Origin of the sequence: Flavobacterium restrictum (genome assembly GCF_007097245.1) — a bacterium.
Lineage (GTDB): Bacteria > Bacteroidota > Bacteroidia > Flavobacteriales > Flavobacteriaceae > Flavobacterium > Flavobacterium restrictum.
Map to the genome: position 1 here is coordinate 315,852 of NZ_VJZT01000003.1, position 57,068 is coordinate 372,919.

Consider the following 57,068-nt stretch of genomic DNA (forward strand, 5'->3'; position numbering starts at 1 on the left):
AACAATACCACCGTAGATATGGAAAGAATGGTCAGCGTAAAGAAAACTTTGCTAAAAATGCTATCTTTTAGTAATCTTATATTCATCATTGATGTTTTACGTAAGTGGGTTGTATTTTTGCCACAGATTTAATTTTTTAATCTGTGTTAATCGGTGAAATCTGTGAAATCTGTGGCAAAAAGTATTTGTTTTTTTATTTCACTTTTTCTAATTCCTTGGTCAATTTTTCTTTTGAGAATTTGATATAACCAGCTTCGGTAACAAATTTTTGTCCATCAGTTAAAATGTATTTTATGAATTCTTTTACGATTGGATTTTTTGGTTTTCCAACCGTTACATAATATAAATCTCTTGCTGGTGGCGAAGGGTATTTTCCAGCAACAATTGCGGCAATTAAGAGGTCTAAATTGTCATAAAAATTTTCATCTGGATCTAATTTCCCGTTGTTATTTAAGTCAATTGGCAAGGGAACTACGCCGTTAGTTGCTTTGTTGGTTTTGGTATCATAGATGTAAACAATGTTGTTAAAACCAATTCCGTTTGGGTCTCTTTTTACAGCTTGTGCCAAACCTGGGTCGCCAAAAACCGCAACTCCAAGCAAATCTTCTTGTTTTTTATTGAAATATTTCGCCCAAGTTTCAGCAGCTCCAGATGCATCAGATCGGGTGTAAACGTGAATTGGCGCCTCGCTTTTGAAACCCAAAGCGTTCCACGATTTGTATTTTCCAGTAATGAAGATGTTGTTAAAAGCGTCTTTTCGTACCCCTCTTTCATACAATACTTTTCTATACGGACTGGTGGCACTTATGGTCGGAATTACGGCATCTTTAGTAACCGCCACGGCAAAGGCTTCTTTTTTGAATTCCGCAGGATTCAGGTCGCGAGATACCAATCCAATATCCGTAACTTTAGACAATACATCGGTTATTCCTTTTCCAGCTCCACCGGCTTGAATATCGATTTTGACAGCAGGATGTAGTTTTTTGAACTCTTCGGCCCATTTCACGGTGATTGGATACAAGGCAAAAGCACCAGAAATACTAATGTTTCCTTTTAATTCTTGAGCAACAACTTTTGTCGTGTTTACATTTGCCAATACTAAAAGAAGTAAGGCTACTAGTGATGATTTGTATGTTTTCATTTTAATTTGATTTAATTTTTTAATTATTGGATTTAGAATTTTATTTGCAATTGCGCTACAATTTCATCTTTATTGATTGCCGTTCTTTGTTCGCTTTTGTGTTTGTAGTTGATTTGGAATTTTACAAAACTATTGGGATATAAATTGGTACCAAGCGTATAGAACGTAGAAATGTCATTAATAGCATTGTCTTTTGTAGGGTCAAAAGTGTCGTATTTTACCACAAATTGTAGTTTCTTGGGCAGTGCAAAATAGCCTACTTGTGCATACCAACCGTCTTTGAGGAGGTCTTTTGTACTACCATTTACTACATAAGTTCCTTGTTGGGCTTGCAAATATTCGGCTCTAAATGACAAATCATTATAATTAAAAGCAAGATCTGCTTCTATTCTAATTTCATCTTGGTTTTTTGCTACCGTAGTCCATGTGTCATGCCCGTTCGAATAGGATAAACCAAAATCCAAAAAAGAGTAGGGATGTGCCACCAGTCGAGCTGCTATATCTTTTGATTCATTTTTATCGCCTGTAATGTTAATGCCTTGACCATTAAAATAAGCCAAGTAATAGTCTAAAAGAAACCGATTTGAAGCTGTTTTTAATAAACTTCCGCTCGCTTGAAGTCCTATGTCTCGACCGTTTTGATCGCCAATGGCATCTTTATTTCGACCAACTAAACCACTTATTTGTGCTCTATCAATGGTTTCTAAATTGCTATCTGGTGTAGTACTTTCTAGCGAATTAGGAATCAAAAATTGTCCTCCAGTTATTTTCAAAAATTCATAAGGTTTGTAAGCAAAATAAGCATCAATTATTTTTGTATTGACCGCAAAGTCAGTTTGCAAACGGTATTCCCATTCCGGAGAAAAATTGCCTTTTAGGTCAAATCTCGCTCTTCTAATATCAAAACCATCCGCTTTTCCTTGTTCTTGCAAGGATTGGTAACGCACTTGGGTGTAGCCGCCCATAGTTATGTTTCGGCTAGAAAGTACGTTGAATAATTTTTGTTTTTCTTTTATCGTTTGCTGGTTTAAAGCATAGTCAGCTCTTATGGAATCGGCTTCGTTTTGTTTCACAACCCCTTTTTGGATCAATAAATTCAGCACATCGTCTGATGATTGTGCTGCTGTAATTCCTACTGTAAATAAGGTAATAAAGGCTATGAGTATAATTTTAGTTTTCATATTTTCATTTTTTCAATTTTTAATTTGTTTTCTATAGCTGCTGGAAACTTGTTGTACAAACAAATAATCCAATATTGTTTACTATGCCCGAGGGCACATAATGTGTAGGCTATTTTTAAAATTGAAATTTAAAAAAGGAAATACGTGTTTTTGGGTTTTCATTGGTTTGGTAATTAAATAAAGTATATAAATTATATCAATTTAGTATAATTAATAATTTGCTCTTTTAGTTTACTTAAAGTGTATTGATTAATTTTAAAAAAATTAATTCTGATGCAAATATATAATTAATTCTATAAAATTAGTAGAGTTTAAAAAATATTTTTTTATTTTTTTACCAATGAGGCTATAGTAATACCTTGCATGGCTTTCAAAGTTTCGTCTCGAATAGTCATTAAACCGTGTCGTAGTAAGCAACTATCTTCGCTAGTGCAATCGGAACAGGGCTCATAAAAGTTTAAAGAAGCACAAGGAAGTAACGCAATAGCCCCATCAAATAACCGATGAATATCCGCCAAAGTGATGTCATCTTTTGATTTTAAAAGATAATAACCACCCAATTTGCCTTGCTTGCTCCCTACTAAATGCCCTCTTTTTAGATCCAAAAGAATTTGTTCTAAAAATTTTTTAGGAATAGTAGCTGCTTCTGCTATTTCTATTGTTTTAGAAATGTGATTCGTCTCTTGTTGGGCTAAATAGAGTAATGCTTTAAGGGCATATTTGGTTTTTTGTGACAACATTTTTCTATAACTTGATTAATTTTAGGAAACTAAAATCCTTTGTGAATAGGTATTATTTGAAGGTGCTGAATTCATTATTTAGGCAACATTGCTATTGTTTTACCAACTTCCGCTAGATCCACCACCAGAAAAGCCTCCGCCACCAAAACCACCACCAAAACCGCCTCCGCCACCAGAAGATCCGCCAAAACCACCACCAAAACCGCCTCCGCTACCTCTACCTAGGTTGCTTAATATAATCACATCCAATAAACTGGGGCCGCCTCCAGAATTACCCGAGTTTCCGCCACCATTTTTGTTTCTTGAAAATAAAAAAAACAACACAACAAGGATAACAATAAAAGGAACAACTGGGAAATCTTTATTTTTATTTTGTTTGCGTTCGCCCTTGTATTTGCCTTTAAAAACATCAAACAAGGCATCAGCTCCTTTGTCGAGTCCTTGGTAATAACTTCCCGCTTTAAATTCGGGAATAATGGTATTTCTAATGATTTCGCCTCCAATTCCTGCGGTTAATCGGTCTTCGAGTCCGTAACCAGGATTTATGGCTATTTTTCTTTCGTCTTTGGCAACTAAAATAATAACGCCATTATCGGTTTTTTCGCTTCCGCCAATTCCCCAAGTCGTGGCCCATTTGGTAGCTAATAAACTTACATCTTCATTCTTCAAACTTTCGATAGTAATCACCACTATTTGAGTTGTGGTTGAATCCGAATACCGAATGAGTTTTTCTTCTAATTGTGATTTTTCAGTAGCGCTTAAAATAGAAGCATAATCATAAACCGATGTTTGCAAACTTGGTTTTTCAGGAATAGTAAATTGCGAAAAAAGGCTAGTACTTGCAAAAAAGGCTAGCAGTATAACGACTAATTGAAAAACTCCTTTGGAATTTGATTTTCTTTTTTTGGAAATTTCCATTATTTATCCTTTAGAGATTTCGTTTGATAATTCATTGGTGTCGCCTTCTTGCCACGGGAAATACTTTTTTAGTTGTTCGCCAGCCATCAAAATGCCGTCAACCAAACCTTGTTTGTATTGATTTTGTTTGAATTGTGCAGTCATCATTTCTTTGGTAGTGTCCCAAAAATTCGAATCAACAACATCATTAATGCCTTTGTCGCCACAAATGGCAAATTTTTTATCCGCAACGGCAAAGTAAAACAAAACCCCATTTTGAAGTTGTGTTTCATTCATGTTTAATTCAAAAAAAACTTCCAAAGCCCTATCATAAGGGCTTTTAGAAGTCGTTTTTTCTAGGTGAACTCTAATCTCTCCCGAAGTGTTTTTTTCGGCTAGGCGAATGGCTTCGACTATGGCGCTTTCTTCTTCTTGGGTTAAAAATTCTTCTACTTTTGACATTGATTTTATTTTTTAAGCCTCTCCTTTGGAGGGGTTGGGGAGTATTAAAATTTTACTTCAACAGGTTTGTCAGCACCTTCTACGGCATTAAAGTAGGCTTTCTCTTTAAATCCAAATACACCTGCAAACATAGAGTTTGGGAACGTTTTGATATGGGAGTTGTAGGGTTTTACAGCTTCATTAAAACGTGTTCTAGCAGTCAATATTTGATTTTCGGTGCTAGATAATTCGTCTTGTAATTTCAAGAAATTTTGGTTTGCTTTCAAATCAGGATATTGCTCAACAGTAACTAATAATCGGGATAAAGAACTACTTACTCCGCTTTGTGCTTTGTTAAATTCTGCTAATTTTTCAGGTGTAATGTTTGTTGGGTCAATTGTTGTTGAAGTTGCTTTTGCACGTGCTTCAATAACAGCTGTCAACGTTCCTTTTTCAAAATCGGCAGCGCCTTTTACGGTATTGACTAAATTGCCAATAAGGTCATTTCGTCTTTGATAGGCAGTTTGAACATCACCCCAAGATTGCTCTACGTCTTGGCTCAAAGTCACGGCAGTATTATTGATCCCTTTAACCCAGCTATAAATTCCAAAAATCACAACTGCTACAATAATCCAAGGTAAAAATTTTTTAAAATCCATTTTTGTTTAATTTAAAGTTTACTATTTGTTTTTAATTTTCATTGTTATTGCCCTTGAAATGGGTATTTCAAAGTTCATTTTTAATATTCGTCAATTGCAATTTGATGCGCTCTAATTTACTAATAATCTCAAATTTGTCCAACGTTTTCTTTTGTCCTTCTTTCAAATGGGTCTTGGCACCTTCAAGCGTAAAACCTCTTTCTTTGACCAAGTGAAAAATCAATTGCAAGTTTTTAATGTCTTCGGGAGTAAACATTCGGTTTCCTTTGGCGTTTTTTTTGGGTTTTAGAATGTCAAATTCATTATCCCAAAACCGAATTAGCGATGCATTTACATCAAACGCTTTGGCTACTTCGCCAATGCTGTAATATCTTTTGTCTGGTGATAAATCGATGTGCATATTTTTTCTTTTTTTCTAAATACTTTTTACAAGCTGTTGCTAAATTATAATGTCAACAATCGTAGAACTGACCACTGATTCCCCCTAATCCAGCGATTGATTTTCTTGGTTTGCTAATTTTGAAATGGCGACATACTCAATAGCCGAAATATTACCATAATAAAAATTCAGCGGATTCACCACATTGCCATCCTTGTGGACTTCATAATGCAAATGTGGCCCTTCGGATCGGCCTGTACTTCCTACATATCCTATAATGTCACCTCTTTTCACATGCTGTCCGGCGCGACATTTGTACTTGCTCAAATGCCCATACAAAGTCTCGTATCCATACCCGTGACGTATCACAATATGATTCCCAAAACCAGATGCCGTATTGTCTGCCCTTTCCACAACACCATCGCCAGTAGCATAAATAGGTGTCCCAATTGTCGCTGTAAAATCCATCCCTTCGTGCATTTTTCGCACCTTGGTAAACGGATCCGTTCGGTATCCAAAACCAGACGCCATTCGTTTTAAATTTTCATTCCTCACAGGCTGAATCGCAGGAATGGCAGCCAGCAAATTACTTTTGGCTTTGGCCAATTTCAAAATTTCATCCAATGATTGGGATTGAATCGCTAATTCCTTACTCAAAACATCCATTTTCTTGGTCGAGTTCACCACTAATTGCGAATTGTTATAGCCTTCAAGGGCTTTGTACCTGTTTTTTAGCGTAAATCCTTCTTTCCGTTTCTCTTCTGGAATAGCGGCGGTATTAAAATAAACCCGATACACATTATTGTCTCTGTCCTCAATATCATCAACAACATCCGCTACTTGCTCCATTTTTTTGTCCAAAATGGCGTAATTCAACTTCAAATTTTCAATTTCACGCGCCTGCAATCGGTCTTTTGGTGTTTCAAAATAAGGCGTGTTCAATAAAACGATGAAACTCAAAAAACCAAATAACGCTGAAGCCAATAAAAATAGCATTAAAAAACCAAATTTCTTTGTTTTTCTCGTTCTTATTTTTTGGTAAGCTAATTTTTCCGAATCGTAATAATATTTTACTTTCGCCATATTTTAAAATACCCTATTTTTGCAAATTAGTTACAGGTAAGTCGAACAAATTTAATAAATGTTTCAGTTGTTCCCTCCTTTTTTTAATAATAAATAATTTTAATGTGCCCAATCCAGCTATCCGTTACAAGTTCTCGGTTACAAGTCTTTTTTTCTAATGAGACTGCAGGAGCTTCCGCTGGTCGCTCTGCACCCTCAAGAAAAAAAAGCCTTCTACTCCTCGAAGCTTTTCACTACTATCTGGGGCAAAAAAGAAATTAAATAATTGAAAGATTGAAAAATTCAATTCCAGTAAATCTTTAATTTTTTAAATTTTAAATCAAACAAATGAAATCACAAGACGTACGCAAACAATTTTTAGATTTTTTTGAAAGTAAAGGCCATTTAATTGTGCCATCAGCTCCAATTGTTCTCAAGGACGACCCAACCTTGATGTTTAACAACTCGGGTATGGCGCAGTTCAAAGAATATTTCCTTGGACTTGGAACCCCAAAAAGTCAACGAATTGCCGATACGCAAAAATGCCTTCGGGTATCCGGAAAACACAACGACCTCGAGGAAGTAGGAATTGATACCTACCACCACACCATGTTCGAAATGCTTGGAAACTGGTCTTTTGGCGATTATTTCAAGAAAGAAGCCATCAATTGGGCATGGGAATTGTTGACCAAAGTCTATAAAATAGACAAGGATATTCTCTACGTAACCGTTTTTGAAGGCAGCGTTGAGGAAAACGTTCCTTTTGATCAAGAAGCTTACGATATTTGGAAAACCTTAATTGCCGAAGACCGCATTTTATTAGGCAACAAAAAAGATAATTTCTGGGAAATGGGCGATCAAGGTCCCTGTGGCCCGTGTTCCGAAATTCACGTAGACATTCGCTCTGCCGAAGAGAAAGCGCTTGTTTCAGGAAAAGATTTAGTCAATAACGACCACCCACATGTAGTTGAAATTTGGAATAATGTATTCATGGAATTCAATCGCAAAGCCGATGGCTCACTGGAGAAATTACCAGCGCAACACGTAGATACCGGAATGGGATTTGAACGCTTGTGTATGGTTTTGCAAGGTGTTCAGTCTAATTATGACACCGATGTTTTCACACCTTTAATTCGAGAAATCGAAACCATTACAGGTACAAAATATACCATAAAAGCCAAAGACGAAGCCGAAGAAAAAGTAAATATTGCCATTCGTGTTATTGCGGATCACGTTCGTGCCGTAGCCTTTGCTATTGCCGATGGGCAGTTGCCGTCAAACACAGGAGCGGGATATGTAATTCGTAGGATTTTGCGTCGTGCTATTCGATACGGCTTTACTTTCTTGGATACCAAAGAGCCTTTTATATACAAATTAGTCGAAACGTTAAGTGCTCAAATGAGTGGATCGTTTCCCGAAATTAGAACCCAAAAAGCACTTTGTGCCAATGTGATTCGGGAGGAGGAGAGTTCTTTTTTAAGAACTTTGGATCAAGGTTTGGTACTTTTAGATGCCGTAATTTTGAACACTTCAGGAACTGTAATCGATGGCAAAAAAGCATTTGAATTGTATGACACCTATGGTTTTCCTATCGATTTAACGGCTTTAATCTTGTCCGAAAAAGGATTAGAGCTAGACGAAAAAGGATTTCAAGTACAGTTACAGTTACAAAAAGAGCGTTCTCGTGCCGCTTCCAAAGTCGTTGCTGGCGATTGGAATGTCGTTTTTGAAGATGATATTCAAGAGTTTGTGGGGTACGACCGCTTGAAACACCAAGTTAAAATAGCAAAATACCGTCGTGTAGAAAGCGTTAAGGAGGGCGAAATTTTTCAATTGGTTTTTAATGCCACCCCTTTTTATGGAGAAAGCGGCGGACAAACTGGTGACAAAGGGTATTTAGAAGCGTCTAATGGCGATATTACATACATTATTGATACCAAAAAAGAGAACAATCAAACCATACATCTCACTAAATCGTTGCCTGACAATCTTACGGATAATTTTACCGCAATTGTCGATGAAAAACAAAGAGCGAGAACGTCCTCTAACCACACCGCAACCCATTTATTGCAGCAAGGGTTGCTCAAGGTTTTAGGAACGCACATTGAACAAAAAGGGTCTATGGTTCGTAATGCTTCCTTGCGTTTTGACTTTTCGCATTTTGCCAAAGTTACAGAGGAAGAGTTGAAAGAGGTAGAGAATTTTGTCAATGCCCGTATTCGTCAGAGTTTGCCTTTAATCGAAAAAAGAGCCATTCCAAAAGAGCAAGCCATAGAGGAAGGCGCCATTGCATTGTTTGGCGAAAAATACGGCGATTTGGTTCGTATGATAAAATTTGGCGATTCAGTTGAATTGTGTGGCGGAACGCATGTAGCCAATACAAGCGAAATTTGGCATTTCAAGATTGTTTCCGAAGGTGCTGTTGCGTCCGGTATTCGTAGGATTGAAGCCATTACAAGCGATGCTGCAAAGGACTTTTTCGAATCGCAATTGTTGTCTTTTTATGAGATTAAAGAAGTGTTGAAAAACCCACAAGATCCCATCAAAGCCATTCAAGGATTACAGGACGAAAATGCCGCTTTGAAAAAACAGTTAGAGGCGTTGTTGAAAGATAAAGCCAAAAACATGAAAACCGAATTAGCACAAGAAATACAAGTGATTAACGGCATGCAATTCCTAGCAAAACAAGTGGATTTGAATCCCGATGGGGCAAAGGATTTGGCTTATGAATTGGGGAATTTAGGCACAAATATGTTCTTGGTTTTGGCCACAGCCAATGAAGAGAAACCACTATTAACCTGTTATATCTCAAAGGAATTAGTAGCCGATAAAAAGCTAAATGCGGGAGCGGTAGTTAAGGAATTAGGGAAATACATTCAAGGTGGCGGAGGCGGACAACCGTTTTTTGCGACCGCAGGAGGTAGGAATGTTGCTGGAATTAAGGAAGCATTAGAAAAAGCAATTGATTTCGTGAAGTAATTTTTTGTATCTTTATAGTATCATGACAAGAGATGAATTCATAGCTAAAAACGCCTATCTTTTTTGGTACATCAAGAAAGAGGCTATTCCTAAAATCGGGAATGAAGTGTTGGTGGAATTTATTTTTAATTATGGCACTTGGGAGGATGTCAAGGAACTTATAAAAATTATTGGTTATCAGGAGCTAAAAAAAGTTTATGAAGGAATTACTGATAGAAAAATAGGGAATTATTTGCCAGAGATGTTAGATCTAATGGGCAGAATAACTAGAAAATATGCATCTTGAAATTTTAAGTAACGAACAAACTGAATTACTTCCCGTTTTATCTCAATTCAAACGGGAGTATTATTTGGTTGGTGGTACTGCCATTGCGTTGCATATTGGGCATAGGGAATCTATAGATTTTGATTTGTTTAAACAAAAAAGTATTCGTAAAAAAGATGTTTATACCAAGTTAAAAAATGTTGATTATAAAGTTTCGTTTGCGGATTATAACCAAATAAATATGTTGTCGAATGGTGTTAAAATCACTTTTTTTTCGTTTCCTTATGCAGTGCCATTAGATTCAGAATTAAAAGGTGTTTTAAAAATGCCTGATTTGTTGACACTTGCGGCAATGAAAGCTTTTGCTCTAGGAAGACGTTCTAAATGGAAAGATTATGTTGATTTGTATTTTATTATAAAATTTCATTTCAGTTTTTCGTTAATTGCCAAAAAAGCCAAAGATGTTTTTAAAGACGAATTTATTGAGAAGCAATTTATAGCTCAATTAGGCTATTTCAAAGGGATAAATTACGATGAGGAAGTTACTTTTTTGATTCCAAATCCACCGACTGAAGAAGAAATTCAAGAATTTTTAACTGAAATTAGTATTTCGGGATTAGCTGATTTATAATGAACTTCACGACCAAAATACCCATTCCGCAAGCCCAGTTTCCAATAGCGTATACCTCCAAAATAATCTCTTTGGGTTCTTGTTTTGCCGAAAACATGAGCGAAAAACTTGACTATTTTAAGTTTCAGAATACGGTAAATCCTTTTGGAATTATTTTCAATCCAGTGTCAATCGAAAAAATGATTTTTCGTGCTGTTAACCAAGTTTTTTTTAAGGAGGAGGATGTTTTTTTCTACAATGAGCGTTGGCATTCTTTCGAAGTACACTCTGAATGGAGTGGTGGTTCCAAAGCTGAATTGCTGGATAATTTGAACGCAATACTTCAAGATTTTCACAATCAAATCCTGCAAGCTACTCATATTATAATCACTTATGGCAGTTCGTGGGTGTATCGCAATATTGAAAATAATGCCATCGTTGCTAATTGTCATAAAGTGCCTCAAAAGCAATTTTCGAAGGAGATTTTATCAGTAGAAACGATTCAAATCGCCATTGAAAACTCCTTGGATTTAATCCGAAAAAGAAATCCAAACTGTCATTTTATTATTACCGTTTCGCCAGTAAGGCACATTAAGGATGGTTTTGTAGAAAACCAAAGAAGCAAATCACATTTGATTGCTGCAATCCAAAATGTGTTGCAGTCAAAAAATGACCCCAAAATAAATTATTTTCCAAGCTACGAAATCATGATGGATGAGTTGCGTGATTATCGTTTTTATGGGCAAGACATGTTGCATCCTAGTCCGGTAGCGATTGATTATATTTGGGAACAGTTCTTTTTAACCCAAATAACGCCGGCAATTTACCCCATCATGAATGACGTTTGCACTGTACAAAAAGGATTTTTGCATAAACCTTTTCATCCTGACTCCCAAAATCACCAGCAATTTTTAGCCAAACTTCAGGCAAAGATTGCGACAATTCAGCACGAATTCCCGCATATTCGTTTCTGAAAAAAAATACGTAATTCTTCGTATTGTACCTTTTTTGTAATAACCGCAGCTTTGTAAAGTGAGAACTAACAAAGCGCGTATTATGAAACCAACCCTTATTCTTTTTTTCAGTGTACTAGTACTACTATCATTTTCTACAGCCTCTTTTTCTCAAAAAAAAGTCTTAACAGATGAAGATGAGGTTTCGGGAATGGTTAGTAAGGAAATGGACGAAGTCTTCCATTCTGATAGTTTTATAAAACAAAAAAACAAAAAGTTTCCCACCGTTACGGGAACTATAGTTGTTGATATTGGCGTGGTTCAAAGCGGCAAAGTGTCCACACTCTTCAAAGTGGATAGCGATATCAATAATCCAAATTTCACAAATTTCCTTTCGGAATATATATTAGATCATAAATTTTATTTCAAACTACAAAAACAACAGCGGTATAAAATCAGGTATACCGCTACTTTTTGAAAACCAAAACCTTAAAAACTAAAAAAATGAAAAAACTATTAACCACAGTAACACTTGTCCTTTTTCTTTATGGGGCAACACCCGCTTCGGCACAATTTGGGAAATTATTAGATAAAGTAAAAGGAAAATCAGGTGCGGGTAAAAAGTCAGGAAATTTCACTACCGTTTGGGAATCAGAATTCGAAAACAAAGCCACAAGAGTTGCTGTTGTCAATGGTGACGGTAGTTATGTGGTAGGAACTGACGATAATTCGGCATCAGTATTAGACAAAGAGGGCAAGGCAATCTGGAACGGCGATTATAAAAAGTTGACTACCAATAAAACCAATAAATCCGAGTACCAATATACCGTTTGGAAAAAAGAGGGCGGTTATCTTTTTCTTTTTGACGAACGCAAATTTGGCACTGATCGCGTGGCGTGTTTAGACATCACAACGGGTAAGGAATTATGGAACTCGGAGTCCTATCAAAACCTCATTCAAAAAGGTACAAAGGCTGAAGAAGGAACTGATCAAGGCGAATTAGAAACCGTAAAATACATTGATGAGTTAGACGCTTTTTTGATTTCTCAAAAAGGGTCAGTCATTATGGTCAAAGCCAATACTGGTGAAAAAATTTGGGAAACCAACCGTTTTAAGGGAGGTGTTGGGAAATATATTTATGATGAAAAGCGAAATGAAATCATTATGGTCAATTTTAAACCAACGGCTTTGGGAGCTTTGTTTGCAGGTTTCAAAAACCAATTGGTAAAAATAAATGCAATAAACGGTGATGTTGTATGGGACGCTACCTTTATGGGAACAATTGAAAAAGAACTTGTTACGAGACGAGCTATTATAGATCTTTGGATTAAAGGAGATAAATTATTCATGTATCTGGATGGTTTACAGGTGTACAATTTAGAAAATGGACAAAAATTATGGTCGGCTACCTACGAAAATGATATGCAAGGTTCTAGTGGCAATAGCTTGATTGGCGGCAAAAAGCAAACTAAAATATACAAAACATTAGCCGAACCATTGTTTACTGAAAAATCGGTTTATTTAATAATGTTAGGAACCAGAGACCGAACTAAATATGTAGAGAAGCACGATTTAGAATCTGGAAAATTACTATGGGCATCAGAAAAAATAACAGGTGCATTGTGCATGCCACACATTTACAAAGTTGGAAATAAAATTTTGGTACAAGTGGGTGGTAAAGTGCAAGTTCAGGAACTTCGTTATGAGGAAGTGTATAATGCCACTGCGGGGGCTGTAGGTGCCTTAACAGGTTTTGGTGGTGGAGCAACCAAGCAATGGGTTCCTTATATTTATTGGGATTACAAAGCTCAAAAAAGTAGTGCAATGGCACTTGACGATGCCACAGGAACAACGGCTTGGCGATCAGAGAAGTTTGACAAACGCATTACTGATTTTGTTATTAATGATGATAAAACGCTTTTTGTAGGCGATGGCGATGAATTTTATGGCTATGATATCGCTGCTGGAACACAATTATTTGATGTGAAACATAGTGATGCCAATGTAGGAAAAGCAATGGATGTTATCGATTTTGGGGACAAAGTAGTGGTGCTTTCCGAAAAAGGATTGGCCGCCTACAATAAAAAAGATGGCTCGCGAGTGTATGCCACCGAAAAAATAAAAGGAGTTGATTATTTTTATCACATTGGGGATAATTATTTTTTGAGAGACCAGCGCAATAGCAAAAACATTATTTACGGTATTGATATGACCAATGGAGAAACCAAAGGATCTGTTCAGTCAAAAGGAAAAGGGGGAAGTCCAAAGTATGGCGATGGTATAGATATTACAGAGGATGGCGAATATATTTTTACTTTTAAAGGCAAAAAAGTAGAGAAAGTAAAGGTGAATAATTAGGTTTTTAGTTTTCTTGACAAGGGCTGTTGCGTAGTTTTGGCAGCCCTTTTTTTAAATTGATTTCATTTTAAAAACGATTCCCAATGAAAAAGACAGCAAAACTCTCGCCAGATGACATTCTTTTTTTAGAAAAAAAAGCCCAAAAAAAACAGTATACGTACTGCTTGTTTTTTGCAGGTTTGTTTTTTCTGGTACCAACTTTGGTTTTTTTTTCTTGTGAAAATGGATTTTGTGAAACGACTTTGGTGCTTTTTGTAGTTAATTCACTCTTTTTTATACTCGGTTATCACTACCGAATTGGTTTTAAAAACATACAAAAAGATCTTGAAAACGGTTTTAAAGAAATAACCGTAGATGTAATTGCCGAAATATATACCCTTTTGGACATTGGCTATAAAGTGGATGCTAAAAGTTATGTAATTACTGGAGGCACACTATTTAATATAGGAGAGAAAGTAAAAACCGAATCGACTCCGTTGAGCAAAATAGGATTGCGACTGGAGAAAATAGTGTAGCCATAAATTTGTTTCTTGAAATAGAAAAAGAGGGTGGTAAAATCACCAAAAAGCTAATTGTGAATTAAAGAATATCCTTATGATAGTTGTCTTACTGCTGATTATAGTTCTGCTTTTGCTACTTATTGTTCGTTTGTATTTTGATTTTTACCAACAAAAAAAAACATTCGAAACGAGCATTACAGCCTTGGAGGATGTTATAACGGCACTCCAACAATCCCAGCGATTGCAATCCAATCGGTTGCAGCTTTCGGATGGGTTGTCGCAACAATTAAAAAAATCAAATCTCGTTTTGAGTAACTCGATTTTAGACATAAATTCGGATTTGTTGGGCCAGTTGTTTCCTAAAAAAAAGAGCTGAAATGTTAAAATTTAACGTATTTGTTTTACCTTTAGGGACTTAAAATTAATTTTATGAGGAAAACTGTAGTTTTTTTAATTTCCTTTTTACTGACTTTTCAACTTTTTTTTTCGCAATCCAAAAAAGAAATAGATTCATTGAACGCAATTTCTTTTGAGATCAGATTAGCAAAAGCAGTTCAACTAACCGATAATTATTTGCAAAATGCAAAGAATGCACAAAAAATAAGCTATAAACTTGGTGAAGCTGAAAGTTTTAGTAATTTGAGTTTGATTTATTACTATCAAGGAAAATTCGAAAAGGATTTGTATTATTCTTTACTTGCAATACATATTTACGAAGCTATTGGAAACAAAGAAAAGTTAGCTTTAGAATATGGGGAATTAGGATATCGAATGAAAAAAAGAAATATGGCTAAAGCATTATATTATATGCAAAAAGCAAAAAATATTTCTGAAAAAAATAATATTCAAAAACCACTTTTAAGCATTTATAATAATTATGGCTACTTGAAAGAATTGCAAAAGGAGCAAGATAGTGCCTTGTATTACTATAAAAAAGGATTGAAAATAAAAGAAAGAATTAAAGATAGTTTAGGTATACCTTATAGTCTTAATAATATTGCATTGATTTATATTCAAAAAAAACAATTCAAAGCAGCTGAAATTTTATTAAATCGTTCCTTAAGAATTCGCTACAAATTGAATGATCAAATTGGAATAGCTGAAAATAACTTTTATTTAGGAGATTTAAATTTCAATCAAAATAGTTTTTTACAAGCAATTACGTACTATAATAAGGCACTTGAAATTGCAAAAAAAAATGGGTACTTGGATTTAATATCAAATTGCCATGAAATAATAGCGCAAACACAGGAACATTTAGGAAATCAAAAAGAAGCTTTGGTCAACTTTAAACTTTTTAAAAAATACAGCGATAGTCTAATAAATAAAGACACCAATTCTAAAGTTGCAGAGCTTGATATAAAGTTTGAAACCACCAAAAAAGAAAAATTATTACTCCAAAAAGAAGCCGAGTCAAAACAGAAAACCACATACTTAATAGGGCTTGTACTTGTAGCATTGTTAATAGCCTTGCTTGGTTTTTTAATTTACCGCCAACAAAAATTCAAAAACAAGCAACAAGAACAAGAATTCGAGTTAAAAACGGCCATTTCGCAAATCGAAACTCAAAACAAGTTGCAAGAACAACGCTTGAATATTTCACGAGATTTGCATGATAATATAGGTTCACAATTGACTTTTATAATCTCATCGGTCGATAATGTAAAATACGCTTTTGATATTGATAATAAAAAACTAGACGATAAATTAACCAATATCAGTTCCTTTGCCAAGGAAACGATAGTCGAACTTCGGGATACGATTTGGGCTATGAATAGCAACGAAATTACTTTTGAAGATCTGGAATCTCGCATCCATAATTTTATCGAAAAAGCCAAAGAAGCTAAAGATGAAATCCAGTTTTCGTTTGCTATTGCTGCGGATGTAAAAATGAAAAAATTAACTTCGGTAGAAGGTATGAATATGTACCGAACCATTCAAGAAGCCGTCAACAATGCCATAAAATATGCCCAAGCAACCACCATTGCCATTGCCATAAATAAAACCGAAACTCAAATTGAAATCACTATTCAAGACAACGGAATTGGTTTTGATCAAGACACAATCGTCAAAGGAAATGGCTTGCGAAATATGCAAAAAAGGATGGAAGACATTGGTGGACAATTCAATATTCAAAGTGCCACATTTGGAACAAAAGTCACACTACTTTTGAATGCTTAAAGAGCTTTTTTTGGACTTCTTGCACGCTATTTAGTGTTTTTTTTAAAAACAAATCTAAATCACAAAATACGGCATTTGTCGTATTTTTTAGTTCTAAATAAAAAGTAATTTTAGAGTATTCAAAATCCAATCCAATGATAAAAATAGCCATAGTCGATGACAATTCTTTTTTGATCAAAGCGGCACAAGAAAAATTATCTTTTTTTGAAGATTTTTCGTTAAAATTCTCCGCTGATAACGGCTTTGATTTGGTCGAAAAACTGGAGAAAAATCACAATGTCGATTTGATTTTGATGGATATCGAAATGCCAAAAATGAACGGAATTGACGCTACTTGTTTTGTGAAACAAAAATACCCGCAAATAAAAATCATTATGCTTACCGTTTTTGACAATGACGAGAATATTTTTAATGCCATAAAAGCCGGCGCCGATGGGTATTTGCTCAAGGAAGTCAACCCCAAAGAGTTGCATCAAGGCATACTAGATACTATGAATGGTGGTGCTACTATGACGCCTTCTATCGCTATGAAAACCTTGAAATTGTTTCGGAATCCTATTGATTTTGCAGTAGTTGCCAATTGCGAAGATATCAAGCTTACCACTCGTGAAATCGAAGTTTTAGAGCAATTGAGCAAAGGACTGAAATACAATCTCATTGCCGATAATCTCTTTCTTTCGGTAGGGACAATTCGCAAGCATATCGAGAATATTTATACCAAATTGCAAGTCCACAACAAACTCGAAGCCATCCAGAAAGCCAAGAATAATAATTTGATTTAGGACAGGATTTAGATACTATTCCATTATTTTTTTTACTTTTATAAAAAAAAGAAATGCTAAAGCGAATTGTAATTGGAGTTGTACTAGTTGGGGTAGTAGTGCTATTATTCAAGTTTTGTGATTTCAAGAAAGCACCCGATACGGATGTGAGTTACAACACCAATCTCATTCAGCAACAAATTGTAAATGTTGGAAAATTAGTCGTTACCGAAGGGCATTTCTCGGAAGTGATTACTTATAAAAATCAACAAAAATACATGATGGACATGCTCTCATTCGAGAAAAAAGCACTCATTGTAGTCAATGCCGATGTGACAGTTGCCTATGATTTGCATCAAATGAAATACGATATCGACGAAAAAAACAAAACCATTACCATAATAAGCATCCCCAAAGAAGAAATAAAAATAAGTCCCGATATACAGTTTTATGATGTGGAGCAAAGTAAATTAAATCCGTTTACGGGCGACGATTACAACAAAATAAACAAATCAGTAAAGGCTAATTTAGCCAAAAAAATAGAAAAATCATCCTTGAAATTCAATGCTCAAAACCGCTTGGTTAGCGAGCTTTCTAAAATTTTGATTTTAACAAATTCTATGGGTTGGAAATTGCAATACGAAGATAAAATTATCGAAAACGAGAAGGATTTTAAAGCCACTATCAAAGGATAAAAGGCTAATTTTTTTTTTGAAAAACTAAAGGATATAACCACTTTGGAATTGTATTTTTGATTTCAAAAAAAACTACACTTCACATGATTTCAGTTCAAGACGCTTTTTCGGTATTGCAAGATATGGTGCGGGTCATGCCGCCAATCGATTTGCCATTGGCGCAAGCCAGAAAACACGTTTTATCCGAAACGGTTTTTTCCACAATCAACATGCCACCTTTTCGCCAATCCGCAATGGATGGTTTTGCAGTTGCTCTTCACGATTCCTTAACGTATGAAATCATTGGCGAAATAAAAGCGGGCGATGGGCATCAAGTAGCGCTTTTGGCTGGTCAAGCCGTAAAAATATTTACGGGAGCAGCCGTTCCAGACTCGGCGCAAGCGGTAATTCAAATCGAGAAAGTAACTGCCGCAAATGGTGTTTTGCAACTGCAAGAAACACCCAGAATGGCACAAAATATAAGACCAATTGGCGAGCAAATTGCAGCTGGCGATTTGGCTTTGACCAAAGGAACGTTGCTCAATGCTGCTGCTATTGGCTTTTTGGCAGGGCTAGGGTTTACCTCTGTAGAAGTATTCCAGAAACCCAAAGTTGGAATTGTAGTTACGGGCAACGAATTGTCAAAACCAGGAACGCCGCTCGAATACGGAAAAGTGTATGAAAGCAATGGCATTATGCTGGCAACGGCTTTGCAAGACGCTTTTATAGAAAATACTACACTATATGAAGTCAACGATGATTTTGAAAACACCAAAAATACACTAGAGGAAGCCTTAACGGTCAATGATGTTGTGCTGGTTTCTGGAGGAATTTCGGTGGGGGATTATGATTTTGTGGCGCAAGCTTTGCGAGAATTACAAGTGGCAACCCTATTTTATAAAGTCAATCAAAAACCGGGGAAACCACTTTTTGCTGGAAAGCTGGAGGATAAAATTGTTTTTGCTTTACCCGGAAATCCTGCGGCTTGTATGACTTGTTTTTACGTGTATGTACTGCCAACGCTTGCTGTTCTTTCGGGGCAAAAAGCCAATTATAATCAAAGCGTATTTTTGCCACTAGCACACGATTACAGCGTTCACAATAGCCGTTGTCAGTTTTTGAAAGCTACTATTACAGGAAATATTGCTAGTGTTTTGTCGCATCAAGCCTCATCAATGCTCAATTCGTTTGCCATTGCCAGTGGATTGATTTATGTGCCCAATGGTACCTATGAGTTGAAAAAAGGGGATGCGGTAGCCGTATATTTGGTTTTATAAGCGTAATGGTATTAGCAATTTTGGGTTGTTTTACTATCGGTTTCAATAGTAGTATGGTGCACGTTGAGGTGGAGCAATTCGTGTTTGATTTTGTTTTTGAGGATTTCGATTTCGGTATTTGATAATTCAGGCCCAACGATTACATGTCCCGTTAGTGCATTATTGGTGGTGCTAATTGCCCAAACATGTACGTGCTGGAAATCGACTACGCCATTTATTTTCAGGATTTCGGTTTTTATTTTTTCCAAATCAATGGTATCGGGCACGCCATCAAGCGAAAGGCGCAAACTCTTTTTGAGTAAATTCCAAGTGCTGGCTATAATTATCACACAAATAAGTAAGCTCAAAACAGGATCTATCCAATACAAATGGGTATAATACATGAGGATTCCACCTACTACAAGTCCTAATGAAACCATGGCATCCGAAGCCAAATGCAAGAAAGCCGATTTTACATTTATATCTCTTTCTTTATCGTTAAAAAACAGAAACGCCGAAATGCCGTTTATGACTATTCCAATTCCGGCAACAACGGCAATAATTTTTCCAGGTAGGGGTTCTGGATTTTGAAATCTAAAAAGGGCTTGGTAGCCAATTGCTCCAATGGAAATAAGCAGGATTACGGCATTGAGAAGGGAGATTAAAATAGATGATTTTTTGTACCCATAAGTGTATTTTGCGGTCGATTTAGAGTTGGATAATTTGAAAGCCAATAATGCTAAAGCCAAACCTGCCACATCCAGGAAATTATGCCCTGCATCCGAAAGTAATGACAACGAATTGATTTTCAAACCAATGATTATTTGGATAATAACATAGGCCATGTTTAAAATGATGCCAATGACAAAGGCTTTTTTCAGACTTTTTATTTCGGGAGCATTACTGTGCGAATGTCCATGGTGCGGGTCTTTATGGTGGTTTTCGTTCATGGTGTGATGGTCGTGGATGGCTGTTTTTTTTAAGGATTTACTTGTGATTTTAAGTAAAATAGCATTGTCAAATGTATGAAATAAAGCGTGTAAATCCCTTTCGTTTTTTATATTCTTACTGTGTTTTTTCTTGCGTGAGGGATAGTAGCAAACCGCCAAAGCGGTGCGGATAGCCCGACAGCAGTATAAAAAGGGGCCGCTAGCACGTAATGAGAATAGCCCCTTTTTATACTGGTGGCACGCCCAAATTGTTGTCAGGCAAGGGCTTTACAGGATTCTTGGTGTAACAAAAAGAGTTTTTGTAGTGATTTATTTTAACTATCTTTTCGTTATATTTGCAAAAGTATAACGAAATTCTATCTCTTGAAAATTAAAAGCAAAATTTGGATTGAAACCGAGGAGGGTATTCTCATCAGTGAGGGTCGGGTGCAGTTGTTGCAGCTCATTGATGCCACGGGATCGCTAAATAAGGCGGCCAAGGCGATGAATATTTCCTATCAAAAGGCATGGAAACTGGTGGACGCTTCGAATAAAGCGTCGGGAATACCGCTTATTGAGTCGCAAGTTGGCGGCAATAAAGGCGGTGGGACGGTGCTTACGCCTTATGGAAAAAAGCTGATTGTGGCGTTTGAAGCGATTAATTTGGCGTGTTGGGATTTTCTGGATTTAGAACTTAAAAAACATTTATGATGACGGTTACGGATTTGTTTAATATGCCGCTTTTGTTGCTTTTGTTGCCCATAGTTGCGTTCTTGTATGCGAGCGTGGGACATGGTGGTGCGAGTGGTTATCTAGCCTTGATGAGCGTTTTTGCTTTTCCTATAGCGGTAATGAAACCTACGGCACTGGTGCTGAATTTATTTGTGGCTTCGGTGTCGTTTTATTTTTATTATCGGGAGCATAATTTTAAGTGGCATTTGTTTTATCCGTTTGCCATTACATCGATTCCTTTTTCGTTCATTGGGGGTTTCTTGACGGTGGATACATTTTATTATAAGGTTATTTTGGCAAGTGTTTTGGTATTTGCAGTTGCGAAATTGCTAGGTTTTTTTGGTAAAGAAAAAACGGTAATTCAGCCTATAAATATTCCTTTGGCGTTGGGTTTTGGGGCTGTAATTGGCTTTTTGTCAGGCTTATTAGGCATTGGCGGGGGCATTATTTTAAGTCCTATACTGCTCTTGCTGGGTTGGGCTACGATGAAACAAACGGCGGCAGTTTCGGCTTTGTTTATTTTGGTTAATTCAGTTTCAGGGCTAGTAGGTTTTGTTTCGCAGGGCGGGAGCTTGCCAGCTTCATCAGGAGTTTTGATTTTGATTGTTTTTATAGGCGGATTGTTTGGTGCTTTTTACGGTAGTAAGAAATTTAATTCGGCTCAATTGCGCTATGTTTTGGCTTTGGTCATTGGCATTGCTATTTTTAAATTATATACGACAGCATAATTTTCAAACACCCCATGGGGAGAAAAAAAAGATATGAAAGAGAATAATATGATTACAGGAATTATTTTGGCTGGCGGCAAAAGTCAGCGCATGGGAGTAGATAAAGGGTTGTTGTTGCTTCGGGACAAAACCTTTGTGGCTCATATTTGTGCCGCATTACAGCCTATTGTAGGCGACAATATTGTGATTGTTTCCTCGAATCCCGCTTATGATACCCTGGGCTACACCCGAATTGAAGATTTGATTTCCAACAAAGGACCTGTTAGCGGCTTGTACTCGGCTTTGAAATTTTCTAAAACCAAAATAAATTTTGTTTTGAGTGTAGATGTTCCTTTGGTTACCACCGAATTGTTGCAATGGATTTTGTCAAAACACGAGGATTCTTATATGGTGACGCAGGTTCAAGTACATAACAAAACGAGTCCACTCGTAGCAGTTTATGATCGTTCGATGCGTATTGTTTTTGGGGAGCATTTGGCCGGAAACCAATTGAAATTGCGAGAAGTAATTGAGGATGTTAGCCATCAAACTATTGAAGTACCCGAAAAATGGGCCATTCAAGTGCAAAATATTAACACACAAGAGGAGTATAAAAACATACAGTAATGAAAATTGCTTTGAAATATTTTGGTTTGCTTGCCGATATAACTAACAAGAAAGAGGAATTTTTTTTGTTGGAGGAAAGCACTATTGCTGTTTCTCTTTTGAAATCAAAAGTAGAAAACACGTACCAAGAACTAAAAAATACCAACTATGCTATTGCGGTAAATCAAGCAATGGCTAGTCTGGATTATATTGTAAAAGACCAAGATGTGGTTGCGTTTTTGCCTCCTTTTGCTGGGGGTTAAAATCGATACGCTAAAATTCCTTTGGGCGTGCCCCTCCCGAAAAGGTCGGGTCGGGCTGTACGTTCCCGCTTTTTTTTGACTACCCTGTCAGGGTTCAAAACCCTGACAGGGTAGTCAAAAAAAGAGCTCCACTGCTATCCCTCACGCAAACAACGGGTATAAATAAAAAAATGACTAACAAAACCAGATATTCCAGACAAATCACTCTTCCAGAAATTGGGGAACAAGGGCAGCTAAAATTGCTAAACGCACGTGTTTTGGTCATTGGAGCGGGTGGTTTGGGTTGTCCTGTTTTACAAAATTTAGCCGCCGCTGGAGTTGGAAGCCTCGGAATTGTTGATGGCGATGTGGTGGACGAGACCAATTTGCACCGTCAATTGCTGTACACCTTAAAAGATTGTGGCAACAGCAAAGCCGAAACAGCTAAAAAAACCATTTTAGAATTAAATCCAGAAATCAACGTAAACGTATTTCGGGATTTTTTCACAACTGAAAATGCTTTCAGAATTGTTCAAGATTACCAAATTATTATCGATTGCACCGATACAATTGCCGTTCGTTATTTGATAAATGATGTGGCTGTGTTTAAAAAAATCCCCGTTGTTTATGCTTCCATTTATAAATTCCAAGGACAGGTTTCGGTTTTTAATTATAAAAACGGACCGAGTTATCGTTGTTTGTTTCCCGAGCAGGAAAGTTTAAAAGTTGTTCCAAATTGTGTCGAATCAGGAGTTTTGGGAGTTTTACCAAATACTTTAGGTGCATTTCAAGCCACCGAAGTTTTGAAAATAATATTAGAAATTGGAGAAGTTTTATCAGGGAAATTATTGGTCTATGATGCTTTGCATTTTCAAACCCAAATTATCGAGTTTGCCAGAAATCCAAAAGCAATCGAAAAAGGTTTTATCAACGGAAGTCAGCTTTTGAATAGCAAAAAAACAATAAAAAATTTAAGTCCCGAAGCCTTTTTAGAAAAATGCAATCAGGCAGGAATAATCGTTATCGACGTTCGAGAATTGGAGGAAACGCCAGAATTTAAAAGAGAAAATAGTATTCAAATTCCTTTAAAAGAATTGGAAGAATACAGTAAGAAATTAGATAAAAATAAAGAAATCGTTTTGTTTTGCCAAACCGGTCAACGCAGTGAAGCCGCGATGAATTACCTTCAAAATTCAGGATTTATCGGAGTTTTTCATTTAGCAAAAGGTATCGAATCTTTGAAAAATAAATTGCAATAACAATGTCAATAGCAATGACAATTTCAATAAAATAATAAAACAGGTTTTAGATAATACGGATTATAAATCAATTAAAAAGTAATCGGCGAAAATCCGTTTAATCCGTGTCATCTGTGGCCAAAAAAACAAAACATGTCAGATAAACAAACAAACATACTCCCAGTTTCGGCTCCCTCCCCTTCGGGGAGGGCTGGGGTGGGGAAGAAAAGTTCCTTTATACAAGGAGAAATCACATCAGAATTTATTGGGAATTCCATCGCTAAACACCAAAGCAAAACTACTATTGGAGCGCATAATATTTTTCTAGGCCAAGTTCGCGCCGATGTGATCGAAGGAAAAACCGTTGCAGCGATTGAATACACCGCTTACGAAGAAATGGCAGAGCAAAGTTTCTACGAAATCCGTGAAGCCGCTTTCGCTAAATTCGATTTGACTTGTTTGCACATTTATCACAGTTTAGGTTTGGTAAAAACAGGAGAAATTTGCTTGTTTGTTTTTGTTTCGGCACCTAGACGCAAAGTAGTTTACGAAGCTTTAGAATTTTTGGTAGAAGCCATCAAAGAAAAAGCCCCCGTTTTTGGTAAAGAGATTTTTGAAGACGAATCGTATACTTGGAAAAAAAATACATAAAAAAATTGCACAGATATAATTAAGAAATAAAATGATTGCTGATTTTTTATTAACGATTTTTGATTTCAGAATTAGTAGAACTTCTGAAATCGACAATCCAATGTTTAACAACATCAAATCTGAAATCAAAAATCGTTAATCCCCAATCTAAAATCCCTATGGTAGATATCACCCATAAAATCATTACCCAACGTACCGCAACGGCACAAGCCATTGTCAAAGTAGGTTCGTCAGCAACGATGAAGGCCATTTTAAACAATACCGTTCCAAAGGGAAACGTGCTGGAAGTATCCAGAACAGCGGGTTTGTTTGCCGTAAAAAATACCTCTAATTCCATTCCGGATTGCCATCCAATGCCGATTGAATTTACAGGAATTGAGTTTAAATTACAGGAAGATTCGGTTTTAATAGAAGTAACCGTAAAAGCCATTTACCGCACAGGCGTTGAGGTCGAGGCCATGCACGGCGCATCAATAGTAGCCTTGACAATGTACGATATGCTAAAACCCATTGACAAGCAAGTCGAAATTTCGACCATTAAATTGCTGCACAAAAAAGGAGGGAAATCGGATTTTGGTGTCAAAGAAAAAATGGATTTATCGGTTGCTGTGATGGTTTGTTCCGATTCTGTGGCTTCAGGCAAAAAGGAAGATCGCGCAGGAAAAGTGATTACCGAAAAAATTAAAAATTTAGGATTAAGCGTGTCGAGTTATACGGTAATTCCTGATGAGGTTTCGGATATTCAAGAAACAATAAACAAGTTTTGTGACAGTAATAAAGATTTAGTAATCATCACGGGCGGAACAGGTTTGTCTAACAGAGACGTTACGCCCGAAGCGGTGATTCCGTTGTTGGATCGCCGCATTCCTGGCATCGAAGAAGCCATTCGTGCCTATGGTCAAGAGAGAACACCTTATGCCATGTTGTCAAGATCCGTAATCGGTTTCAAGGGGAATACGTTGATAATGGCTTTGCCAGGTTCCGCAGCAGGTGCGAGCGAATCTATGGATGCCGTTTTTCCATCAATATTGCATTTATTCAAAATATTAAACGGTTTCAACCACGGAAAATAAAAACAAAATGCAAGACACACAAGGCAGAAATCACAATTATTTACGCATTTCGATTACAGAACACTGTAATTTGAGGTGTACCTATTGTATGCCCGCCGAGGGAATTGCGCTTACGCCAAGAGCACACCTAATGACTGCCGACGAAATTGTGACTATTGCCCAAACTTTTGTCAATCTCGGCGTCACTAAAATTCGATTGACGGGAGGTGAACCTTTGGTTAGAAAAGATGCCGCAGCTATTATTCAACGATTAGGGAAATTAGGGGTTGAACTGACCTTGACAACCAACGGAATTTTAGTTCACGATTTTATAGACACGTTCAAAGAGGCCAGAATTACGACTTTGAATGTCAGTATTGATAGTTTAGAAAAAGATAAATTCAATACCATTACCCGTAGAAATTATTTCGATAAATTATGGGAGAATTTGGATTTGCTTGATGGTAATGGTTTTTATGTAAAATTGAATGTTGTAGTGATTAAAGGTTTTAACGATAACGAAATTATCGATTTTATTGAATTAACAAAAGACCGAAACATTCAAATTCGTTTTATTGAATTTATGCCTTTTGATGGCAATCAATGGAATAAAGAAAAATTAGTTTCCTATGCCGAAATTATGGATCAAGTGGAAGGTTTTTATTCTAATGAAAATGTATTACGTATTCAAGACAAACCCAACGACACGGCAAAAAACCACAAAATTGAGTCTTATAAAGGAAGTTTTTCGGTAATTAGTTCCGTTACCAATCCATTTTGTAGTACGTGCAATCGCATCCGTTTAACAGCTGACGGAAAACTAAAAAACTGTTTGTTTTCGAATTCAGAAACTTCATTGCTGGATACTTTGAGAGCAGGCGAATCCATCGAACCGCTCCTCTTTCAAAACATAAAATCCAAACATGCCATGCGAGGCGGAATGGATGATGATGCAAAATTTCAAAACCCAGAATTGTTTTCCCAGAATAGGAGTATGATTAAGATTGGGGGATGATTTTTTTACAACAATTTCAATGTTTAAAACCCAATTAATATGTATATTTGTAATATATTTACAAATAAACGTTTTAAGTGATGTTGTTAAACTTCAGAATAACAAATTTCAGGTCAATTAACGAAATGGTTGAATTGTCTATGATTCCTAGCGATTTGAAAAATCCAGTCAACAGAATCATAAAGACAAATCCCAATGCAACAAAAAATAAAGACTATTACGGATTGACTTCTGCTGCTATTTATGGACCAAATGCAAGTGGAAAGAGTAATGTGATTCGTGCTTTATCTGATTTTAGATTTTTTGTTCTTAATTCAACGGATAATAAGCCAAATGACATTATAGATTTATTTGTTCCTTTTAAATTAAGTAAAGAGAACATAAAAAAACCATCTTCTTTTTCAATTGACATATTAATTGAAAATGTTTTATATGTTTATTCTCTTGAAGTCCACCAAAGAGAAATTATAAATGAGTCTCTCTATTTTCATCCAAAAGGACTGAAAGTTAAAGTGTTTGAAAGATATAGACAAGAATTTCACAAAGGGAATGGTTATGAGGGGATTTTTGAAACTATAAAACAAAGAACTACTGAAAATCAATTGTTTATAGGTAAGGCTGCACTCGAAAATGTTGAAATTGCTAAAAATGTTTATGAAAGTATTACTGCAATGCTTGTATTTCCTACTCATTTTTTTCATTCTGAAAATTTCAATAAAGTTGTAAGTGAATTTATTTTTAATAATTTAGAAGATCATGGACAAGTTTTGAAGTTGTCAAAATCTTTAATCCAAAAAATTGACACTCAAGTTGTTGATTTTGAAGAGCATGAAGGAGAGATTAAAACTATTCATTTGAACGATAAATTCGAAAGGATAGAATTTGAGTTTTCCGATGAGTCATCAGGCACTCAAAGAATTATATCGTTTTCGCCTTTAATTTTTGTGGGATTAAAACTAGGTTGGACTATAGTTGTAGATGAATTCGAAAGAAGTTTACATCCAGAAATTGCACAATATATTTTACACTTATTTAATGATCCAGAAGTGAATACAAAAGGAGCGCAATTTATTTTTGCTACTCATGACACCACTTTATTAAGCCCGGAAAATAAATTAAGAAGAGACCAAATCAATTTGGTTGAGAAAAATGAAAAAGGTGAAACAGAAATGTTTGCAGTATCTGATATTAAAGGAATTCGAGAGGGAAATTATGAAAAATGGTATTTGGAAGGTAGGTTAGGAGCGGTGCCACATATCGCTAGAGAAACTTTTAGACATGAATTGATAGATTTTATAAATTCATAATTATGGCTAAAAGACCCAATAATACTTTTAAAAATAGAATTTTTCAATCTAAAGTGTTGATTCTTTGTTAAGGATTAACCGAGAAGAATTATTTTACTGCAATGAAGGAAGATTTTCGATTGCCAAAAACTATTGGTGTGGATGTTTTTCAGAGTAATAAAGTAGATTGCAAAGGGGTGGCTGAAGAAGCAATTAAGAAAGCTAAACGTGAAGGATTTCAAGAAATATTTGTGGTTTTCGATCACGATAATCAAGCCAAAAGAGATGAAGCTTTCAAATTGGCATCCGATAAAAAGATTAAAGTGATTTTTTCTAGTATTTGTTTTGAGTCTTGGTATCTGTTTCATTTTAAAAATTCTACTAGAGCTTTTGATTCTGACGAAGCATTAGAAAAAGAATTAAAGAAATGTGTTGGAATGGAAAAGTATGAGAAAAACGATTTTAAACATTATTCAATATTAAAAGGTAGGTTGAATTTTGCAAAATCAAATACTGAAAACGTTAGATTATCTGTTCTCGAAAATAACTATGGAGTTGAAATTTTCAATTTAAATCCGTTTACTAATGTTGATGAATTAGTATTATTTTTAGAAAACCAAAGGTCATAAAAAAAGGAGCTTCGAATTGAAACTCCTTTAAATATATTTAGAATTAAATTTACTCCTTCAATCGACAAGCCTTCACATCCCCCTCAACAACCACTTCGGTCAGTTTAAGACCCGAAAGATTCTTCATTGCTTTGTCCCATTTCTTGCCGCTCAACTCCGATTTGATTTTTAGTGAACCAAATTCCATTTGATTGCCGTTAGCTTGCAAGATGGAAACAATTAGTTTTTCATCTTCTTCTAGTTGAACTTGTTTTTTCTCTGGACGCATTTGCGGGAAGAACAATACTTCTTGAATCGAAGCATTATTAGTCAAGAACATCATCAAACGATCCATTCCAATTCCTAAACCAGAAGTGGGTGGCATACCGTATTCCAAGGCTCTCAAGAAATCTTCGTCAATAATTCCTGTCGCTTCATCATCGCCTTTTTCAGCCAAACGCATTTGGTCTTCAAAACGGCTCCGTTGGTCAATTGGGTCATTCAATTCCGAATATGCATTGGCAACTTCTTTACCGCAAACCATCAATTCGAAACGCTCTGTCAAATCCGGATTGTCACGGTGCTCTTTACAAAGCGGCGACATTTCCTTTGGATAATCCGTAATAAACGTTGGCTGAATATAATTTCCTTCGCATTTTGCACCAAAAATCTCATCAATCAGTTTTCCTTTACCCATTGTAGCATCTACGTCAATTCCCATGCCGAGAGCCGCTTCAAAAAGTTCGGCTTCGCTTTTGCCAGAAATATCAAAACCTGTAAAATATTTGATCGAATCCGTCATCGTCACACGAGCATAAGGCGCTTTGAAGTTGATTTTATGTTCGCCAAAAGTAGCTTCACTTGTTCCATTGACACCAATAGCGCAATGTTCTAGCAAGTTTTCGGTAAAATCCATCATCCAGTTGTAGTCTTTGTAGGCTACATATATTTCCATTGCGGTAAATTCTGGGTTGTGCGTTCTGTCCATTCCTTCGTTACGGAAGTTTTTCGAAAATTCATATACACCGTCGAAACCACCAACAATCAATCTTTTCAAATACAATTCATTCGCAATACGCATATACAATGGCATATCAAGCGAGTTGTGATGCGTGATAAACGGACGCGCGGCAGCACCACCAGGAATCGATTGCAAAACAGGAGTTTCAACCTCAAGATAACCCGCATCGTTAAAGAAACCACGCATTGCGTTGAACAATTTGGTTCTTTTGATAAACGTATCTTTTACATTTTGGTTTACCGTCAAATCCACATAACGCATTCTATAACGCAATTCAGCATCGTTAAAAGCATCGTGAATTTTCCCTTCTTCATCCACTTTTGGCAATGGCAACGGACGCAACGTTTTACTCAAGAAAGTAAATTTATCCACACGAATACATTGCGCACCTACTTTTGTAGTGAATAATTCGCCTTCAATACCAATAAAATCACCCAAATCGGTCAATTTCTTGAAAACCTGATTGTACACCGTTTTATCTTCTTCTGGACATAAAACATCGCGATTTACGTATAATTGTATGCGTCCTTCGCTGTCCTGTAATTCCGCAAAACAAGCTTTTCCTTGATCTCTCACACTCATCAAACGCCCAGCAACAATGACCGTCTTACCTTCCTCGAAATTCTCCTTTATTTGTTTTGAAGTATGATTTACGGGAAAAAGTTGTGCCGGATAAGGATTAATTCCCAAATTACGTATGCCTTGTAGTTTTTCTCTACGAATGATTTCTTGTTCGGATAATGCCATTTTGTTCTTATTTTTAAGAGTGCAAAGATAACGAATTGATTGCAGATTTTTGAGTCTAGGTTTTAGATTTTTCAGGAGCAGTAATTGCCGTTTTTTCAATCAGCAGTCGTGCCGCTATCCGTTAAAAACGAAATTCACTGAACACCAATAAAAACAGAAGCATAGTGAAGCAATCTTTTTTGTTTTTAATCAAAAAAATAAAAAACAATTTATACTTCAAACGAAGTTCATTGAACTCCGATTAAAATAAAAATTATGTCAAGTAATCCGTGCTTTACAACAATTTTTATTTTCATAAAATGGTTGTTAATCCAAAAAAGGCGGGGTGTTTGTGTTGTATTTACAGCACCCGACTTACGGTTAATCCATCACGAATAGGCAACAAAACGGTTTCTACACGAGGATCATTTTTTAACAATAGGTTGTATTCCAGCAGTATTTTGGTACTTTTATCTTTTTTATCCAGCGGTTCCAAAACTTTGCCACTCCATAAAACATTATCCGACAAAATGATACCGCCTTTATTCATCTTTGGAACAATTAATTCAAAATAATTTAGGTAATTCTCTTTATCAGCATCTATAAAAACCAAGTCAAATTTCAAATCCAAACTAGGAATAATGGTTGTCGCCTCACCTAAATACTGGATGATTTGCTTGCCCCAAGGCGATTTGTCAAAATGTTTGCGCTGAAAATCAACTAATTCCTCCTTAATATCAATCGTGTGCAACTGCCCGTTTTCTTGCATGCCTTCGCACAAACACAACGCCGAATATCCCGTGTAAGTACCAATTTCGAGGATAGTTGTGGGACGAATCAGTTTGGCCAGCATGCTCAAAACACGCCCTTGAAAATGACCGCTTAACATTCTGGGTAACAATATTTTTTGATAGGTTTCCTTGTTTAAAGCCACCAATAATTCTGGTTCTTTTTCAGAATGTTGCTCAATATAATCCTCTAGTTCTTGGGAGATGAAATGCATTATTTTAATTTAAAATTACTCAAATCTTGGTAATTATTCCAAAATCGTAACAAGTAAATGGTTTCGTTTTCAATGGAATAATAAAGCGTAATTTGCTTTATGATTACCATTTTGTGAGTATTATTATAATCAGATTTTGTAAAAATAACATTTCCTTTTGCTAATAAATGAAGAGAATAATCAACTTCGTTAATGAAATTCAAGACTTCTTTTTCGGACCATTGGTTTTCCAAGTATTCAATATTTTGCCAATAATCATTTTTGGCAGCAAATGTCCATTCAATTTTCATTATTAAAATAGTTGGGGTATCTTTTTTTAGTTGCTTCCATTACTAATTCGTGCGAAATAGTTTGCTTGTTAGCCACTTGTTTAAGTGCCTCATCAATTCCTTTTTTTTCAAGTAATGTCATCGAATTAAAAGGAGTATTATCTGACGCCTCTTCATTCAAATACGTATCAAAAAACGATGCTACCATTTGAAGGACGCGCTCATCTGCATTTTCGATTTGCATTTGGATTTTTTGTTTTAATTCCGGAAGTCCCATACTATTGCTGTTTAGAGAAAAACAAAGTTACAAAATATAATTTTGAAGGGTATAAAAATTCAGTATAATTCAAAATAGTCCTTAACTTTGCGCCATGCAAATCGAGAAAAAAGACATACGAGCAGTATCCAAAGAGCAATTACGAGATTTTTTTGTGGCCCATGGCGACAAAGCTTTTCGTGGCAATCAAGTGTACGAATGGTTGTGGAGCAAAGGCGCACATAGTTTTGAGGATATGACCAATCTATCCAAAACAACTCGATTGATGCTAGAAACCAACTTTGTAATCAATCACATCAAAGTCGATACGATGCAACGCAGCGAAGATGGAACGGTCAAAAACGCCGTTCGTTTGCATGATGGGTTAGTGGTCGAATCCGTTTTGATTCCTACGCTCACTCGCACGACAGCTTGTGTTTCGAGTCAAGTGGGCTGTAGTTTAGATTGCAATTTTTGTGCAACTGCACGACTCAAAAGAATGCGCAACTTGGAGCCAGCCGAAATCTATGACCAAGTTATTGCCATCGACAAAGAAAGTCGCTTGTATCACAACCATCCGCTGTCGAATATTGTTTTTATGGGAATGGGCGAACCGCTTATGAACTATAACAATGTGCTGAAAGCGATTGAAATGATTACTTCGCCAGAAGGTTTGGGAATGTCTCCTAAACGCATTATGGTTTCAACATCTGGGGTGCCCAAAATGATTAAAAAACTAGCCGATGACGATGTGAAATTCAAATTGGCAGTTTCCTTACATTCGGCTATTGATGAAATTAGGGCTCGGATTATGCCTTTTAGTGCTAATTTCCCTTTGGCTGATTTACGGGAATCATTAGAATACTGGTACCGAAAAACCAAAAGCAAAATCTCCTATGAATATGTAGTTTGGGAGGGAATTAATGATGACCAAGCTTCGATTGATGCGTTAGTAAAATTTTGTAAATACGTACCCTGCAAAGTCAACTTAATCGAATACAATCCTATTGATGATGGCGAATTCCAACAAGCTTCTCAAGCGGCTATTGAAGCCTATATAAAAGCCTTGGAGTCCAACGGAATTGTAGTAAAAGTGCGAAGAAGCCGCGGAAAAGATATTGATGCCGCTTGCGGGCAACTTGCCAATAAAGAAGCGTAATAACATTACAAAAGCCTTACAAAAGAAAATTTTAATTTATATTGTAAGGCTTTTTTGTAGTAATGTAAACGGTTATTTTTCTAATGTAATTTCTTTAGTTACTGCTAAAATGGTTACTGTAGCTAGATTGTCGCAGATTCCAGTTCCAAAATCGATTACTGCCTCACTTTGATTTTTTGTAATCGAAACGCTTCCTAAAACTGGAAAAGGCAAGTGGCACGTCATAACAAATCGCAAAGGTGTTTTTATGGTTGCCGTATACACGCTACCGTCAGGAAATGTAGTGTTTCCAGTTCCCCAAACCAAGAAAACATTGTCTTCCCAATTGGATTTAGTATCGAATCCTTCGGTCATTTCTTTGACTCTTGTTCCTGTTCTTTTGTACACTTTTCCGTCGGCAAAAGTAATGGTTAGGTCTAATGTGCATGTAGAAATCGGATGTACAGCGACCAATAAATCACTGCTTTTTAAGGTTCTAATAATGGTTTTGGTTCCTTCTATCTTTTTGTCATTATGATAAAATCCGTCCAAAGTGTAGGTAATCGTTTGTGATAAACTGGTAAAATTATTCACAAAACTAATGGTGATTTTACCTTTTACAGTATTCCCGTTTGGGAGCGCACAGCCTTGCGTGCCAAAATCAATAGTTCTAGTCCAAGTGCCATTAGTCAAAACTGTTGTAATTGTTGCGCACAAAGGCAACATACTTTTAATCGTTCCAGTTGATTTATTGGTTAGTCCTTGCTGAACGGTATATTGATCTTCGACAATGTTAGCAACATCATCAACCGATGCGTCAATTTTGGCATCAACGGTAATGGCAGCTGTTGTGACGGTCGTTGTTGCTGGTGCACTTTCGTTAGAACTGCAACTACTTAAAAGTGCCAAAGCAAGGGCGGCTCCACAGGATAAAATTTTTGTTTTCATGTTCATTTGGGTTTTTAGGTTTACTTTTAGATTGGAGAAAATCAAAAAGGTTTAATTGTTTTTTTTATTTAAAATCAGTAAACATAATGCTAATTGAGTACCGATTTTTTAGATAAAATAGTATATTTGAAATCGCAATGAACATTACTACACAAATAAAGAAACCCATTTTTGACGAGATGGAACTTTTCGAGAAAAAGTTCTACGAATCCATGACTTCCAAAGTGGCTTTGCTCAACCGAATCACCTATTATATTGTGAATCGAAAAGGAAAACAAATGCGTCCGATGTTTGTTTTTTTGACCTCCAAAATGGTTTCTGCAGGAATTGTCAACGAGCGAACGTATCGCGGTGCTTGTGTCATCGAGCTAATTCATACCGCGACTTTGGTGCACGATGATGTGGTGGATGATAGCAACCGCCGACGGGGTTTTTTCTCGATAAATGCACTTTGGAAAAATAAAATTGCCGTATTAGTGGGCGATTATTTACTGTCAAAAGGTTTGTTACTTTCTATAGATAATGGCGATTTTGACCTCCTCCGTATTATATCGGTAGCCGTTCGTGAAATGAGCGAAGGCGAATTATTACAAATAGAAAAAGCCCGAAGACTCGACATTACCGAAGCCATTTATTACGAAATCATTCGAAAAAAAACGGCTACTCTTATTGCCGCTTGCTGTGCTCTTGGAGCCAAATCCGTTATTGAGGATGAGGTTCAAGTCGAGAACATGCGCAAGTTTGGCGAACTGATAGGGATGGCTTTCCAGATAAAAGATGACTTATTTGATTACACCGATGATGCCATAGGGAAACCCACGGGAATTGACATCAAGGAACAAAAAATGACATTGCCTTTGATTCATGTTTTAAACAATTGCAGTTCCAAAGAAAAAAGCTGGCTCATCAATTCCATCAAAAACCACAACAAAGACAAGAAACGTGTCAAAGAAGTCATTGCTTTTGTAAAAGAGCAAGACGGTTTGCGTTACGCCGAAAATAAAATGATCGAATTTCAAGAAGAAGCCTTACTACTTTTAGAAAATTATCCCAATTCCGAGTTCAAAGCTGCTTTGGTGCTCATGGTCAACTATGTTATTGAACGAAAAAAATAATTTTTTCAGACTAATTTTAAAATTTAATTGCAATCAAAAAGCCCGAATTACCTAGTGTTCACGGCTTTTTTTTCTTTTTTATTTAAAAAAAACTACAACTACATGCAACCTTTTAGAATCAATTCTCGTCTATGTTAATAGAAGGAGGTTTGCTACTGAAATTGATATTTGATATTGAAATTGAAATTGAGATTGAAATTGAACCCCCCTTTTTTTAAATTTGAAAATGAAAGTAATTAAGCTACATCAAGAAGAACAAAAGTGCATCCAGCTTGCCATCGAAAACAATCGATTTGCACAGCAGGAATTGTACACGAGATTTTCTTCAAAAATGTTGGGAGTTTGTAGGCAGTATATCAAAGATGTGCAACAAGCCGAAGATGTGATGATTACTGCTTTTATGAAAATGTTTTTGAATCTTAAAAATTTTGAACACAAAGGGAATTTCGAAGGTTGGATTAGGCGGATTATGGTCAACGAATGCATCTCGTACCTCCGAGTGCGACAAAAAGTACATTTCGTTGAGGACGAAAGGTATTTGGAGCCAAGTGACGGCAATAACGACAGTCAATTTTCGATAGCGGACATTCAGTTTTTGATAGATACGCTACCAGATGGGTACAAAATGGTTTTTAATTTATACGCCATTGAAGGATATAAACATCAGGAAATTGCCAAAATGCTAGGCATTAACGAGGGAACTTCAAAATCGCAATTGTCTCATGCTCGGCGGCTACTGCAACAACAAATCAATACGTTAAAAAAACAAGAAAATGGAACCGAATAAAATAGAAAAACAATTTAGAGAAAAGCTAAACCAGCGGGAAATAAAACCTTCGGCTGCTGCTTGGGATCGTTTGGACGCTATGTTGACCGTTGCCGAAAAACCAAAACGTAGTATTTCTAGATGGTATATTGCTGCAAGTGTTGTTGGTTTGCTGTTGGTGGGAACTGCTTTTTTTAATCAAAACAAAAAAATAATAACGCTACAAAAACAAGTTGTCGTTCAGGAAAAAGATACGGCAACAAGTACTTTAAAAAATAATGAACCAGCCAATTTGACTCCTGTTTTAACTTCAAAAAGTGCTGTTGTTGTGGTTCGTGACAAAAACACACCCAAACAAATCCAGAAGGATAACAATCTAAAACCACAAAAGTCACTTGCAAATGCCGAAAATATTCTTGTTAATACCACCCCAAAAACAGAGCAAGAACTCAATATTAATCCTATGCAAACAGTCCAACCAAGAGCGCTTTTGGCAAGCGTTCCTGTCACTTCTTTCAAAGACAAAACCACATCATCAACGCAAATAAAAGTAAATGCGGTCAATTTACTTTCGCAAGTTGATGGCGAATTGGATTTGTCCTTTCGAGAAAAAATGATCGCCAAAGTAAATAAAAATTACCAAACCGTAAAAGTGGCTTTGGTCAACAGAAATCAGGAGTAACAATCATCAATCACCATTAAAATCAAATCATTATGAAAAATTTTACTATTTATGTAGCGGCTTTACTATGCCTATTGGCGAGCAAAATGTTAGGTCAAGAATCCTTTGAAGGGCAAGCCAAAAAAATTGCGTCCCAAATAGAATCCATTACCAAACAAGAAAAAGAAGCCTTAAAAACCGAAGTCGAAGCCGTAAACGAGCAATTGTCAAAAGGGACAATAACCAGAGAAGAAGCCGATGCCAAAAAGAAAGTCTTGGCCGAAGCCCGAGCCATTAACATTGAATCGAAAGTGGCACAAGAACAGGAAAAATTAAAAATCTTGGTGCAAGAAAAAGTGGATGGCAAAATTAAAGAACGCGATTCCTCTCGTACCATCGTCATTCATTGGGATGGTAAATTCAACTCGGAGGATAAAAATAAAGGCGAAAAACGAACAACGACACAATTCGTGTTTGCAGCGGGGCTCCATAACTTGGTTACTGATGGCAAAATAGACCATTCCGATTATCGTTTTTTAGGTTCTCATTTTTACGAATGGGGATTGAGTTACAATTCTCGATTGGCCAAAAACAGCAATTTATTGCATGCCAAATACGGCTTATCCTTGATGTACAATAATTTACGTCCTACTGATAATCGTACTTTTGTGATCAACGGCAATCAAACAAATCTGGAAGTTAGCCCCAAACAATTAAAAGATTCACGATTTAGAAATGTGTATTTAGTGGTACCCGTTCATTTAGAATTTGATTTTTCTGGAAAAAGTGACCATGATGGCAAAACGGTTTTCAAAACCCACCAAAGTTTTCGTTTGGGTTTAGGCGGTTATGCGGGAATTAATCTAAAATCCAAACAGATTTTGAAATACGAGGATAGTGATTTCAAAGCGCAACAAAAAACCAAAGGCGATTTCAATACCAGTGATTTTATTTACGGTTTGAGTACTTATATTGGCTACAAAGAAACGAGTTTGTACTTAAAATACGATTTGAATCCCTTGTTCAAAGACAATGCAGTGAAGCAAAATAACATTTCGTTAGGATTGCGTTTCGATTTAAATTAGATTTTTAGGGTTAGTTAGTTGTCAAAAGTGCTTCAGGGATGAAGCACTTTTTTTGTCTTTTAGTCCAGAATTGTGGGATTGTGTAGCGGAAAAAATATTTTGATAGTTGTCCCCTCATTTTCTTTTGAAACAATTGTAAAAACACCATTTGATTTTTTTATAATTATTTTGCTTAAAAACAGTCCTAATCCTAAACCTTGCTGTTCTCTTTCTTCTCGATTGAATTGTTGACCTGCACCAATTTTATTTAATTCCTCTTCGCTAAAACCTATCCCAAAATCGGTAATTACTAGTTCGTAATAGGACTCATTGAACTTTTGGCCTGAAACAATGATGACTTTGTTATTAGCAGAAAACTTTAAGGCGTTATCTATTAATTCAAATAAAATGAATTGCACATGTTCTTGGCTGATTTTAATTAGTGCAGTTTCAATTTCAAAATCGATTCTTTTTTCTTGACCTTCATAGCTTTTAAAAATTTCTTCTTTTGCAATTAGAAAAGTAGTTTCTATTTCGGCAGTTGCATTATCATTGAACTCTACGAAATTATTTTTAAGATTTTGATACAAAATTATATTTTGCATCGTTCTATTCAATCGTTCACCTGATGCTTTTATCGATTTGTAAAATGTTGCAATTTCTTTTTTGTCAAGCCCTTGTTGGTTTTCTATAAGCAATTCAATGGAGCCTAGAATGCCATTGAGTGGCGTGTTAATTTCGTGTAATAAAAAATTATTGTCGCCAGGATATAAATGATTTTGAGTATTTTTTATTCTTTCAAATCGTGCTACTTTTGATTTTATAATGGCTATTAATTCTTTTATTCGGAATGGTTTAGCTATAAAATCATCAGCACCCTCTAACAAACATTTTCTCATGATGTTATTCTCTTTCTTGGCAGTCAAAAAAATAAAAGGAATGGAGTTTAAGGAATGAATATCTTTAATGATTCTGTGTAAGGTACTGCCGTCCATAACGGGCATCATGATGTCGCATATAATTAAGTCTGGTGTCCAATGTTCTAATAAATTTAGCGCTTCTTGACCATTACAAGCTAGTTTAACGGTGTAGTTTTGATAGATAAGTAGCTCGCAAATAGTTTCTCTTAAATTCACTTCGTCATCGACTAACAGAATTTTAATTTTGTTCATAAGGAAAAATTAATTTTATTTTTGTTCCGATGTTTTCTTTGGTTTGTATTTCAATTTTTCCGTTTAAAAAATCAGTAAATTGTTTTACAATAGCTAACCCCAAACCAGAACCTATGATGGTATTTGTATTTGAGGCTCTAAAAAAAGAGGTAAAAAGATATTGCGTCTCGTTTTCTGGAATTCCAATTCCAAAATCAATTATTTCTATTATAATTTCGTGCTCTAAATAGGTTAGGGTTACAATTGGATTAGATTTACCAACAGAATATTTGAACGCATTACTGATTAAATTGGTTAAAATATGGGTCAATAAAGTTTCATCGGTATGAAAAACTTGTTTTTTGCCCTTTATTTTTAATTGAATACTACCTTCATGCAGCGCATTATTGAAATAGGTATTGATTAGTGTTTTGATGTAGGTATTGAAATTAATTGTTTTGATTTCTTTTTTAATTTTCTTGGATTCATATTTACCAAAAATCAAAATATTATTCATCAACTCCGTCATTCTATCTACTTCTTTTTTTATTCTGGAAGTAATATTCTCAATAGAATGGATTGTTTTTTTGTCAAAATGATTTGTTTTGAGTTCCATAAGTTCCGCATTAGAATAGATAACTGTCAACGGTGTTCTAAACTGATGAGATGCCATGGCAACAAATCTTGATTTCATTTTATTAAGTTCTCTTTCTTTCAATAGCGCCGTTTTGATTTCTTCTTCGGCCTTAATTCGCTCACTTACATCCCTGCTCGAAGTTTGAATTCCCACTACTTCATTGTGCTCATTTAAAATGTGCTTGGCAGCAGTTTCTAACCAAATGTAGGTAGTGTCTTTTTTTTTGAATCGATAGGTTGATGTTCCAGTTTTTTGCCCTTTAATAAATTCGGCGTGCGCATCGAATATAACTTTGTAATCATCAGGATGGATAAAATCAAAAGCTTTTTTGTCAATCATTTCGATGGGTTCATAGCCTAAAATTTCTTTTATAGAATTTGAAACATAGCTGTATTTTCCGTCAATGCTATGTTGACAAATAACATCGGAGGTATTGTCAGCAATAAATTTAAATTTTTCTTCGGACAACTGTAATTGTCTCTCTTTTTCTTTAAGTTCATTGACATCGATGTGGGTTCCTATAATTTTGATAGGTTTTCCATTGCTATTTTTTTTAAGTAACCCGTTGTATTTTATCCAAATGAAGTGTCCGTTTTTATGTTTCATTCTATAAACCCCTTCGTAGCAATCGGAGGTGTTTAAAATGTAATTTTTAAGCTCTTCTTCTACTCGAACGATATCCTCCAAATGGACGTTTTTTTTCCAGAAATCATACGTATGGGTTATTTCTATAGTATTGTAACCAATCATCTTGCCCCAATTAGGAGAGAATCTAACCGTATTTGTTTTTAAATCTAATTCCCAAATACTACGTTTTGATCTTTGAATATAAAAATTAAAATAGTCCAAATTATCGCATAATTTTGCGAATATTTTATTCTGATTGATTCTAATTCCAATATTTTTTGCCAGTAAATGAAGTGAATATACTTGTTCGTCATCCCAATTTTTTTCTTGGGAGCAGTTTTCATATCCAACCCAGCCCCACAATTTTGATTTTGAGAAAATGGGAGTTAATAAATAGGTTTGAACACTGCGGTCACTCATGATTTTAGTAAAAGAGTGATTGTTACATTCTTTTACAGCTCCATATAGCGGTTCATCATTAGCTAATTTGGCATACATTTCAGGAAAATCGTCGCAGATTTCACTTTTTAAATTGGAGTTGTTTAGGAAAGAATGTATTCCTGCATGACACCATTCGTTGCAATACTGAATAGTATCTTTTTCGATTTTTAAAATATAACAGCGATCTACGTTATGACTTTCGCCAAGTGCTTTGAGGCACGTATTTAGCGTAGCTTCAATTGAATGTTCTTTCAAAAGAGCGCTATTAGCAATTGAAATTCCCAATAAATGATTTTTTGTTGTGGAGGTGGTATAGGGCATGAAAATCCTTTATTTGCTTGTTATGAGCTGCTTAAATTGAAAAAACAGTTGCTTTACTATAATAAGACTTATTAATTCGTTGTTTGAATACGCGTTGTAACCAACTTTTTAAAATGAAGTAGGACATTAGAGGGAGTTTAATACTAATTATTAAAAAGCAAAAATTTTAAAGGAAGTCTCTACTTTACGGTAGCTTTTTTTGTGTTTAATTTTAATAAAATAGAATCATCAGTATTGTTTATGGATAGGCGTAAAACATGTTTGGGCAAAAATGGGTTTGTTACATATAAGAATCCAACTTTATATTTTTGTTTTTTTAATATTCCAAGTTCGATATCATTCAAGGAGAAAAGGTTGTAAGCTATTTTAATCCTTTTGTACTTTAAAATGGATCCTTTTGGTTTTGGCTCATTTTGAATTATAATCGAGAACGCATTGTAAATATTTATCCAAAATGTTTTTTTTAAATCATCTGTATCTAATCTTCGTTCTAAACTCGATAATTTCATATAATAAAGTTCCCTCTTCAAGGAAGCGGTATCGTTTCCTAAAATAGTTTCTGCCAGAAATCTTTCCGATAATTCGATGTAATAATTTATCATTTTTTGTGTAGTATTTAGATTTCTTTTTTTTTGCCTTTTAACAAAATTTTTAATACTTCATAAAAGTATTTTAATTAATTACTAAAAGGTTTTATTTACTGATAGTTTAAAATAAAATGAGGTTTGATTAAAATAGAAATTGGTAATTTAGTAAAATGGGAAAACAAAAATTAAAAATCGTTTTAATCGAAGATGATTTGGCTTTAGGAAGCTCCATTTTAGAGTTATTAATCTTGAGTGATTTTGAGGTAAATTGGCTAAAAGATGGAGCCAAAGCTTTGAAATATTTGCAAAAAAACATCCCAGACATTATCATAAGTGATTTAATGATGCCTGTTATGGGAGGCGAAGAGCTTTTTTTGAAAATTAGAAAAGACAGTAAATTTAAAAGCATTCCATTTATTGTAATTACCGCCAATATGGACGATGAAGTCAAATTCCGGCAGTTAGAAAATGGCGTTAATGATTTTATAATGAAACCCTTTAAAGTGAAGGAATTGATTTATAAAATAAAAAATGTGATTGCGTTCAAAAACAATATAGAAAAAAAATACATTCCCGATCCGTTTTCTAAAGTGACCATTAAATTGTCTGAAAAAGATTTCATCACCTCGTTGAATGAAATTCTTGTAAAAAATTTAAAATCAAAGATAGATATGAATGAATTATCGAGTCTGCTTTTTATAAGCAACTCGACATTAGACAAAAGGATTAGGAAACTTACGAATAAAAATGGAAGTCAATATATTAGAGAGTTTAAATTAGAATACGCCATCAAGCTAATTGAGTTAGGAGAGAGAAATATTCAATTTTTGACTGATGAAACAGGATTCAATTCCTTGTCTTATTTTTCTACAAGCTTTAAATCCTATCTTAATGTAACTCCCAGAGACTACATAAAATTAATCCAAAACGAAAAAATTATTTCCCTTCTATAAGTAAATAAACCCAGTTTAAATTTGAGTTGATATACTGTTGAAAATTCTTCAGGTTGTATGAAACACTTTTAAAAGAGTGTTTTTTTTATGACTTTAAATTATTAATTCTTTTTTTTAAATCTAACGGAATAAATTAAAACAATCAAAACGAATAGATTATTTTACAAGAAAATAATAAAAATGTTTAAAATTTTTAATGATTTGTGGGTCAAAATAAATAATTCAGAGTCTGTTTGGGATTATTTAAAGGATTTATTACCTAATTCTAAACAATCAATAGTTGAGAGTGATGCGGTCTTAATAGCTTTATTTCTTATTGGTGTTGGATTATTGGTTGTTGTTTTTATCGTACTTGTTTGTAATTGCGATTAAAAGGTTAGTATTTGTATGAATAACAATACAAAATGTATGCTTTTTTTCATAAAAAGTTTTTTGTACAACTAATTTTTTTGGGATATAAATTATTAGTACTTTTTTTTAAGCTATTGCTACAAAAGGGGTTTTATCTAAATTAAGAATATACTTTTATGATATGATTTAGGGTTACTCTTACCAGACAGCTTACTAATGTTTATTGGGGGCAATACATTATAATTTAGTTGATGTAAGCTGTTCTGGTAAGATTTTTTTAATTTAATTCATAAAAGAATATGATAACAAATTATTCCACCGAAACAAAAATTGAAACTGTCACAGAAGAAAATTCGCTGTATGTAGTTTCAGGTTCAAAAGTGATTTTTAAAAATCATGATGCAATTGTCAATTTAAATCAAATTTCAAATTGTAGGTTGGTAACAAATAGAAATATAACAACTAATGTTATACAACTCGTATTTTCAGGATTGCTTTTGGGAATAGTATTACCACTAGTAGAATCTAATATACTATTTCAAGGAATAACATTAGCCGTAATTCAACTTTTTATAATTGTAGCGTTTCGTAAAAAATACTATTCGTATAAATTGCTGATTAATAAAAGTGGATATTGTTTTAACGAAATAAGTATTGACGAAGAAAATCTCCACTTTGCCAAACTATTTCTGTCTAAATTCCCTGCCTTTGTTGCAACTAAAAATAATCGTCCAGCGGAATTCCAATTGCTTACGGGAACTTAAAATTAGTCAACTAGTAAGTAATTTACAAAATGGTTTCTTTGAGTGTTACTTTATGCTCATAATGAATATTTTAATTATCGTTTTGCTTGTTTTGGCAAAGGAAATTTCAGGGTTACTTTAGTGCCTTTTCCCAATTCGCTTTCTAATGTTATTGTCCCTGAATTTTTTTCGACAAATGTTTTTGCAATGTATAATCCCAAACCAGTCCCTTGAAACCCATCGGTATTACTTGCTCTATAAAAAGTGTTGAATAATTTAACTTGGTCTTGTTCAGGAATGCCTATCCCAAAATCAATGATTTCTAAAACTACAGTATTTTGAGTAGAAGTAAGGAAAAGAAGTACATTTTTGGAATTTTTAGAATATTTAAAAGCATTATTTAAAATATTCAAAACGGCATTTTTTATTAGATTTTTATCTGCAAGAATGGTATAAAAATCGCCTGTAAAATTTGTAGTTATCGTAGGAATGTTTGCACTATTTATAAAGTTATTGTCAATGAGTTCTAGACAATATTCTTTCAAATCAAAAAGGATGGGTTTGAAAGTTGTTTTTCCAGAGTCATCTTTAGAAATAGTTAATACGGCATTCATTAACTCAACAATTCGGTCAATTTCTTCGGTAATAATTGCAACTCTTTTTAGTAAACGATCCCCATTTACTAATTCTTGATTCTCGATGTACATGGCCATCAATTCGGCACTGGTTCTAATGGTAGTCATGGGTGTTCGAAACTCATGAGAAATTGTGGAGACTAAATTGATGCGCAATTCATTTAATTCTCGCTCTCGAATTAAGGTGTTTTCTACAATTTTTTCGGCTTCTTTTCTTTGTGTTATATCCCGAGTGCTCGATTGAAAACGTATTGGAATACCATTTTCTTTGACTAAAATGGCTTTCGTTTCTAACCACAAATAATCGCCAGAGTTGTTTCTAAATCTAATTTGGACAGCAATATCAGCTGCTTCATTTATAAAACCATGTACGCTATTTTGTAGCATTACAATATCTTCTGGGTGAACATATTCTTGAGGAAATTTACCAAGTAGCTCATCCGGAGTATATCCCAATAGTTTTTCTATGGATGGCGAAACATATAGAAAGGAGCTGTCTAAATTATGCAAACAAACAAGGTCAATTGTATTATCAGCCAAAAGGCGATACAAATTCTGTGCTTCATTTAATTGAATCGTTTTATTCCTGTTGTTTTCATCGGTTAATAATTTGTTTTCCGCTTCGATTTTTTTTCTTTCTGTAATGTCTATTATTTGAACAATATAATACTTGATTTCATTGGTATTGTTGATGGATAAGGAAACGGACATGTGCGCCCAAACGATAGAATTATTTTTATGGATGAATCTTTTTTCTGAACTGAAATTGGTTATTTTTCCAGAATCTAACTGCTCTTTATATTCTAAATCAATGGCCAAGTCTTCGGTGTGAGTTATTTCTTGTAATTTCAAAAATTTCATTTCTTGATTGGAGTAGCCAATCATTTCACAAAGTCTGTCATTGACTTCAATATAGAATCCTTCGGTATTTATAAGTGCCATTCCCACTGCCGAATTTTCAAATGCGCCCTTGAACTGCGCTTCACTTTGCTGCAATTCATCCTTCAATTTTTTCTCTAACGTGGCATCCTGCATGGCTCCAATCATTCGGGTAGCTTTTCCTGCTTCATCTCGAATAATAATAGCCTTGTCATTTACGCACGCATAAGTGCCATCGGATTTTAAATAAAGGTATTCCATAGACCATTTATCGTCTGTTCCGTTGATGAACTCATCCATACTTTTTAGGTAGGCTACTTTGTCATCTGGATGTATAAAATCTTCACATTCTTGTCCCGTTATGATGTTGTTTTCAAATTGATGCCCAAAAAGGATAGAATAACTGGCACCAACCACTATTTTATCCGTAATCATATTCCAGTCCCAAATGGCATCCGAGGTGGCTTTGCTGGAATACGTAAATCGTTCATTGCTGATTTTCAAGGCGTCTTCGGCATTTTTTTGTGCGGTAATATCATTAAAAGAGCATATTACATAGAGCAATTCATGGCTATCCCCAAAAACGGGTATGGCATCAACTAATAACCAAACCAAATCTTGGTTCTTTGCGCTTTGAACCCCCATTACACTATTATTTATGGGTTTCAATTTTTGTATCGCTAGCGGAACTGGAAATTCTTCGGGTTTGAAAGTTGTGCCGTCTAGATGAATTAATTTCCAATCGGCATCATAAGAGTTCTTGCCAAGTAATTGATCTTCGGTAAGACCTAGCATTTCGCAGGCCGCTTTATTGTATGCTACTATTTCGGATTGTGGTTCTTGCACTAAAATTCCAACCGCAACATTCTGGATAATACTTTTGGTGAGTTGGCGATTTTTAAGGATTTCTTCCTGAATTTCCTTACTTTCAGTGATGTCTACTCCAAAACCTACCATCATTTCTAGCGTGTCATCTTCGCCAAAAACGGGGGTGAATTTTCGAGTGTGGTATTTTTTTTTGCCATCTAGCCCTTCAATGGTGTCTTCCCATTCAAGGGTATTTCTAGATTCTAATGCTTGCAAAAACTTGGCATTCCTTCCTTTTGCAAAAGCATCGTTTCTACCCGTATGTATTGCATATTCAAAATCCGTTTTACCAATAATGAATTTTCGCAGTTCCTCATTTTTAATGGCTGCCGGATTCAAATACGTGTATCGGTGGTGGTGGTCAAAAACGGCAACATCTGTAGGCAACCTATCTAATATTTTTTCATAAAATTCTTTCTGTTGTACTAGCTTTTGTTGAATCTCCATATAAGCCGTAATGTCTCTAGCGTTTCCTATAAAAATGGGGTGACCCTCTTTTTGAGCTAATTTAAATCGTGTAGCATGCCAAATATAGTGTCCTTTTTTGTGCAAAATTCTATAGGTAAACTCGCCTTGATTTTTTCCAGTTCTAATTACTTCATTTAAAGATTGAATGCAATTTTCTACATCTTCAGGATGCAAAAAGGAAGTCGTGCTTTTGCCTACAACATCATGAATCTCGTACCCCAAATGATCAAACCAATTGCTTGAAGCATCACTAATTATCCCGTCTAAATCGAGTCCAAAGGCAATTTCCTTTGGATTAACAATAAATAATTGATACTTTTTTTCTTGTTTTTTGATGCGCTTTCTTAATTTCTGGTTCTCAAGGTGTACTTTCAATAGAGATTGAATTTGCTGTACGGCATGATGCAAAGCGTGTAATTCTAGTGGCGAAAGTGCTTTAGGTTTAGCATCCATAATACACAGCGTTCCAATGACTTGATTGTCAGTACAGGACATTGGTAGCCCAGCAAAAAAAGAAATATTTTCTGATGGATTAAAACCCTCGGTATTAAAACTTGGAACAATTTTAATTTTATTTTGCTTGATAACAGTCTCGTGAAGTGCTACTAAACTTGGCGGAATGGACTCGTCCTCAAAACCTATTTTTGTTTTGATAGTGGCCCCATTTTTATTAAGTAATGCTATAAAGGCAAAGGAAACTTCACATAGTGCGGCTACAAATGATAGCGTACTATGGAATTCTTGCTCAAGAGCGATGGTATTAAATATGGGTACTGTTTTTTTTGTATTCGGTGTTGAAGGCATCTTTTTTTTCAAGTAATTGTTTATACAGCAGTAAATTGAAAAATGTATATTGGGGAGATATAATTACAAAATAACGCTTATTTAATGATAAATAAAAGTTTGTCCAAAAATTAAAAAAAAATGGATTAGAATTCAAGCTACAAAAAGGACGTTTTTTAGATTAGTATGCCATATTTTTTAGTGGTAAACAGCAGATTTTGTTTTTTTATTACAGTTAATTTTATTGCCACCAACGGTACTTAGTCAAACTAAACGTTGTAACTTTGAACTTCCAAAAATAATAATAGTTTGATTTCAAAAGCCACCATAGATACCGTTTACGAAACCGCTCGAGTAGAGGAAGTTATTGGCGATTTTGTACAATTAAAACGAGCAGGAAGTAACTTCAAGGGATTAAGTCCGTTTTCGGATGAGCGTTCTCCTTCGTTTATGGTGTCGCCAGCCAAAGGGATTTGGAAAGATTTTAGCTCCGGAAAAGGCGGTAATGCTGTAGCTTTCTTGATGGAGCATTCGCATTTTACCTATCCCGAAGCCATACGGTATTTGGCCAAAAAATATACCATCGAGATTGAGGAGACAGAGCAAACCGATGCCGAAAAAGCCAATACAGATGCTAGAGAAAGCATGTATCTAGTATCAGAATTTGCCAAAACCTATTTTCACACCACACTTTTAAACACCGAAGAAGGCAAAGCCATTGGGTATTCCTATTTTAAAGAAAGAGGATTTACTAATGAAACCATCAAGAAATTTGCCTTGGGATATTCGCCCGAAACTTGGGATGCGTTTACCAAAGAAGCATTAGGAAAAGGGTATAAATTAGAATTTTTAGAAAGCACGGGCCTCACAATTCCTAGAGAAGATCGCCCATTTGACCGCTTTAAAGGCAGGGTAATGTTTCCTATACAAAGCATGTCAGGACGCGTACTTGGTTTTGGAGGACGCATTTTGACCAATGATAAAAAAGCTGCTAAATACCTCAACTCGCCCGAAAGCGAATTGTATCATAAAAGCAAAGTCTTGTACGGTATTTTTCAAGCCAAGCAAGCCATTGCCAAATTAAACAATTGTTACTTGGTCGAAGGCTACACAGATGTGATCCAGTTTAATCAAGCGGGAATTGAGAATGTGGTTGCTTCCTCTGGAACGGCTTTGACACCAGATCAAATACGGTTGATTAATAGATTGACCAAAAATATTACTGTGCTTTTTGACGGGGATGCTGCGGGTTTACGAGCCTCCATTCGCGGAATCGATTTGATCCTTGAGGAAGGAATGAATGTAAAAGTATGTTCATTTCCTGATGGCGAAGACCCGGATAGCTTTGCCAAAAAAACATCCTACGAGGATTTAGTGTGCTATTTAGAAGAAAATGCCAAGGATTTTATCCAGTTCAAAGCATCACTATTGATGAATGATGCCAAGAATGATCCTATCAAAAAAGCCGATTTGATTCGGGATATGGTCACTAGTATTTCTAAAATTCCAGACCGAATTCAGCGTGAAATTTACATTCAGGAATGCTCTCGCATTATGGATATTTCAGAGCAGGTTCTGGTGAGCACATTAGCGCAACTGGTTCAAAAAGACATTTCGGAAGTTGGTAAAAAGCAAAAACAAGAGCAAAAAGCATTCGAAATTGTAAAAAATGAAAATCCAGCAACTACCGAAAAAATTGATATTCTCTATCAATTAGAACGAAAAATTATCGAAATACTATTGTTGTATGGTACCAAAACCGAAGTTTTTGAAGATGTTTTGTTAAAAACGAATGAGCAGGGAGAAATTGTGCAAGTGGTCGAAAAAAAAGAATACAAAGTCTACCAACGCATTTATTTGAGTTTGCAAGAAGATGAAGTGGAGTTGGCAAATCCTTTATTTCGGGATTTGTTCAATAACTTGATTACGTATTATCTTCAAAATGACAACTTCTCCATGGATCAATATTTAATGCACTTGCAGCCTGAATTTGCTCAAGAAGTTACCGATGTTTTGATGGAAGACGAACGCATTGCTTTGCACAATTGGGAAGGTCAAAATATATTTGTAAAACAAAAATCAGAAACCATTAGTCAGCACACCACCGAAACGATTTTGTCTATTCGCGAGTTCTTGATTAACAAATTGATTTTGGATTTGATGAACAATTTTAAGAACAACCCGGAGATGGATTTGGAGGAAATCAAAGTGACCATTAATGATTATAATAAATTGAAAGTAAGTTTGACCAGTAATATTGGACGCATACGATCTACTTATATTTAGTTCTTCTTTTTAACAAAAAAATTTAGAAGAATCCACAAGCAGTAAGCGCTTTTGATTCAACTAAATAGCAGGTAATTTTGGAATGTTTAAAATAGAAAATCTAATCTTCGGATACGACTGTTTTGCTTTTTTCGGAAAAAATATCCAATAAAACAACACTTCCTTGGTTGTTGATCATCGTCATATTCAACGTGTCTAAAGCGGCTAAATTTCTAGAAACCGTACCGCTAAAGTTGTTGTATGAAATATTCATTTCTTTTAGATTTACTAATTGCTCGATTTCGGCAGGAACTTGACCCTGCATCGCATTATCAAACAAACTTAAGTTTTCTAGCGATTTGAAATTTATAATTTCACTACTCAAATTGCCATTCAGTTTATTGCTACTTAAGAGTAAATTTTTTAAGGTTCTAATTTTATAAATCGAATTTGGTAATCCGCCCTGAATGTCATTGTTGTACAAAGCCAAAGTTTCTAACTGTGTTAAATTACCCAATGCAGCTGGTAATTCACCGCTAATGGCATTGCTATAAAGTTCAATTGCTTTAAGGCTGGTAAGGCAACAAATGGAGTTAGGAATTGCGCCTGACAATTGATTGAACGAAATGTCGATTTTTTGTAAGGACTGCAACCGACCAATCGTGGTAGGAATAACACCGTTGAGTTGGTTTTTATGCAAATCTAATTCTTGGAGGTACACGAGATTCTGAATTTCATTTGGCAAAAATCCGTCTAAATTATTTTCTGATAAATGTATCGCAATTACCTTATCGTCCTGTAACGTAATACCATACCAAGAACTTATAGGAGCCGAAAGATCCCATTTTGTTGTCCATTGATTTCCGTTGGTAGCGTTGTACAATTGAACCAAAGCGTCACGCTCTGAACTAGAAACAGAAGCAAATGTAAAAAGAGAACAGAAAAAAACCAAAAACGAAGTAGTAATTACTTTCATAAGCGTTGAAATGCTATTATAGCAGAGTACAAAATAATTAAAATATCGGATGATACGCAAATTTAATCGATGAAATACACTTTTTATTATTTTTAAAAGATAAATAACTTACAAAAAAATGAAAACATACTTTTTCAAAAAAAACAGTATATTTGAAACACAATTTTAAAATCAAACCTATGGAAATCAATTTTTTAGCTATTCTAGTAGCAGCAGTGTCAACAGTAGTAGTGGGATTTGTATGGTACCATCCCAAAGTTTTTGGTGGTATTTGGATGAGAGAATCCGGCTTAACAGAGGATAAAATGAAAGGAGTAAATAGGGTAAAGATGCTGCTTTGTTCGATTATATATGCCTTTTTTATGGCATTTATATTGCGTTTTTTGGTCATTCATCAAACGGGTGCATTAGGAATGGTAGGTGGCGATGCTACAAAAGCACTCCCTTCCTACAATGCTTTTTTGGACGATTATGGCACGGCGTTTAGAACCTTTAAACATGGCGCATTACACGGTTTCATGACAGGATTGCTTATGATTTTACCCGTTATAGGCACGAATGCTTTGTATGAAAGACGCAGTTTTAAATATACAATGGTAACAGGCGGTTTTTGGATAGTATGTTTTACCATCATGGGTGCTATCATTTGTGGTTGGAGCTAGAAGTGCTATAAACTTGATTGCTCGGATATATACTAAACCCCTCGTTTAGTGTAGTGCGTGATTTGCAATCCATACCCATAAACGAGAGCAAACAACCATAACTTATAAAAACGGCATTCAAAAATTATTTTGATTGCCGTTTTTTTATGGAATAGTACTTATACAACAGTATTAGTATAAGTCATCTATTTTTTGAGCCAAATCAAAATCTTTTTGGGTAACTCCTTGTGCGTCATGGGTAGTCAGCCGGAGGGTAACTTTGTTGTAAACATTGAATAATTCAGGGTGGTGATTGGCGATTTCGGCTTGAATCCCCACTTGAACGAGGAATCCCAATGCTTGCGAAAAATTTTTGAATTGAAATTTTTTCTCAATGCCGTTATTGCTAAACCGCCATTGGTCGAGTTGCTCTAAAAAAACTTCGGCCGATTCATTATCATACGTTTTCATACTTTTTTTTATAAAGTTAGATAAATAATCACATCCCGCTAATACTTTAACTTTATTGGTTAAATTTGGTGTCAAATACAAATCAGCTAACAGATTGAAACCTCTTTTTTCTTTTAGAATTTATACCCAAACTGCCCAACTTCCTGACAAATGGAATGATGTAGCAGCACACAATGTTTTTTTGTCGCGAGATTATTTGTTTGTTTTGGAGCAATCGGCGCCCGCAAATATGGTTTGCCATTACATAGGCATTTTTGAAAACGACCAATTAGTAGGTGTTGCCCTATCCCAATTTTTAGATTTGAATGCCTTGGCCTCTTTTGGAGAGCGCGATAAATGTATTAAATCTGCTGTTAGGAATTTTTTATTCAAAAAACTGTCTTCTAATGTTCTGGTTATTGGGAACAATATGTTGACGGGGCAAAATGCGTTTTCAGTGTTGGAATCAACCAATACCGATGCTGCTTTGAAAGCCTTGAAAATGGCTTGCAAAAAGTTGATAGCTGATTTTAAATCAAAGGGAATCAAAATTCACATTACTACGTATAAAGATTTTTTGGAGGCCGATATTCAAAAATTTGCAACTCCTGATTTTGCATCAATATTTCAATTTTCGACCCAACCCAACATGCATTTTGACATTCCAGAACAGTGGCAATCCGAGCAAGATTATATTGATGCTTTGTCCAAAAAATACCGAGATCAATACAAGCGTGCCCGCAAAAAGGCAACTGGAATTGTCAAACGAAAAATGAGCTTGTCTGATGTTATTGCCCATGAAGATACTATTTACAATTTGTATTATCATGTTGCCCAGAATGCGCCTTTCAACACTTTTTTTTTAAACAAAAATCATTTCAGAATTTTTAAAGAAGTGCTTCAGGATACCTTTCTTTTTTACGGCTATTTTATTGACGATAAGTTAATAGGTTTTAATACGTTGATCAAAAACGGAAATACCATGGATACTTATTTTTTGGGTTATGATGAAAGCATTCAAAGAGACAAAATGCTCTATTTAAACATGCTTTATGACATGATTGGTTATTCGATTAACAAAGGATATTCCGAGATTATTTTTGCCAGAACGGCACTGGAGATAAAAAGTTCAGTAGGGGCAAAACCCCAAAAAATGTATGGTTTAATGGAGCATAGTAATCCTATAATTAACAAAAATATAGCACAATTATTTGGGTATTTAGAACCCGAAACGATTTGGCAAGAACGCAATCCGTTTAAATAATATTCAAAAGAAGATGCTTTACAATTTTAATTTTTACAGTTCCCTTTTGCTAATCACGTTCACGCAAGGAATTATTTATAGTTTTTTGTTGCTAAAAAAGGGTCTTGAAACTCAAAATAAATCCAATTATTGGTTGAGTTTTTTTGTGTTCCTATGCAGTTTGTATGTGGCACCTTGGATGCTTGGTTTTGCGGGATGGTATGACAATCAACCGTATCGAGATTTTATGTTTTATACGCCATTTCAACATTTATTTTTTATTGGGCCTATTATTTTTTTTTACACGAAAAGCCTTTTAAATCAATCTTTTAAATTTACAAAAAATCAAGCGCTACACCTTATTCCGGGTCTTTTGTACCTTTTTTATAATTTGATTATTTGGATTTATGATAAGCAAATTCTCAAGAAATACTATTTTTACGAGAACGGTATGGACAAGGATTTTGACCCTTGGTACCAAACGGCGGGACAAATTTCGATGGTAATTTATTTTATATTATCCATACGGTATTACAATTTATACAAAAAACTGATTGTTCAAGTCGCTAGTAATGCCGATGCCATTTTATTCCGATGGATAAAAAACTATTTAATTTGTTTTTTAATCATGCTGTTGCTCCCCTCAATATTTGATATTATTGCAAAAATAGTCCCCGCAATTCAATCCTATCAAGGCAGTTGGTGGTTTTATCTCGCTTTTTCGTTAGTACTTTATTACATTGCGATAACCGGATATGCTAATGCGGTGAACACAAAAATTGGCTTTAAAGTGTCTGTTTTGGATTCAAAACCGATGTTGCTTTTGGATTCATTCCAAGATTTAGAAGAAGTCGAAAATGCAATCGAAATAGCGTATGAAGCGGTTGGAAGTGCCAGACTTGCTGATATTGAACTTTGGAAACAACAACTCGAAACCCTCATTCAAACCGAAAAACTATACGAAAACCCCGAATTATCATTGACCGATGTCGCTATAAAGATGCGAACTAATACTGCTATCATTTCTAAAACTATCAACCAAGGCTTTGCAATGAATTTTAACGACTTCATCAATACCTATCGGATTGAAGCCGTAAAGCTAAAATTTGCCAATGGCGAACATAAAAAAGCTACTTTATTGGGCATTGCTTATGATTGTGGGTTCAATTCGAAAGCTACTTTTAATCGCGCCTTCAAGAAAAATACCAGTTATTCGCCCAAAGAGTTTTTAAACACAATTTGAGACCCTTTTGATAAAGCGGCTCACAAACCCAGTAATTCCAGTCTTTTTTTAAAGTTTATGATTTGAGGCCTATTTAATTAGGCTCAAATTATGATTTGAAACGTTTGCCAGTTACCGCTGTCGCATCTTTGCTATGTTGTTAACGACCAGCGCAATCAGTATCCATTTTTAAACTTTAAAAAATTATGAAAACAATTGTATTATCAATCGCAGTAGCCTTACTTCTTACTTCTTGTAATGTATTCAGTTCCTTAAATTCGAATACTTCTATTAAACCCAATGAGCAATTTTTATTAGGAAATAATGAACATGGCAAGTTTCATGTTACCTTAAAAAATGTTTCCAATCATCCAATAGAAATTCATTTAGCTCCAATAAATGGCGGATCCTATTCCTATCAAACCATTGCTATAGGCGAAGTGGTATCTACAAAAGTAGCGAACAATACAGTGCTTGTTATTGAGAATAAATCGAATGAATACGCATCAGTTGACTTAAAAGTAACAGGGGATTTGGGATTGAGTATGGGATATAAAAACAATTAAAGCTCAAAAAAACATGACAAAAATTATCATCGCAATTACAATGCTATTGGCATCTATAGTTGCATCAGCACAACTTCGAGGTTCCGGAATAACCATAACCAAAACCTACGATTACAACAATTTTAATACAGTTAATTTTGATGATTTAGACGGGAAACTGCAAATAGAAGTGGGAAAACCATTTAGTATTTCCATCACAATTGATGATAATTTACTTGACTTATTAGCAGTTGTTGAAAACTCAAAATACAACAATTTGACTATTTCCTTAAAAGGCAATACCAACAATAAGTTGTATATAGAAGATACTAAAATAAAAGTGGTAATTACTATGCCTTTTCTTTTAGCGGTGAGCAATAATGGCAATTCTGGCTTGACAGTTACCAATATTAACAGCAAAAATTTTAAAGTACAAAATCCTGTAAATGGCAGTACGACTTTGTCAGGAATTGTTGATAATTTGGAAGTTATAGACAAAGGAAATGGCAATTTGAATGCAGTACATTTATTAGCCAAAAAAGCAACTGTAATTTGTAGAGGAAACGGAAACGTTCGTGTAAATGTATCACAAACTATATCAGGAAAGCAATCTGGAAACGGAAATATTAGCAATTGCGGTCAGGCAGTCAGCCTTTAGATTGGGTTTCAATCATAATCAAATAATCAAAAATCAGTTTAACAAACAATTAAAATACAATCCAAATGCAAAAAACAATACAATACGCCGCCATTTTGGTACTTAGCTTCTTCATTTTTTCTTTTCAAAATGGGACGCAACAAAGTGCAATTCCAAAAGTAGGGATGCTAACAATTAAGGACAAAAGCGAGATTAGTTTTTGGAAAGGAGTGGCGCACAGCTCCTTTAGAATCCACTTGTCTAATCCAAGCAAAATCAATTCCTGCGAAGTCTATATTGTAAAAAATGGGCAAGAAAAATGGATTTCACCCTCACTGCTTGCCCAAGGGAAATTAGATTTTAATGTGCCAAAAAATGCTCACATTTTCTTTAAAAATTTCAGCAACGAAGATTTAATAGTAACCTATTCAATCGATTAATTATGAAAACAATTTTACGATTAATTCAGCCAATTGTAATGCCGTTTTGGTGGCAAGATGTATTGTTTGCACTACCCAGAATAGTTTGTGGGTATTTATTAACAGCGAATTTTGGTGCTGCCAAATTTGGTTTACCATGGTCACCACCCGACAATAATTTAGGATTGTTTGAAGTCGCTTTTTGGTTTCCTAATGATGTTGCCGGGTATGGGGGCATATTTGCTACATTTTCTGTTTTTTTTGCTTGGATGGGTGCTTTTAGCGAAGCTGTAGGAGGTATTTTCTTATTGCTAGGTTTTCAAACTAGGATTGCTTCTTTTTTGATTATGAGCACGATGCTTGTTGCAATTTTTATGCAACAAATTCAAAATGGGTTGTGGAACTGCTTGCCAGCAATGGGTTTTCTTTGGGTGGCATTGTTTAGCTTGATTGTAGGGTCAGGACGATTTGGGGTGGATTATTTAATTTCAAAAAAACAGTAAAATGAAAAAGCAAAGTATATTTATAATAGTTTTTTTGGTACTAATGAATGCAAGTTGTGTGCAAAAATCATATACCAAAACGGTAGTTTTTTATTTGGATGTGAAAGGCATAAAGAATGTCAAAAAAGTAGGCATTCGTGGCAATGACAAACCATTGAGTTGGGATTATGATTACGATATGCAACTCGATAAAGACAGTGTTTACAAAGCAACGTTAACGGATAAAACAGGTTACAAATTCACAACTGTAAAATTTACAATCAACGGTAATTTTGAATTGAAAGACAAAGACAATAGAAAGGTTTATTTTTCCAACAAGGACACTACCGTTTATCGTGCAAAATTTGATAAAATCGAATAAGGCATTTTGCTCTTATATTTTTGAATTTTTTACTTATTACTAATGGTAAAAAGTGTTCCAAAAGTTTAACGGCGAACGGTACTTTTTTGTTTTAGCATTTTACAAAACCTAAAAAAATGGTACGAAAAAAGACAGCAGAATTAGCGCCTTAAAAAACAAGTTTTTATACTGAAAAATATTTTTTTTGGGCGATTTTATACATTTTAAACATAAAAAAGCCAGTAATTCCACCGCACAAATACCCACAAATAATGTCGATTGGGTAATGCAATCCCAGATAAATCCGGCTGTACGCAAATACGAGCGGCCATACAAATAGAAATCCCAAATAACGGAATTCTCGTTTGAAATTCAGATATAAAAAAGTTGCTACCGCCATCGTATTTGCGGCATGTCCCGAGAAAAAACTATACGAGGTGCGCACTTGTACTACACGAATAAAAGTATTGATTTCGGGGTTGTTGCAAGGGCGTAACCGCTGAAAACTGAATTTAAAAAGATTGGTAATTTGATCGGTTAAGGTTAATAAAATCGCTACAAACAACAGTAAATAAAGGGTTTGTTTGGTGCCTAATTTTTTGAAAATAAAATAGGCCAAAAGCAAGAACAAGGGCAGCCAATAGACTTGTTTGGTTATAATAAGCCAAAGTCCGTCATAGGTTGGGGAGCCTAATCCGTTGAGGTAAATGAAGGCTTGGGTATCTAGCGATTGAAGTTTTTCTAGCATTACATTTGGCGTTTTATAGGGCCAGTAATGTCTTCAAGCTCGGTTTTTATTTGCTCTACGGGCGTGTTTGCAGCTGCCACAATTTTTTCGGAATCGGTGTTTAATGCAGCTGTCACGGTTTGTGAAATGCCTGAAAAAGTGGTTTCGGTTTCGCCTAGAAGGTTGTCTTTGGCTTTGTTGATTTGTGAGCTAATACTTCCCGTCAAATCCGATAGTGTTTTTTGGTCAAAACCAGTATCGTCAACGCCTTTTTGAATTTCGCTTTTGATGTCGTTGGTTGCATGTTTTAGCTGCGCCATTGCTTTGCCCATAGTGCGAGCAATTTCGGGGATTTTATCCGATCCAAAAAGCATAAGTACAATAAACATGATAAAAACTAATTCGCCTCCTCCTATACCAAACATATTTTTTATTTTTTAGTGTGACAAAGATATTAATTTTTGGATGGCTACATTTTAATTATTTCATAAAAAAAGACTCCGTTAAGAGTAGTCATGGTCGGAAGAAATTCCGACCATTTTTATTTCAAGTTTTAAAGACTTTGGCAGGGTCTCCACCAGCAAAGA

Annotated in this window: 61 protein-coding genes and 1 pseudogene (1 of these 62 only partly in view); 39 read left to right on the forward strand and 23 right to left on the reverse strand. The window is 35.2% G+C overall.

The window, feature by feature from the left end; all coding sequences use genetic code 11:
• The 9 genes from pstC to FNW21_RS05245 all read right to left on the reverse strand — a co-directional run.
• Positions 1 to 89, reverse strand: the 5' portion of a protein-coding gene (gene pstC, locus FNW21_RS05205) for a phosphate ABC transporter permease subunit PstC (protein ID WP_144255681.1). Its footprint begins 805 nt before the window's first position; the window shows 89 of its 894 coding nt (coding positions 1-89); its start codon is at positions 87 to 89; the stop codon falls past the left edge of the window.
• A 104-nt stretch (positions 90 to 193) separates the two neighbouring features.
• The gene (locus FNW21_RS05210; protein ID WP_144255682.1) at positions 194 to 1,141 is read right to left on the reverse strand and encodes a PstS family phosphate ABC transporter substrate-binding protein; all 948 of its coding nucleotides are present in this window, start codon (positions 1,139 to 1,141) and stop codon (positions 194 to 196) included.
• A 32-nt stretch (positions 1,142 to 1,173) separates the two neighbouring features.
• Complete coding sequence (locus FNW21_RS05215) at positions 1,174 to 2,322, reverse strand: porin (RefSeq protein ID WP_144255683.1); 1,149 nt, start codon at positions 2,320 to 2,322, stop codon at positions 1,174 to 1,176.
• 326 nt (positions 2,323 to 2,648) lie between these two features.
• Positions 2,649 to 3,062: an RrF2 family transcriptional regulator gene (locus tag FNW21_RS05220; RefSeq protein WP_144255684.1), complete on the reverse strand. Its 414-nt coding sequence runs from the start codon at positions 3,060 to 3,062 to the stop codon at positions 2,649 to 2,651.
• Positions 3,063 to 3,161: 99 nt separating this feature from the next.
• Entirely contained in the window at positions 3,162 to 3,980 is an 819-nt protein-coding gene (locus FNW21_RS05225) for a TPM domain-containing protein (RefSeq protein WP_144255685.1), read from the reverse strand.
• 3 nt (positions 3,981 to 3,983) lie between these two features.
• Positions 3,984 to 4,421 (reverse strand): TPM domain-containing protein, encoded by a 438-nt coding sequence (locus FNW21_RS05230; RefSeq protein WP_144255686.1) that lies wholly within the window; start codon positions 4,419 to 4,421, stop codon positions 3,984 to 3,986.
• Between the two features lie 44 nt (positions 4,422 to 4,465).
• Positions 4,466 to 5,059, reverse strand: coding sequence for a LemA family protein (locus tag FNW21_RS05235; RefSeq protein WP_144255687.1), 594 nt, complete (start codon positions 5,057 to 5,059; stop codon positions 4,466 to 4,468).
• 67 nt (positions 5,060 to 5,126) lie between these two features.
• Complete coding sequence (locus FNW21_RS05240; protein WP_144255688.1) at positions 5,127 to 5,459, reverse strand: MerR family transcriptional regulator; 333 nt, start codon at positions 5,457 to 5,459, stop codon at positions 5,127 to 5,129.
• Positions 5,460 to 5,543: 84 nt separating this feature from the next.
• Positions 5,544 to 6,521 (reverse strand): M23 family metallopeptidase, encoded by a 978-nt coding sequence (locus FNW21_RS05245; RefSeq protein WP_144255689.1) that lies wholly within the window; start codon positions 6,519 to 6,521, stop codon positions 5,544 to 5,546.
• 327 nt (positions 6,522 to 6,848) lie between these two features.
• Here FNW21_RS05245 and alaS point away from each other — a divergent pair, with 327 nt between their 5' ends.
• The 12 genes from alaS to FNW21_RS05305 all read left to right on the forward strand — a co-directional run bounded on the left by alaS (position 6,849) and on the right by FNW21_RS05305 (position 19,058).
• Complete coding sequence (gene alaS / locus FNW21_RS05250) at positions 6,849 to 9,479, forward strand: alanine--tRNA ligase (protein WP_144255690.1); 2,631 nt, start codon at positions 6,849 to 6,851, stop codon at positions 9,477 to 9,479.
• 22 nt (positions 9,480 to 9,501) lie between these two features.
• Positions 9,502 to 9,765: a hypothetical protein gene (locus FNW21_RS05255; protein WP_144255691.1), complete on the forward strand. Its 264-nt coding sequence runs from the start codon at positions 9,502 to 9,504 to the stop codon at positions 9,763 to 9,765.
• A complete protein-coding gene (locus FNW21_RS05260; protein ID WP_144255692.1) occupies positions 9,755 to 10,375 on the forward strand; it encodes a nucleotidyl transferase AbiEii/AbiGii toxin family protein in 621 nt (206 codons plus the stop codon). The genes FNW21_RS05255 and FNW21_RS05260 overlap by 11 nt, the downstream gene beginning before the upstream one ends.
• Positions 10,375 to 11,328, forward strand: a complete 954-nt coding sequence (locus FNW21_RS05265; RefSeq protein WP_144255693.1) for a GSCFA domain-containing protein — start codon at positions 10,375 to 10,377, stop codon at positions 11,326 to 11,328. Before FNW21_RS05260 ends, FNW21_RS05265 begins: the two co-directional genes overlap by 1 nt.
• Before the next feature lie 82 nt (positions 11,329 to 11,410).
• Positions 11,411 to 11,785, forward strand: a complete 375-nt coding sequence (locus FNW21_RS05270) for a hypothetical protein (protein WP_144255694.1) — start codon at positions 11,411 to 11,413, stop codon at positions 11,783 to 11,785.
• Between the two features lie 26 nt (positions 11,786 to 11,811).
• On the forward strand, positions 11,812 to 13,665 hold the full coding sequence (locus FNW21_RS05275) for an outer membrane protein assembly factor BamB family protein (RefSeq protein ID WP_144255695.1): 1,854 nt from the start codon (positions 11,812 to 11,814) through the stop codon (positions 13,663 to 13,665).
• An 83-nt stretch (positions 13,666 to 13,748) separates the two neighbouring features.
• Positions 13,749 to 14,180 (forward strand): hypothetical protein, encoded by a 432-nt coding sequence (locus tag FNW21_RS05280; protein WP_144255696.1) that lies wholly within the window; start codon positions 13,749 to 13,751, stop codon positions 14,178 to 14,180.
• A 79-nt stretch (positions 14,181 to 14,259) separates the two neighbouring features.
• The gene (locus FNW21_RS05285) at positions 14,260 to 14,541 is read left to right on the forward strand and encodes a hypothetical protein (protein WP_144255697.1); all 282 of its coding nucleotides are present in this window, start codon (positions 14,260 to 14,262) and stop codon (positions 14,539 to 14,541) included.
• Between the two features lie 53 nt (positions 14,542 to 14,594).
• Positions 14,595 to 16,346, forward strand: coding sequence for a tetratricopeptide repeat-containing sensor histidine kinase (locus FNW21_RS05290; RefSeq protein WP_144255698.1), 1,752 nt, complete (start codon positions 14,595 to 14,597; stop codon positions 16,344 to 16,346).
• Between the two features lie 134 nt (positions 16,347 to 16,480).
• Positions 16,481 to 17,128, forward strand: coding sequence for a response regulator (locus tag FNW21_RS05295; protein ID WP_144255699.1), 648 nt, complete (start codon positions 16,481 to 16,483; stop codon positions 17,126 to 17,128).
• Positions 17,129 to 17,181: 53 nt separating this feature from the next.
• A complete protein-coding gene (locus tag FNW21_RS05300) occupies positions 17,182 to 17,802 on the forward strand; it encodes a DUF4230 domain-containing protein (RefSeq protein WP_144255700.1) in 621 nt (206 codons plus the stop codon).
• 83 nt (positions 17,803 to 17,885) lie between these two features.
• Complete coding sequence (locus FNW21_RS05305) at positions 17,886 to 19,058, forward strand: molybdopterin molybdotransferase MoeA (protein WP_144255701.1); 1,173 nt, start codon at positions 17,886 to 17,888, stop codon at positions 19,056 to 19,058.
• Between the two features lie 11 nt (positions 19,059 to 19,069).
• On the opposite strand, the gene FNW21_RS05310 is transcribed toward FNW21_RS05305, so the two are convergent.
• A complete protein-coding gene (locus FNW21_RS05310) occupies positions 19,070 to 19,987 on the reverse strand; it encodes a cation diffusion facilitator family transporter (RefSeq protein ID WP_144255702.1) in 918 nt (305 codons plus the stop codon).
• 363 nt (positions 19,988 to 20,350) lie between these two features.
• Here FNW21_RS05310 and FNW21_RS05315 point away from each other — a divergent pair, with 363 nt between their 5' ends.
• The 10 genes and pseudogenes from FNW21_RS05315 to FNW21_RS05360 form a co-directional block, all read left to right on the forward strand.
• On the forward strand, positions 20,351 to 20,677 hold the full coding sequence (locus tag FNW21_RS05315; RefSeq protein ID WP_235889591.1) for a winged helix-turn-helix domain-containing protein: 327 nt from the start codon (positions 20,351 to 20,353) through the stop codon (positions 20,675 to 20,677).
• Positions 20,674 to 21,426 (forward strand): sulfite exporter TauE/SafE family protein, encoded by a 753-nt coding sequence (locus tag FNW21_RS05320; protein WP_317129293.1) that lies wholly within the window; start codon positions 20,674 to 20,676, stop codon positions 21,424 to 21,426. Before FNW21_RS05315 ends, FNW21_RS05320 begins: the two co-directional genes overlap by 4 nt.
• 33 nt (positions 21,427 to 21,459) lie before the next feature.
• On the forward strand, positions 21,460 to 22,032 hold the full coding sequence (mobA, locus tag FNW21_RS05325; protein WP_144255704.1) for a molybdenum cofactor guanylyltransferase: 573 nt from the start codon (positions 21,460 to 21,462) through the stop codon (positions 22,030 to 22,032).
• Positions 22,032 to 22,274 carry a MoaD/ThiS family protein gene (locus FNW21_RS05330; protein ID WP_144255705.1) on the forward strand — a complete coding sequence of 81 codons (243 nt, stop codon included), beginning with the start codon at positions 22,032 to 22,034 and terminating at the stop codon, positions 22,272 to 22,274. Before mobA ends, FNW21_RS05330 begins: the two co-directional genes overlap by 1 nt.
• A gap of 170 nt (positions 22,275 to 22,444) precedes the next feature.
• Entirely contained in the window at positions 22,445 to 23,512 is a 1,068-nt protein-coding gene (locus FNW21_RS16290; protein WP_185963886.1) for a HesA/MoeB/ThiF family protein, read from the forward strand.
• A gap of 132 nt (positions 23,513 to 23,644) precedes the next feature.
• A complete protein-coding gene (locus FNW21_RS05340) occupies positions 23,645 to 24,142 on the forward strand; it encodes a molybdenum cofactor biosynthesis protein MoaE (RefSeq protein WP_144255706.1) in 498 nt (165 codons plus the stop codon).
• A gap of 131 nt (positions 24,143 to 24,273) precedes the next feature.
• Positions 24,274 to 25,215 (forward strand): bifunctional molybdenum cofactor biosynthesis protein MoaC/MoaB, encoded by a 942-nt coding sequence (gene moaCB, locus FNW21_RS05345; RefSeq protein ID WP_262710613.1) that lies wholly within the window; start codon positions 24,274 to 24,276, stop codon positions 25,213 to 25,215.
• A gap of 7 nt (positions 25,216 to 25,222) precedes the next feature.
• Positions 25,223 to 26,209 carry a GTP 3',8-cyclase MoaA gene (moaA, locus tag FNW21_RS05350; protein WP_144255708.1) on the forward strand — a complete coding sequence of 329 codons (987 nt, stop codon included), beginning with the start codon at positions 25,223 to 25,225 and terminating at the stop codon, positions 26,207 to 26,209.
• 140 nt (positions 26,210 to 26,349) lie between these two features.
• A complete protein-coding gene (locus FNW21_RS05355) occupies positions 26,350 to 27,516 on the forward strand; it encodes an AAA family ATPase (RefSeq protein ID WP_235889592.1) in 1,167 nt (388 codons plus the stop codon).
• Between the two features lie 89 nt (positions 27,517 to 27,605).
• Positions 27,606 to 28,124, forward strand: a pseudogene (locus FNW21_RS05360) (RloB family protein); the annotation flags it as partial.
• Between the two features lie 49 nt (positions 28,125 to 28,173).
• Here the strand turns inward: FNW21_RS05360 and lysS are convergent.
• The 4 genes from lysS to FNW21_RS05380 form a co-directional block, all read right to left on the reverse strand.
• Positions 28,174 to 29,871 (reverse strand): lysine--tRNA ligase, encoded by a 1,698-nt coding sequence (gene lysS / locus FNW21_RS05365; protein ID WP_144255709.1) that lies wholly within the window; start codon positions 29,869 to 29,871, stop codon positions 28,174 to 28,176.
• A 340-nt stretch (positions 29,872 to 30,211) separates the two neighbouring features.
• A complete protein-coding gene (locus FNW21_RS05370; RefSeq protein WP_144255710.1) occupies positions 30,212 to 30,853 on the reverse strand; it encodes an O-methyltransferase in 642 nt (213 codons plus the stop codon).
• A complete protein-coding gene (locus FNW21_RS05375; RefSeq protein WP_144255711.1) occupies positions 30,853 to 31,143 on the reverse strand; it encodes a type II toxin-antitoxin system RelE/ParE family toxin in 291 nt (96 codons plus the stop codon). Before FNW21_RS05375 ends, FNW21_RS05370 begins: the two co-directional genes overlap by 1 nt.
• On the reverse strand, positions 31,133 to 31,399 hold the full coding sequence (locus tag FNW21_RS05380) for a hypothetical protein (RefSeq protein ID WP_144255712.1): 267 nt from the start codon (positions 31,397 to 31,399) through the stop codon (positions 31,133 to 31,135). Before FNW21_RS05380 ends, FNW21_RS05375 begins: the two co-directional genes overlap by 11 nt.
• A 94-nt stretch (positions 31,400 to 31,493) precedes the next feature.
• Here FNW21_RS05380 and rlmN point away from each other — a divergent pair, with 94 nt between their 5' ends.
• Positions 31,494 to 32,537 carry a 23S rRNA (adenine(2503)-C(2))-methyltransferase RlmN gene (gene rlmN / locus FNW21_RS05385; protein WP_144255713.1) on the forward strand — a complete coding sequence of 348 codons (1,044 nt, stop codon included), beginning with the start codon at positions 31,494 to 31,496 and terminating at the stop codon, positions 32,535 to 32,537.
• Positions 32,538 to 32,609: 72 nt separating this feature from the next.
• On the opposite strand, the gene FNW21_RS05390 is transcribed toward rlmN, so the two are convergent.
• The gene (locus FNW21_RS05390) at positions 32,610 to 33,464 is read right to left on the reverse strand and encodes a hypothetical protein (protein WP_144255714.1); all 855 of its coding nucleotides are present in this window, start codon (positions 33,462 to 33,464) and stop codon (positions 32,610 to 32,612) included.
• Between the two features lie 137 nt (positions 33,465 to 33,601).
• Between FNW21_RS05390 and FNW21_RS05395 the strand changes: the two genes are divergently transcribed.
• The 4 genes from FNW21_RS05395 (at position 33,602) to FNW21_RS05410 (ending at position 37,091) form a co-directional block, all read left to right on the forward strand.
• Entirely contained in the window at positions 33,602 to 34,579 is a 978-nt protein-coding gene (locus tag FNW21_RS05395) for a polyprenyl synthetase family protein (RefSeq protein ID WP_144255715.1), read from the forward strand.
• A gap of 226 nt (positions 34,580 to 34,805) precedes the next feature.
• Positions 34,806 to 35,366 (forward strand): RNA polymerase sigma factor, encoded by a 561-nt coding sequence (locus tag FNW21_RS05400; RefSeq protein WP_144255716.1) that lies wholly within the window; start codon positions 34,806 to 34,808, stop codon positions 35,364 to 35,366.
• The gene (locus FNW21_RS05405) at positions 35,353 to 36,027 is read left to right on the forward strand and encodes a hypothetical protein (protein WP_144255717.1); all 675 of its coding nucleotides are present in this window, start codon (positions 35,353 to 35,355) and stop codon (positions 36,025 to 36,027) included. The genes FNW21_RS05400 and FNW21_RS05405 overlap by 14 nt, the downstream gene beginning before the upstream one ends.
• Positions 36,028 to 36,059: 32 nt before the next feature.
• Positions 36,060 to 37,091 carry a hypothetical protein gene (locus FNW21_RS05410; protein WP_144255718.1) on the forward strand — a complete coding sequence of 344 codons (1,032 nt, stop codon included), beginning with the start codon at positions 36,060 to 36,062 and terminating at the stop codon, positions 37,089 to 37,091.
• A gap of 59 nt (positions 37,092 to 37,150) precedes the next feature.
• Here FNW21_RS05410 and FNW21_RS05415 read toward each other — a convergent pair whose 3' ends face one another.
• The 3 genes from FNW21_RS05415 to FNW21_RS05425 form a co-directional block, all read right to left on the reverse strand.
• Entirely contained in the window at positions 37,151 to 38,242 is a 1,092-nt protein-coding gene (locus FNW21_RS05415; protein WP_144255719.1) for an ATP-binding response regulator, read from the reverse strand.
• Positions 38,229 to 40,247, reverse strand: a complete 2,019-nt coding sequence (locus FNW21_RS05420; RefSeq protein ID WP_144255720.1) for a sensor histidine kinase — start codon at positions 40,245 to 40,247, stop codon at positions 38,229 to 38,231. Before FNW21_RS05420 ends, FNW21_RS05415 begins: the two co-directional genes overlap by 14 nt.
• A gap of 179 nt (positions 40,248 to 40,426) precedes the next feature.
• Entirely contained in the window at positions 40,427 to 40,849 is a 423-nt protein-coding gene (locus tag FNW21_RS05425; protein ID WP_144255721.1) for a DUF547 domain-containing protein, read from the reverse strand.
• Between the two features lie 155 nt (positions 40,850 to 41,004).
• On the opposite strand from FNW21_RS05425, the gene FNW21_RS05430 reads away from it, so the two are divergent.
• The 3 genes from FNW21_RS05430 (at position 41,005) to FNW21_RS05440 (ending at position 42,902) form a co-directional block, all read left to right on the forward strand.
• Positions 41,005 to 41,787 (forward strand): response regulator transcription factor, encoded by a 783-nt coding sequence (locus FNW21_RS05430; RefSeq protein ID WP_144255722.1) that lies wholly within the window; start codon positions 41,005 to 41,007, stop codon positions 41,785 to 41,787.
• 180 nt (positions 41,788 to 41,967) lie between these two features.
• Positions 41,968 to 42,159 carry a hypothetical protein gene (locus tag FNW21_RS05435; protein ID WP_144255723.1) on the forward strand — a complete coding sequence of 64 codons (192 nt, stop codon included), beginning with the start codon at positions 41,968 to 41,970 and terminating at the stop codon, positions 42,157 to 42,159.
• A 278-nt stretch (positions 42,160 to 42,437) separates the two neighbouring features.
• On the forward strand, positions 42,438 to 42,902 hold the full coding sequence (locus FNW21_RS05440) for a hypothetical protein (RefSeq protein ID WP_144255724.1): 465 nt from the start codon (positions 42,438 to 42,440) through the stop codon (positions 42,900 to 42,902).
• Between the two features lie 74 nt (positions 42,903 to 42,976).
• Here FNW21_RS05440 and FNW21_RS05445 read toward each other — a convergent pair whose 3' ends face one another.
• The gene (locus FNW21_RS05445; RefSeq protein WP_144255725.1) at positions 42,977 to 46,534 is read right to left on the reverse strand and encodes a PAS domain S-box protein; all 3,558 of its coding nucleotides are present in this window, start codon (positions 46,532 to 46,534) and stop codon (positions 42,977 to 42,979) included.
• A 288-nt stretch (positions 46,535 to 46,822) separates the two neighbouring features.
• Here FNW21_RS05445 and dnaG point away from each other — a divergent pair, with 288 nt between their 5' ends.
• Entirely contained in the window at positions 46,823 to 48,799 is a 1,977-nt protein-coding gene (gene dnaG / locus FNW21_RS05450) for a DNA primase (RefSeq protein WP_144255726.1), read from the forward strand.
• A gap of 100 nt (positions 48,800 to 48,899) precedes the next feature.
• Here the strand turns inward: dnaG and FNW21_RS05455 are convergent, their stop codons facing one another.
• Positions 48,900 to 49,754, reverse strand: coding sequence for a leucine-rich repeat domain-containing protein (locus tag FNW21_RS05455; protein WP_144255727.1), 855 nt, complete (start codon positions 49,752 to 49,754; stop codon positions 48,900 to 48,902).
• Positions 49,755 to 49,933: 179 nt separating this feature from the next.
• Between FNW21_RS05455 and FNW21_RS05460 the strand changes: the two genes are divergently transcribed.
• Entirely contained in the window at positions 49,934 to 50,416 is a 483-nt protein-coding gene (locus FNW21_RS05460) for a DUF1761 domain-containing protein (RefSeq protein ID WP_144255728.1), read from the forward strand.
• 171 nt (positions 50,417 to 50,587) lie between these two features.
• On the opposite strand, the gene FNW21_RS05465 is transcribed toward FNW21_RS05460, so the two are convergent.
• On the reverse strand, positions 50,588 to 50,866 hold the full coding sequence (locus FNW21_RS05465) for a 4a-hydroxytetrahydrobiopterin dehydratase (RefSeq protein ID WP_144255729.1): 279 nt from the start codon (positions 50,864 to 50,866) through the stop codon (positions 50,588 to 50,590).
• A 94-nt stretch (positions 50,867 to 50,960) separates the two neighbouring features.
• Between FNW21_RS05465 and FNW21_RS05470 the strand changes: the two genes are divergently transcribed.
• From FNW21_RS05470 to FNW21_RS05500, 7 genes are all read left to right on the forward strand, one after another.
• Positions 50,961 to 52,109 (forward strand): GNAT family N-acetyltransferase, encoded by a 1,149-nt coding sequence (locus tag FNW21_RS05470; protein ID WP_144255730.1) that lies wholly within the window; start codon positions 50,961 to 50,963, stop codon positions 52,107 to 52,109.
• A 13-nt stretch (positions 52,110 to 52,122) separates the two neighbouring features.
• Positions 52,123 to 53,331: a helix-turn-helix domain-containing protein gene (locus FNW21_RS05475; RefSeq protein ID WP_144255731.1), complete on the forward strand. Its 1,209-nt coding sequence runs from the start codon at positions 52,123 to 52,125 to the stop codon at positions 53,329 to 53,331.
• A 185-nt stretch (positions 53,332 to 53,516) separates the two neighbouring features.
• Positions 53,517 to 53,876, forward strand: coding sequence for a hypothetical protein (locus tag FNW21_RS05480; protein WP_144255732.1), 360 nt, complete (start codon positions 53,517 to 53,519; stop codon positions 53,874 to 53,876).
• 13 nt (positions 53,877 to 53,889) lie between these two features.
• On the forward strand, positions 53,890 to 54,513 hold the full coding sequence (locus FNW21_RS05485; RefSeq protein ID WP_144255733.1) for a GIN domain-containing protein: 624 nt from the start codon (positions 53,890 to 53,892) through the stop codon (positions 54,511 to 54,513).
• 65 nt (positions 54,514 to 54,578) lie between these two features.
• On the forward strand, positions 54,579 to 54,932 hold the full coding sequence (locus FNW21_RS05490; RefSeq protein ID WP_144255734.1) for a hypothetical protein: 354 nt from the start codon (positions 54,579 to 54,581) through the stop codon (positions 54,930 to 54,932).
• A gap of 2 nt (positions 54,933 to 54,934) precedes the next feature.
• Complete coding sequence (locus FNW21_RS05495; protein WP_144255735.1) at positions 54,935 to 55,414, forward strand: DoxX family protein; 480 nt, start codon at positions 54,935 to 54,937, stop codon at positions 55,412 to 55,414.
• A 1-nt stretch (position 55,415) separates the two neighbouring features.
• A complete protein-coding gene (locus tag FNW21_RS05500) occupies positions 55,416 to 55,775 on the forward strand; it encodes a hypothetical protein (RefSeq protein WP_144255736.1) in 360 nt (119 codons plus the stop codon).
• A 163-nt stretch (positions 55,776 to 55,938) separates the two neighbouring features.
• Here FNW21_RS05500 and FNW21_RS05505 read toward each other — a convergent pair whose 3' ends face one another.
• The gene (locus tag FNW21_RS05505; protein WP_144255737.1) at positions 55,939 to 56,502 is read right to left on the reverse strand and encodes a phosphatase PAP2 family protein; all 564 of its coding nucleotides are present in this window, start codon (positions 56,500 to 56,502) and stop codon (positions 55,939 to 55,941) included.
• A complete protein-coding gene (locus FNW21_RS05510; protein ID WP_144255738.1) occupies positions 56,502 to 56,906 on the reverse strand; it encodes a Sec-independent protein translocase subunit TatA/TatB in 405 nt (134 codons plus the stop codon). The genes FNW21_RS05505 and FNW21_RS05510 overlap by 1 nt, the downstream gene beginning before the upstream one ends.
• Positions 56,907 to 57,068 lie beyond the last annotated feature (162 nt).

Coding starts and splice junctions, on each gene's coding strand:
- FNW21_RS05210 (WP_144255682.1), bottom strand. CDS start 1,141: ATGAAAACATACAAATCATCACTAGTAGCCTTACTTCTTTTAGTATTG.
- FNW21_RS05215 (WP_144255683.1), bottom strand. CDS start 2,322: ATGAAAACTAAAATTATACTCATAGCCTTTATTACCTTATTTACAGTA.
- FNW21_RS05220 (WP_144255684.1), bottom strand. CDS start 3,062: ATGTTGTCACAAAAAACCAAATATGCCCTTAAAGCATTACTCTATTTA.
- FNW21_RS05225 (WP_144255685.1), bottom strand. CDS start 3,980: ATGGAAATTTCCAAAAAAAGAAAATCAAATTCCAAAGGAGTTTTTCAA.
- FNW21_RS05230 (WP_144255686.1), bottom strand. CDS start 4,421: ATGTCAAAAGTAGAAGAATTTTTAACCCAAGAAGAAGAAAGCGCCATA.
- FNW21_RS05235 (WP_144255687.1), bottom strand. CDS start 5,059: ATGGATTTTAAAAAATTTTTACCTTGGATTATTGTAGCAGTTGTGATT.
- FNW21_RS05240 (WP_144255688.1), bottom strand. CDS start 5,459: ATGCACATCGATTTATCACCAGACAAAAGATATTACAGCATTGGCGAA.
- FNW21_RS05245 (WP_144255689.1), bottom strand. CDS start 6,521: ATGGCGAAAGTAAAATATTATTACGATTCGGAAAAATTAGCTTACCAA.
- alaS (WP_144255690.1), top strand. CDS start 6,849: ATGAAATCACAAGACGTACGCAAACAATTTTTAGATTTTTTTGAAAGT.
- FNW21_RS05255 (WP_144255691.1), top strand. CDS start 9,502: ATGACAAGAGATGAATTCATAGCTAAAAACGCCTATCTTTTTTGGTAC.
- FNW21_RS05260 (WP_144255692.1), top strand. CDS start 9,755: ATGCATCTTGAAATTTTAAGTAACGAACAAACTGAATTACTTCCCGTT.
- FNW21_RS05265 (WP_144255693.1), top strand. CDS start 10,375: ATGAACTTCACGACCAAAATACCCATTCCGCAAGCCCAGTTTCCAATA.
- FNW21_RS05270 (WP_144255694.1), top strand. CDS start 11,411: ATGAAACCAACCCTTATTCTTTTTTTCAGTGTACTAGTACTACTATCA.
- FNW21_RS05275 (WP_144255695.1), top strand. CDS start 11,812: ATGAAAAAACTATTAACCACAGTAACACTTGTCCTTTTTCTTTATGGG.
- FNW21_RS05280 (WP_144255696.1), top strand. CDS start 13,749: ATGAAAAAGACAGCAAAACTCTCGCCAGATGACATTCTTTTTTTAGAA.
- FNW21_RS05285 (WP_144255697.1), top strand. CDS start 14,260: ATGATAGTTGTCTTACTGCTGATTATAGTTCTGCTTTTGCTACTTATT.
- FNW21_RS05290 (WP_144255698.1), top strand. CDS start 14,595: ATGAGGAAAACTGTAGTTTTTTTAATTTCCTTTTTACTGACTTTTCAA.
- FNW21_RS05295 (WP_144255699.1), top strand. CDS start 16,481: ATGATAAAAATAGCCATAGTCGATGACAATTCTTTTTTGATCAAAGCG.
- FNW21_RS05300 (WP_144255700.1), top strand. CDS start 17,182: ATGCTAAAGCGAATTGTAATTGGAGTTGTACTAGTTGGGGTAGTAGTG.
- FNW21_RS05305 (WP_144255701.1), top strand. CDS start 17,886: ATGATTTCAGTTCAAGACGCTTTTTCGGTATTGCAAGATATGGTGCGG.
- FNW21_RS05310 (WP_144255702.1), bottom strand. CDS start 19,987: ATGAACGAAAACCACCATAAAGACCCGCACCATGGACATTCGCACAGT.
- FNW21_RS05320 (WP_317129293.1), top strand. CDS start 20,674: ATGATGACGGTTACGGATTTGTTTAATATGCCGCTTTTGTTGCTTTTG.
- mobA (WP_144255704.1), top strand. CDS start 21,460: ATGAAAGAGAATAATATGATTACAGGAATTATTTTGGCTGGCGGCAAA.
- FNW21_RS05330 (WP_144255705.1), top strand. CDS start 22,032: ATGAAAATTGCTTTGAAATATTTTGGTTTGCTTGCCGATATAACTAAC.
- FNW21_RS16290 (WP_185963886.1), top strand. CDS start 22,445: ATGACTAACAAAACCAGATATTCCAGACAAATCACTCTTCCAGAAATT.
- FNW21_RS05340 (WP_144255706.1), top strand. CDS start 23,645: ATGTCAGATAAACAAACAAACATACTCCCAGTTTCGGCTCCCTCCCCT.
- moaA (WP_144255708.1), top strand. CDS start 25,223: ATGCAAGACACACAAGGCAGAAATCACAATTATTTACGCATTTCGATT.
- FNW21_RS05355 (WP_235889592.1), top strand. CDS start 26,350: ATGATTCCTAGCGATTTGAAAAATCCAGTCAACAGAATCATAAAGACA.
- lysS (WP_144255709.1), bottom strand. CDS start 29,871: ATGGCATTATCCGAACAAGAAATCATTCGTAGAGAAAAACTACAAGGC.
- FNW21_RS05370 (WP_144255710.1), bottom strand. CDS start 30,853: ATGCATTTCATCTCCCAAGAACTAGAGGATTATATTGAGCAACATTCT.
- FNW21_RS05375 (WP_144255711.1), bottom strand. CDS start 31,143: ATGAAAATTGAATGGACATTTGCTGCCAAAAATGATTATTGGCAAAAT.
- FNW21_RS05380 (WP_144255712.1), bottom strand. CDS start 31,399: ATGGGACTTCCGGAATTAAAACAAAAAATCCAAATGCAAATCGAAAAT.
- rlmN (WP_144255713.1), top strand. CDS start 31,494: ATGCAAATCGAGAAAAAAGACATACGAGCAGTATCCAAAGAGCAATTA.
- FNW21_RS05390 (WP_144255714.1), bottom strand. CDS start 33,464: ATGAAAACAAAAATTTTATCCTGTGGAGCCGCCCTTGCTTTGGCACTT.
- FNW21_RS05395 (WP_144255715.1), top strand. CDS start 33,602: ATGAACATTACTACACAAATAAAGAAACCCATTTTTGACGAGATGGAA.
- FNW21_RS05400 (WP_144255716.1), top strand. CDS start 34,806: ATGAAAGTAATTAAGCTACATCAAGAAGAACAAAAGTGCATCCAGCTT.
- FNW21_RS05405 (WP_144255717.1), top strand. CDS start 35,353: ATGGAACCGAATAAAATAGAAAAACAATTTAGAGAAAAGCTAAACCAG.
- FNW21_RS05410 (WP_144255718.1), top strand. CDS start 36,060: ATGAAAAATTTTACTATTTATGTAGCGGCTTTACTATGCCTATTGGCG.
- FNW21_RS05415 (WP_144255719.1), bottom strand. CDS start 38,242: ATGAACAAAATTAAAATTCTGTTAGTCGATGACGAAGTGAATTTAAGA.
- FNW21_RS05420 (WP_144255720.1), bottom strand. CDS start 40,247: ATGCCCTATACCACCTCCACAACAAAAAATCATTTATTGGGAATTTCA.
- FNW21_RS05425 (WP_144255721.1), bottom strand. CDS start 40,849: ATGATAAATTATTACATCGAATTATCGGAAAGATTTCTGGCAGAAACT.
- FNW21_RS05430 (WP_144255722.1), top strand. CDS start 41,005: ATGGGAAAACAAAAATTAAAAATCGTTTTAATCGAAGATGATTTGGCT.
- FNW21_RS05435 (WP_144255723.1), top strand. CDS start 41,968: ATGTTTAAAATTTTTAATGATTTGTGGGTCAAAATAAATAATTCAGAG.
- FNW21_RS05440 (WP_144255724.1), top strand. CDS start 42,438: ATGATAACAAATTATTCCACCGAAACAAAAATTGAAACTGTCACAGAA.
- FNW21_RS05445 (WP_144255725.1), bottom strand. CDS start 46,534: ATGCCTTCAACACCGAATACAAAAAAAACAGTACCCATATTTAATACC.
- FNW21_RS05455 (WP_144255727.1), bottom strand. CDS start 49,754: ATGAAAGTAATTACTACTTCGTTTTTGGTTTTTTTCTGTTCTCTTTTT.
- FNW21_RS05460 (WP_144255728.1), top strand. CDS start 49,934: ATGGAAATCAATTTTTTAGCTATTCTAGTAGCAGCAGTGTCAACAGTA.
- FNW21_RS05465 (WP_144255729.1), bottom strand. CDS start 50,866: ATGAAAACGTATGATAATGAATCGGCCGAAGTTTTTTTAGAGCAACTC.
- FNW21_RS05475 (WP_144255731.1), top strand. CDS start 52,123: ATGCTTTACAATTTTAATTTTTACAGTTCCCTTTTGCTAATCACGTTC.
- FNW21_RS05480 (WP_144255732.1), top strand. CDS start 53,517: ATGAAAACAATTGTATTATCAATCGCAGTAGCCTTACTTCTTACTTCT.
- FNW21_RS05485 (WP_144255733.1), top strand. CDS start 53,890: ATGACAAAAATTATCATCGCAATTACAATGCTATTGGCATCTATAGTT.
- FNW21_RS05490 (WP_144255734.1), top strand. CDS start 54,579: ATGCAAAAAACAATACAATACGCCGCCATTTTGGTACTTAGCTTCTTC.
- FNW21_RS05495 (WP_144255735.1), top strand. CDS start 54,935: ATGAAAACAATTTTACGATTAATTCAGCCAATTGTAATGCCGTTTTGG.
- FNW21_RS05500 (WP_144255736.1), top strand. CDS start 55,416: ATGAAAAAGCAAAGTATATTTATAATAGTTTTTTTGGTACTAATGAAT.
- FNW21_RS05505 (WP_144255737.1), bottom strand. CDS start 56,502: ATGCTAGAAAAACTTCAATCGCTAGATACCCAAGCCTTCATTTACCTC.
- FNW21_RS05510 (WP_144255738.1), bottom strand. CDS start 56,906: ATGTTTGGTATAGGAGGAGGCGAATTAGTTTTTATCATGTTTATTGTA.